This is a genomic window from Bailinhaonella thermotolerans, assembly GCF_003594875.1.
Lineage (GTDB): Bacteria > Actinomycetota > Actinomycetes > Streptosporangiales > Streptosporangiaceae > Bailinhaonella > Bailinhaonella thermotolerans.
The window spans coordinates 394-50984 of the sequence record NZ_QZEY01000030.1 but is presented as its reverse complement, the minus strand read 5'-3'; the positions used below and the strand labels follow the sequence as shown (position 1 = coordinate 50984).

At 75.0% G+C, this 50591-nt stretch carries 40 protein-coding genes and 1 pseudogene; 24 read left to right on the top strand and 17 right to left on the bottom strand.

Annotated elements, in window-relative coordinates:
* Positions 1-28: 28 nt before the first annotated feature.
* Genes D5H75_RS39500 through D5H75_RS39485 form a run of 4 tightly spaced genes read left to right on the top strand, consistent with a single transcriptional unit; the run spans position 29 to position 7626 of the window.
* Positions 29-5731 carry a non-ribosomal peptide synthetase gene (locus D5H75_RS39500; protein WP_242454777.1) on the top strand — a complete coding sequence of 1901 codons (5703 nt, stop codon included), beginning with the start codon at positions 29-31 and terminating at the stop codon, positions 5729-5731.
* Positions 5728-5946, top strand: coding sequence for an MbtH family protein (locus D5H75_RS39495; RefSeq protein ID WP_119931755.1), 219 nt, complete (start codon positions 5728-5730; stop codon positions 5944-5946). Before D5H75_RS39500 ends, D5H75_RS39495 begins: the two co-directional genes overlap by 4 nt.
* A complete protein-coding gene (locus D5H75_RS39490; RefSeq protein WP_119931754.1) occupies positions 5943-6692 on the top strand; it encodes a thioesterase II family protein in 750 nt (249 codons plus the stop codon). The genes D5H75_RS39495 and D5H75_RS39490 overlap by 4 nt, the downstream gene beginning before the upstream one ends.
* Positions 6693-6696: 4 nt before the next feature.
* Positions 6697-7626 carry an esterase/lipase family protein gene (locus tag D5H75_RS39485; RefSeq protein WP_119931753.1) on the top strand — a complete coding sequence of 310 codons (930 nt, stop codon included), beginning with the start codon at positions 6697-6699 and terminating at the stop codon, positions 7624-7626.
* A 124-nt stretch (positions 7627-7750) separates the two neighbouring features.
* Here the strand turns inward: D5H75_RS39485 and D5H75_RS39480 are convergent, their stop codons facing one another.
* The 6 genes from D5H75_RS39480 to D5H75_RS39455 form a co-directional block, all read right to left on the bottom strand.
* Entirely contained in the window at positions 7751-8980 is a 1230-nt protein-coding gene (locus D5H75_RS39480; RefSeq protein ID WP_119931752.1) for a beta-ketoacyl-[acyl-carrier-protein] synthase family protein, read from the bottom strand.
* The gene (locus D5H75_RS39475) at positions 8977-9228 is read right to left on the bottom strand and encodes an acyl carrier protein (RefSeq protein ID WP_119931751.1); all 252 of its coding nucleotides are present in this window, start codon (positions 9226-9228) and stop codon (positions 8977-8979) included. The genes D5H75_RS39480 and D5H75_RS39475 overlap by 4 nt, the downstream gene beginning before the upstream one ends.
* Before the next feature lie 284 nt (positions 9229-9512).
* Positions 9513-10358, bottom strand: coding sequence for an SDR family oxidoreductase (locus D5H75_RS39470; protein WP_119931750.1), 846 nt, complete (start codon positions 10356-10358; stop codon positions 9513-9515).
* Positions 10359-10404: 46 nt separating this feature from the next.
* Positions 10405-11238 carry a spermidine synthase gene (locus D5H75_RS39465; RefSeq protein WP_119931749.1) on the bottom strand — a complete coding sequence of 278 codons (834 nt, stop codon included), beginning with the start codon at positions 11236-11238 and terminating at the stop codon, positions 10405-10407.
* A 95-nt stretch (positions 11239-11333) separates the two neighbouring features.
* Positions 11334-13769: a helicase-associated domain-containing protein gene (locus D5H75_RS39460; RefSeq protein WP_119931761.1), complete on the bottom strand. Its 2436-nt coding sequence runs from the start codon at positions 13767-13769 to the stop codon at positions 11334-11336.
* A 364-nt stretch (positions 13770-14133) separates the two neighbouring features.
* Complete coding sequence (locus tag D5H75_RS39455) at positions 14134-14835, bottom strand: ATP-binding protein (protein WP_242454776.1); 702 nt, start codon at positions 14833-14835, stop codon at positions 14134-14136.
* Positions 14836-15011: 176 nt separating this feature from the next.
* On the opposite strand from D5H75_RS39455, the gene D5H75_RS39450 reads away from it, so the two are divergent.
* Entirely contained in the window at positions 15012-15878 is an 867-nt protein-coding gene (locus tag D5H75_RS39450; protein ID WP_119931748.1) for a helix-turn-helix domain-containing protein, read from the top strand.
* A pseudogene (locus tag D5H75_RS39445) lies at positions 15879-16109 on the top strand (DUF397 domain-containing protein); the annotation flags it as partial. It lies immediately after the preceding gene.
* 266 nt (positions 16110-16375) lie between these two features.
* Here the strand turns inward: D5H75_RS39445 and D5H75_RS39440 are convergent.
* The gene (locus D5H75_RS39440; RefSeq protein WP_119931746.1) at positions 16376-16966 is read right to left on the bottom strand and encodes a histidine phosphatase family protein; all 591 of its coding nucleotides are present in this window, start codon (positions 16964-16966) and stop codon (positions 16376-16378) included.
* 148 nt (positions 16967-17114) lie between these two features.
* Between D5H75_RS39440 and D5H75_RS39435 the strand changes: the two genes are divergently transcribed.
* Positions 17115-17873 (top strand): hypothetical protein, encoded by a 759-nt coding sequence (locus D5H75_RS39435; RefSeq protein WP_119931745.1) that lies wholly within the window; start codon positions 17115-17117, stop codon positions 17871-17873.
* A 32-nt stretch (positions 17874-17905) separates the two neighbouring features.
* On the opposite strand, the gene D5H75_RS39430 is transcribed toward D5H75_RS39435, so the two are convergent.
* Positions 17906-18814, bottom strand: a complete 909-nt coding sequence (locus D5H75_RS39430) for a TIGR03621 family F420-dependent LLM class oxidoreductase (RefSeq protein WP_119931744.1) — start codon at positions 18812-18814, stop codon at positions 17906-17908.
* A gap of 85 nt (positions 18815-18899) precedes the next feature.
* Between D5H75_RS39430 and D5H75_RS39425 the strand changes: the two genes are divergently transcribed.
* From D5H75_RS39425 to D5H75_RS39405, 6 genes are all read left to right on the top strand, one after another.
* Positions 18900-19664 (top strand): phytanoyl-CoA dioxygenase family protein, encoded by a 765-nt coding sequence (locus D5H75_RS39425; protein WP_119931743.1) that lies wholly within the window; start codon positions 18900-18902, stop codon positions 19662-19664.
* A complete protein-coding gene (locus D5H75_RS39420) occupies positions 19661-20611 on the top strand; it encodes a phosphotriesterase family protein (RefSeq protein ID WP_340137790.1) in 951 nt (316 codons plus the stop codon). The genes D5H75_RS39425 and D5H75_RS39420 overlap by 4 nt, the downstream gene beginning before the upstream one ends.
* Positions 20608-21813 (top strand): cytochrome P450, encoded by a 1206-nt coding sequence (locus D5H75_RS39415; RefSeq protein ID WP_119931742.1) that lies wholly within the window; start codon positions 20608-20610, stop codon positions 21811-21813. Before D5H75_RS39420 ends, D5H75_RS39415 begins: the two co-directional genes overlap by 4 nt.
* A gap of 2 nt (positions 21814-21815) precedes the next feature.
* On the top strand, positions 21816-22631 hold the full coding sequence (locus D5H75_RS39410; protein ID WP_119931741.1) for an SDR family NAD(P)-dependent oxidoreductase: 816 nt from the start codon (positions 21816-21818) through the stop codon (positions 22629-22631).
* Between the two features lie 311 nt (positions 22632-22942).
* On the top strand, positions 22943-23521 hold the full coding sequence (locus D5H75_RS42470) for a hypothetical protein (RefSeq protein WP_206781982.1): 579 nt from the start codon (positions 22943-22945) through the stop codon (positions 23519-23521).
* A complete protein-coding gene (locus tag D5H75_RS39405; RefSeq protein WP_202638960.1) occupies positions 23518-24741 on the top strand; it encodes a PrsW family intramembrane metalloprotease in 1224 nt (407 codons plus the stop codon). The genes D5H75_RS42470 and D5H75_RS39405 overlap by 4 nt, the downstream gene beginning before the upstream one ends.
* Positions 24742-24833: 92 nt before the next feature.
* Here the strand turns inward: D5H75_RS39405 and D5H75_RS39400 are convergent, their stop codons facing one another.
* From D5H75_RS39400 to D5H75_RS39385, 4 genes are all read right to left on the bottom strand, one after another.
* Entirely contained in the window at positions 24834-26516 is a 1683-nt protein-coding gene (locus tag D5H75_RS39400; protein ID WP_242454775.1) for a hydantoinase B/oxoprolinase family protein, read from the bottom strand.
* On the bottom strand, positions 26513-28546 hold the full coding sequence (locus D5H75_RS39395) for a hydantoinase/oxoprolinase family protein (protein ID WP_119931739.1): 2034 nt from the start codon (positions 28544-28546) through the stop codon (positions 26513-26515). Before D5H75_RS39395 ends, D5H75_RS39400 begins: the two co-directional genes overlap by 4 nt.
* A gap of 61 nt (positions 28547-28607) precedes the next feature.
* Positions 28608-30218 carry a serine/threonine-protein kinase gene (locus tag D5H75_RS39390; protein ID WP_119931738.1) on the bottom strand — a complete coding sequence of 537 codons (1611 nt, stop codon included), beginning with the start codon at positions 30216-30218 and terminating at the stop codon, positions 28608-28610.
* Positions 30215-31948, bottom strand: coding sequence for a zinc ribbon domain-containing protein (locus tag D5H75_RS39385; protein WP_119931737.1), 1734 nt, complete (start codon positions 31946-31948; stop codon positions 30215-30217). Before D5H75_RS39385 ends, D5H75_RS39390 begins: the two co-directional genes overlap by 4 nt.
* A 209-nt stretch (positions 31949-32157) precedes the next feature.
* Between D5H75_RS39385 and D5H75_RS39380 the strand changes: the two genes are divergently transcribed.
* From D5H75_RS39380 to D5H75_RS39345, 8 genes are all read left to right on the top strand, one after another.
* Positions 32158-33363 carry a sensor histidine kinase gene (locus D5H75_RS39380; RefSeq protein WP_119931736.1) on the top strand — a complete coding sequence of 402 codons (1206 nt, stop codon included), beginning with the start codon at positions 32158-32160 and terminating at the stop codon, positions 33361-33363.
* A 9-nt stretch (positions 33364-33372) separates the two neighbouring features.
* Positions 33373-34572: a sensor histidine kinase gene (locus tag D5H75_RS39375; RefSeq protein WP_119931735.1), complete on the top strand. Its 1200-nt coding sequence runs from the start codon at positions 33373-33375 to the stop codon at positions 34570-34572.
* Positions 34569-35231: a response regulator gene (locus tag D5H75_RS39370; protein ID WP_119931734.1), complete on the top strand. Its 663-nt coding sequence runs from the start codon at positions 34569-34571 to the stop codon at positions 35229-35231. Before D5H75_RS39375 ends, D5H75_RS39370 begins: the two co-directional genes overlap by 4 nt.
* A complete protein-coding gene (locus D5H75_RS44480; RefSeq protein WP_119931733.1) occupies positions 35228-37411 on the top strand; it encodes a histidine kinase in 2184 nt (727 codons plus the stop codon). The genes D5H75_RS39370 and D5H75_RS44480 overlap by 4 nt, the downstream gene beginning before the upstream one ends.
* 248 nt (positions 37412-37659) lie before the next feature.
* Positions 37660-39765 carry a DUF6421 family protein gene (locus tag D5H75_RS39360; protein WP_119931732.1) on the top strand — a complete coding sequence of 702 codons (2106 nt, stop codon included), beginning with the start codon at positions 37660-37662 and terminating at the stop codon, positions 39763-39765.
* Positions 39762-40454: an SDR family NAD(P)-dependent oxidoreductase gene (locus D5H75_RS39355; protein ID WP_119931731.1), complete on the top strand. Its 693-nt coding sequence runs from the start codon at positions 39762-39764 to the stop codon at positions 40452-40454. Before D5H75_RS39360 ends, D5H75_RS39355 begins: the two co-directional genes overlap by 4 nt.
* Positions 40455-40718: 264 nt before the next feature.
* Positions 40719-41768, top strand: coding sequence for a threonine aldolase family protein (locus D5H75_RS39350; protein ID WP_119931730.1), 1050 nt, complete (start codon positions 40719-40721; stop codon positions 41766-41768).
* Positions 41769-41810: 42 nt separating this feature from the next.
* A complete protein-coding gene (locus D5H75_RS39345) occupies positions 41811-42626 on the top strand; it encodes an MBL fold metallo-hydrolase (protein ID WP_119931729.1) in 816 nt (271 codons plus the stop codon).
* 152 nt (positions 42627-42778) lie between these two features.
* Here D5H75_RS39345 and D5H75_RS39340 read toward each other — a convergent pair whose 3' ends face one another.
* From D5H75_RS39340 to D5H75_RS39330, 3 genes are all read right to left on the bottom strand, one after another.
* Positions 42779-43552, bottom strand: coding sequence for a class I SAM-dependent methyltransferase (locus D5H75_RS39340; RefSeq protein ID WP_242454778.1), 774 nt, complete (start codon positions 43550-43552; stop codon positions 42779-42781).
* Between the two features lie 146 nt (positions 43553-43698).
* Positions 43699-44388, bottom strand: a complete 690-nt coding sequence (locus D5H75_RS39335) for a DUF4191 domain-containing protein (protein WP_119931728.1) — start codon at positions 44386-44388, stop codon at positions 43699-43701.
* A gap of 63 nt (positions 44389-44451) precedes the next feature.
* Positions 44452-44841 (bottom strand): MerR family transcriptional regulator, encoded by a 390-nt coding sequence (locus D5H75_RS39330; protein WP_119931727.1) that lies wholly within the window; start codon positions 44839-44841, stop codon positions 44452-44454.
* A gap of 27 nt (positions 44842-44868) precedes the next feature.
* Between D5H75_RS39330 and D5H75_RS39325 the strand changes: the two genes are divergently transcribed.
* Both D5H75_RS39325 and D5H75_RS39320 read left to right on the top strand, forming a co-directional pair.
* A complete protein-coding gene (locus D5H75_RS39325) occupies positions 44869-46104 on the top strand; it encodes an NAD(P)/FAD-dependent oxidoreductase (protein WP_242454774.1) in 1236 nt (411 codons plus the stop codon).
* A complete protein-coding gene (locus D5H75_RS39320) occupies positions 46101-47525 on the top strand; it encodes a DHA2 family efflux MFS transporter permease subunit (protein WP_119931725.1) in 1425 nt (474 codons plus the stop codon). The genes D5H75_RS39325 and D5H75_RS39320 overlap by 4 nt, the downstream gene beginning before the upstream one ends.
* A gap of 48 nt (positions 47526-47573) precedes the next feature.
* Here D5H75_RS39320 and D5H75_RS39315 read toward each other — a convergent pair whose 3' ends face one another.
* Both D5H75_RS39315 and wrbA read right to left on the bottom strand, forming a co-directional pair.
* Positions 47574-49001, bottom strand: a complete 1428-nt coding sequence (locus tag D5H75_RS39315) for an MFS transporter (RefSeq protein WP_119931724.1) — start codon at positions 48999-49001, stop codon at positions 47574-47576.
* 23 nt (positions 49002-49024) lie between these two features.
* A complete protein-coding gene (wrbA, locus tag D5H75_RS39310; protein WP_119931723.1) occupies positions 49025-49699 on the bottom strand; it encodes an NAD(P)H:quinone oxidoreductase in 675 nt (224 codons plus the stop codon).
* A gap of 79 nt (positions 49700-49778) precedes the next feature.
* On the opposite strand from wrbA, the gene D5H75_RS39305 reads away from it, so the two are divergent.
* Complete coding sequence (locus D5H75_RS39305) at positions 49779-50225, top strand: MarR family winged helix-turn-helix transcriptional regulator (RefSeq protein WP_119931722.1); 447 nt, start codon at positions 49779-49781, stop codon at positions 50223-50225.
* Positions 50226-50591: the final 366 nt, after the last annotated feature.

The following is a 50591-nucleotide window of genomic DNA, read 5'->3' as shown; positions in this document are numbered from 1 at the left end:
CCCGGCCGCGGTGGTGCCGTTGGAGGCGTTGCCGTTGACGGTGAACGGCAAGCTCGACCGCCGGGCTCTGCCGGCGCCGGACTTCTCCGCCGCCGTGACCGACCGGGGACCGGGGAACCCGCGCGAATCGCTGCTGTGCGACCTGTTCGCCGAGGTGCTCGGGCTGGAGCGGGTGGGGGTCGAGGACGGGTTCTTCGACCTGGGCGGCGACTCGATCATCGCCATCCAGCTCGTCTCGCGGGCTCGGCAGGCCGGTTTGATCATCACGCCGAAGGACGTGTTCACGCACCAGACCGTCGAGGCCCTGGCGTCGGTCGCCCAGGTGGCGGACGGCACCGAGGTCCGGGCCGAGGAGGCGGGCGCGGGTGTGGGCGAAGTGCCGCTGACCCCGGTCATGCACTGGCTCCGCGACCTGGGCGGCCCGATCCGGACCTTCAGCCAGAGCGTCCTGCTCCAGGTGCCCGCCGACCTGGGCATGGGGGCTCTGGCCGGGGCGCTCCAGACGGTGCTGGACCACCATGACCTGTTGCGCGCCCGGCTGGGCCCGGGCTGGGCGCTGGAGGTCCGCCCACCTGGCGCGGTCGAGGCCGCGGGGCTGGTCCGCCGGGTCGAGGTCGGGGACGGTGACCTGGAGGCGCTGATCGCCGAGCAGTCGGCGGCGGCCCGGGACCGGCTCGATCCCGAGGCCGGGGTGATGCTCCAGCTCGTGTGGTTCGACGCCGGGCCCGGCGCCTCGGGGCGGCTCCTGGCCGTGGCCCACCACCTCGTCGTGGACGGGGTGTCCTGGCGGATCCTGCTGCCCGACCTGTTCACCGCGCTCACCGGGCAGCGCCCCGATCCCGTGCCCACCTCGTTCCGGACGTGGGCCAGGCGGCTGGCCGAGGAGGCCGCATCTCCCGAGCGCGTCGCCGAGCTGGACCACTGGGCCGAGACCCTGCGCGACGCCCCGCCGCTGCCCGCCGCACGGCCGCGTCACCCGGCGGCGGACACGGCCGCGACACAGCGCGCCGTCACGCTCCGGCTGCCCGCCGAGGTGACCGGGCCCCTCCTCGGCGAGGTGCCGGCGCGGTTCCACGGGCGGGTCAACGACGTCCTGCTCGCCGCCCTGGCCGCCGCCGTCACGCGCTGGTCCGGGGAGTCCGGCGTCCTCGTGGACCTGGAGGGGCACGGCCGCGAGGACGTCTTCCCCGGCCTGGACGTCTCCCGGACGGTCGGCTGGTTCACCACGATCGCCCCCGTACGGCTCGACGCCGGGCCGTTCGACTGGGACGACCTGCGCGCGGGCGGCCCCTCTGCGGGGCGGGTGGTGAAGCGGCTCAAGGAGCACCTGCTGCGCGCCCCGGACAACGGCTTCGGGTACGGCCTGCTGCGGCACCTCAACGCGGAGACCCGGGACCGGCTGGCCGCCCATCCCGCCCCCGAACTCGCCTTCAACTACCTGGGCCGCGCCGAGGCCGGGCAGGGCGACTGGTCCCCGGCGCCGGAGTCCGCCGCGATCGCCCCCGACCGGTCCGCGCTGCCCGCGGCGCACTCGCTGGAGGTCAACGCCTTCACCCGGGACCTGCCCACCGGGCCCGAGCTGACCGCCACCTGGTCCTGGCCCGAGGGCGTGCTCACGGAGGAGCGGGTGCGGGAGCTGGCCGGGCACTGGTTCGCGGCGCTGCGCGGCATCGCGGCCGCCGCGGGCGGGCTCACGCCGTCCGACGTGGCGGCCGAGATCACCCAGGACGAACTGGACGCGCTGGCCGCCGCCGTGCCCGACCTGGCCGACGTGTGGCCGCTCTCGCCGCTCCAGGAGGGCCTGTTCTTCCACGCCGGGCTCGGCGGGACCGACGTCTACAGCGCCCAGCTCGTGCTGGACCTCGACGGCCCGCTCGACGCCGCCGCGCTCCGGGCCGCCGCCGCGACGCTGCTCCGCAGGCACGCCAACCTGCGCGTCTCGTTCCGGCACGGGGCCGGCGGGCGCGCGCTCCAGCTCGTGCACGCCGGCGCCGTGCCGCCGTGGCGGGAGGTCACGGCCGACGGGCCGGCCGAGGCCGACCGGATCACCCGCGAGGAACGCGAACGGCCCTTCGACCTGGCCGCGCCGCCGCCGCTGCGGTTCCTGCTGGTCCGGCTGGGCCCGGAGCGGCATCGGCTGGTCTTCACGAACCATCACATCCTGCTCGACGGCTGGTCCACGCCGCTGCTGGCGACCGAGCTGTTCACGCTGTATTTGCGGAACGGCGACGACGCCGGGCTGCCGCGCGTGACGCCGTACAAGGACTACCTGGCCTGGCTCAAGCGGCAGGACCGCGAGGCGGCGCGCGCGGCGTGGCGGGAGGCCCTGGCCGGGGTCGAGGAGCCCACGCTGGTCGCGCCGCAGGCCGCCGGGCGGGAGGCGGTGCCGCCCGGGCGCGTGATCGCCGAGCTGGACGAGGAACGCGCCCGCGCGGTGGCGGCGTTCGCGCGAAGCCGCGGCCTGACCCTGAACACGCTGGTCCAGGCGGCCTGGGGGCTGCTGCTGGCCCGGCTGACCGGGCGCGGCGACGTGGTGTTCGGCGCGACCGTCTCCGGGCGCCCGCCGCACCTGCCCGGCGTGGAGAACATGATCGGCCTGTTCATCAACACGCTGCCGGTGCGGCTGCGGCTGGACCCCGCCGAGACCCTGGGCGACCTGCTCACCCGGCTCCAGCGCGAACAGGCCGAACTGCTGGACCACCACCACCTGGGGCTGGCCGAGATCCAGCGGCTCACCGGGGTCGGCGCGCTGTTCGACACGATGATGGTGCTGGAGAACTACCCGGTGGACGCCGCCGCCGCCGACGTGGAGGCGGGCGGGCTGCGCCTCGCGGGCGCGTCCGGCTCGGACGCCACGCACTACCCCCTCGCGCTCGTCGCGGTCCCGGGGGAGCGGCTGGCGTTCCGGCTCGACCACCGCCCCGACGTCTACCCGGCGGAGGAGGCCGGGCGGCTGCTCGCCCGCCTGGTCCGGCTGGTCGAGACGTTCGCGACCGCCCCGGACACCCGGGTCGGCCGGGTGGACGTGCTCGACGCGGCCGAGCGCCGCCGCGTCCTCGGGAACTGGAACGACACCACCGCCGAGACCCCCGCCGGGCCGGTCGCCGCGCTCTTCGAGGCCCAGGCCCGCCGTACGCCCGGCGCCCCGGCGATCGCGTCGGACGCCGGGTCCCTGACGTACGCCGAGCTGAACGCGCGCGCGAACCGGCTGGCCCACCGGCTGATCGCGCTCGGGGTCGGGCCGGAGACGCCCGTCGCCATGCTCATGGAGCGCTCGCCGCTGGTGGCCGTGGCCTCGCTGGCGGTGCTCAAGGCGGGCGGGGCGTACGTCCCGATCCATCACGGCCATCCCCCCGAGCGGGTGTCCTGGGTGCTGGCCGACACCGGGGCCCCGGTCCTGCTCGTGGACGCCGCGATGGCCGACCGGCGCTTCGAGCACGCCGCCAGGGTCGTCGTCGTGGACGAGGCCCTGGCGGAGGACGGCGGGGACGACCGGGACCCGGGCGTCGCGGTCCACCCCGACCAGCTCGCCTACGTGATGTACACCTCGGGGTCCACCGGGCGGCCCAAGGGCGTCGCCGTACGGCAGCGCGACGTGGTCGAGTTCGCGTTCGACCGGCGCTGGCTGACCGGGGCGCACGAGCGGGTGCTCGCGCACTCCCCGCACGCCTTCGACGCCTCCACCTACGAGCTGTGGGTGCCGCTGCTGGGCGGCGGCACGGTCGTGGTCGCGCCGCCCGGCGAGCTGGAGCCGCGCGCCCTGGCCGAGCAGATCGCGCGGCACCGGGTCAGCGCGGCGTTCCTCACGACCGCGCTGTTCAACCTGGTCGCCGAGGACCGCCCGGAGGCGTTCGCGCCCATGCGGATGGTCGCGACCGGCGGCGAGGTGGCCTCCGCCACGTCCATGGCGCGCGTCCTGGCCGCCTGCCCGGACACGCTGCTCGCGCACGTCTACGGCCCCACCGAGACCACGACCTACTCGACGTACCGGGTCATGTCCGCCGCCGAGCTGGCCGGGGGGCGGGCCCCGATCGGGCGGCCGCTCGACAACACCCGGGTGTACGTCCTGGACCACGACCTGCGCCCGGTCCCCCCGGGCGTGCCCGGCGAGCTCTACGTCGCCGGGGCGGGCCTGGCGCGCGGCTACCTCAACCGGCCGGGCCTCACGGCGGAGCGGTTCGTCGCCTGCCCGTACGGCCCGGCGGGGGAGCGCATGTACCGCACCGGCGACCTGGCCCGGTGGCGCGGCGACGGCGTGCTCGAATACGTCGGCCGCGCGGACCTCCAGGTCAAGGTGCACGGGTTCCGCATCGAGCCGGGCGAGGTCGAGGCCGTGATCGGCAGGCACGAGCGGGTGGCCCAGGCCGTGGTGACCGTCCGCGAGGACCGCCCCGGCGACCGCCGCCTCGTGGCGTACGTCGCGGGTGACGTCGACGAGGCCGAGGTACGGCGGTTCGCGGGCCGGTCGCTGCCGGAGTACATGGTGCCCTCGGCGGTCGTCGTGCTGGACGCGCTCCCGATGACGGCGAACGGCAAGGTGGACCGGGCCGCGCTGCCCGCCCCTGAGCGCACCGCGGGGGGACGCGCCCCCCGGACGCCGCAGGAGGAGATCCTGTGCGGCCTGGCCGCCGAGGTCCTGGGCCTGCCCCGGGTGGGGGTCGACGACAACCTCTTCGCGCTGGGCGGCGACTCCATCACCGCGATGCGCCTGGTCAACCGGGCCCGCGAGGCCGGGCTCGACATCGGCGTCCGCGAGCTGTTCGCCCGCCAGACCGTCGAGGGCGTGCTGGAGGAGCGGGCGCTGCGCACGCGCGCCCTGGCCGAGCAGATGGACGTGGCGGCCGTCGAGGCCGACGCGTCCCTCGTGCTCCCGCTGCGCGCCGGCGGAGACCGGCCGCCGCTCTTCTGCGCGCACCCCGCGGGCGGGCTGGCCTGGTGCTACTTCGGCCTGCTCCGGCACCTGCCCGCCGACCTGCCGGTGTACGGCCTCCAGGCCCGCGGCCTCGGCGATCCGGGGGAGGCGGCTTCCTCGATCGAGGAGATGGCCCGCGACTACGCCGCGCGGATCCGCCGCGTCCAGCCCGCCGGGCCGTACCACCTCATGGGGTGGTCCCTGGGCGGCCTGATCGCGCACGCGGTCGCCACCGAGCTCCAGGAGCGGGGGGAGGAGGTGGCGCTGCTGGCGATCCTGGACGGCTACCCCGAGCAGATCTACACGCCCGAGGGGGTGGACGTGCTCGGCATGCTGCTCGACGGCATCGGCTACCCCCGCCGCGACGGCGAGGAGGTCACCGTCGAGGACGTGATGGCGTTCCTGCGGGAGCAGGGGGACGCCTTCGCCGGGCTGGACGAGCGGCACGTCCTCGGCATCTACGAGAACTTCGAGCGGTCGATGCGCACGGCGTACGACTTCCGGCCCCGCGTCTACCGGGGCGACGCCGTGTTCTTCACCGCCGTGCGCCAGCGCATCAGGAACGACCGCTCCGCCGCCGACTGGGGTCCGTACGTCACCGGGATCATCGAGGACATCCCGGTGGACTGCTCCCACGACGCGATGATGACGCCCGGCGCGCTGGCCGAGATCGGCCCCGCCCTGGCCGCCAGGCTCGGCGCGGCCCGCCCCGCTGGAACCGCCGATCCCGCTGGAACCGCCGATCCCGCTGGAACCGCCGATCCCGCTGGAACCCCGGACCGGGTCCCCGGACCCCCGATGGAAGGAACCCCCTCGTGACCAACCCCTTCGAGAACCCCGACGGCAGCTACCTGGTCCTCGTCAACGCCGAGAACCAGCACTCCCTGTGGCCCGCGTTCGCCGAGGTCCCGGCGGGCTGGACGGTGGCGCACGGCGAGGACACCCGGCAGGCCTGCCTGGACTACATCGAGGCCAACTGGACCGACATGCGGCCCAAGAGCCTGATCGAGGCCATGGAGGGAACCCGCCCGTGAGCTGGCTGCGCTGCGGCGAGAACCGGCCGTGGGCGGCGCGGCGGCTGGTGTGCTTCCCGCACGCCGGCGGGTCGGCCGCGTTCTACCGCGCGTGGTCCCGCGCGCTCCCGTCGGTCGAGGTGCACGCGGTGCAGTACCCCGGCCGCGCCGACCGCATCGCCGAGCCGTACGTCGAGGACGTCGCGCGCATGGCGCGGCACGTCGTCCAGGCGGTGGCGCCGCTGCTGGACCGGCCGCTCGCGCTGTTCGGCCACAGCATGGGCGCGCTGGTGGCCTACGAGACGGCGCGGCTGCTGGAGGACCGGGGGGCCGTCCCGGCGCACCTGTTCGTGTCCGGGGCGCGGCCGGCGCACGACCCGGACCGGGTGGACGAGGCGGTGGCCGGGCGCGACGACGACGGGTTCGTGGCGGCGCTGCTGGCGCTGGGCGGGTCCGACGCGGAGCTGCTGGCCGATCCCGACATGCGCGAGCTGGTCCTGCCGTACGTCCGCAGCGACTTCCGCGCCGTCGAGTCCTACCGGCACCGGCCGGGGCCGCCCCTGGCCGCGCCGGTGACCGCGCTGATCGGCGCGGAGGACCCCAAGGTGGACGCCGCGCGGGCGGAAGGCTGGCGCGACCTGACCCGGGGCGGGTTCGCGCTGCGGGCCCTGCCCGGCGACCACTTCTACCTCGTGCCGTCCCAGGAGCTGGTGATGGAGGAGATCCGCGCCCGGCTGGGCGTGCCCGCCGCGACCGGAGGGGGCTGACCGGATGGCGCACGACGGCTCCGCGGCGCCCGGCGGCTCCGGGGCGTACGACGGGGTCCGGGCGCGGCCCCGGCCGCCGCGGCCGGACGGGCGGGTCACGCGGCTGATCGCGGTCATCGCGTGCGGGCTCGCGCTGATCGCCCTGGCCGGGGTGCTGTTCACGCTGAACCGGCAGCCCGACCAGGACAAGATCGCCGCCGCGCAGGCGCTGGCCACCCCGGACCTGTCCCGGGCCAACGACTGGGCCTGCAAGCCCGCCGGGAAGGCCCCGGTGGTGCTGGTCCACGGGGCGGGCTCGGGCGGGCGGATCCCCTGGCTGTCCATGTCCCCGTTCCTGCGCAAACAGGGCCACTGCGTCTTCTCCCTGGACTACTCCTGGGAGCGCCCGGTCCGCGAGTCCGGCGCCCGGCTCCGCACGTTCGTGGACGGCGTGCTGGAGGCGACCGGCGCGGAGAAGGTGTCCATCGTCGCCCACAGCCTCGGCGGCGTCGTGGCCCGGGCGTACACCCGGCTGGAGGAGGGCGCCTCGCGGGTGGACGACCTGATCACGCTGGGCACGCCGCAGCACTCCTACAGCCCGGCCCTGTCCCGCCAGTGCGGCGGGCACCCGTTCTGCGCCGACCTGCGGCCCGGCTCGGAGCTGTCGCGGGCCCTGAACGAGCCCGAGATGGTGGACCCCGGCGTCAGCTACACCGCCCTGGGCCTGAAGTCGGAGCAGGAGATGGCCGACACCGGCATGAAGGGCCCGCCCGAGCAGGTCACGAACCGCCTGGTGCACAAGGACTGCCCGCTGCGGGGCCTGCTCCCCGGCGCCGTGGGCCACACGGCCGAGCTCTTCGACCCCGCCATGCTCCAGTACGTCAACAAGGCCCTGGCCACCCCCGGCCCGCTCCCCAAGACCTTCAAGCCCGACTGCCTGATGATCATCATCTGACCCCGCCCCCGGCCCCTCGCCGTGGTCACGCGGTTCCGCGCACAGGGCGATGACCGGAACCGCGTGATCGGGGGAGAGACGCGGCGGAGGGTGGCGCGAGGGCGCGGCCGCGGGGCCGTACGGCTCAGGGGGCGGGGGTGATCACGAGCGAGACGTTGTGGCCGCCGAAGCCGAAGGAGTTGCTGATGACCGGGGCCGGCGCGGTCTGGCGCGGGGAGCCCGCGACCAGGTCCACCAGCTCCGCCTCGGGGCCGCTCGTGTAGTTGGCGATCGGGGGGATGAGGCCGGTCCGGGCCGAGAGGGTCGCGATGACCGCTTCGAGGGCCCCCGCGCCGCCGATCAGGTGGCCGGTCACGCCCTTGGTCGCCGTCACCGGCGGCCGGTGGTCCCCGAAGACCCGGCTGATCGCCAGGGCCTCGGCGCGGTCGTTGGCCTGGGTGCTGGTGCCGTGCGAGTTCACGTGGCCGATGCCGGACGGCGTGAGCCCGGCGTCGGCGATCGCGGCGCGCATGCAGGCCTCGGCCCCGCGCGCCTCCTCGTCGGGGGCGACGATGTGCAGGGCGTCGGAGTTGGCGGCGTAGCCCGCGAGCTCGCCGTAGATCCGGGCGCCCCGGGCCTCGGCGCGGCTCCACTCCTCCAGGACGAGGAAGGCCGCGCCCTCGCCCATGACGAAGCCGTCGCGGGTGGCGTCGAAGGGGCGGCAGGCCCCGGTGGGGTCGTCGTTGCGCTGCGACATCGCGCCGGACCTGGCGAAGGCGCTCATGACCAGCATCGTGATCGGCGCCTCGACGCCGCCGGCGAGCGCGGTGTCCACCACGCCGCGCCGGATCGCCAGCAGCGCCTCGCCGATCGCGGTCGCGCCGCTGGCGCAGGCCGTGGCGAGGGTGTGGCAGGGGCCGCGCAGCTTGAAGCGGATGCCCATCCGGGCGGCGATCGAGCTGGACATGAGCATGGGGACGCTCTGGATCGGCACCTTGTCCGGCTTGTCGGCGTACTGCAGGATCAGCGTCTCCAGCGCGGCGATGGTGCTGCCGCCGGTGCCGACGTAGCCGCCCGCGCGCTCGGAGTCCGCGCCGTCCCAGCCGGCGTCCTCGATCGCGTCGGCCGCCGCGGCCACGCCGATGCGCGTCGAGAAATCGAGCTGACGCAATTCCCGGGCCGTGAAGTAGGCCTCCGGCTCGAATCCGTCGATTTTGCAGGCGAATTGCGTGATGCAGTTCCGCTCGGCCAATTCGGGAACCGTTCTGGCCATTGACCGGCCGGCGAGCACGCTGTCGAACAGTTCGTTCACCTTGGTGCCGCCCGGCGCCTTGACCCCGAGACCCGTTATCGCGACCCGGCGCTGCTCGGTCACGCGTTCGCCATTTCCCGCTCGATCACCGAGATCGCGTCGCCGATCGTGGTCAGCTCGCGGAAGTCCTCCACCCCGAGGTCGATCTTCTTGCCGACCTTGTCCTCGACGGTCACGGCGATCTCAGCCCATTCCAGGCTGTCGATGTCGTGTTCGTCCAGCTTGACTTCGGGGGTTATGTCGGAGGCCGGAAGGCCGAGGATCTCGGCGACGGTGCCACAGACGATCTGGTCCAGTTCTTCCCGGCTCATGCAAAACCTCGCTCGCGTTCATGTCGGGGGGACTCGCCGCCGGTTCACGGGAGGCGGCGACAATACGAAAGAGGGTGCGGGCAGCGCTGTTCACCGGCCGTGCGCACGGCCGTCAATCCGAGCTCGTCTCGTGCGTCTTAGTGCGTTATCCGGCCCGGGATCGCCGGTGCCGGTCAAGAGATCATGCGTGCCGCGCGGCCGCCGCGTCAAGGCGTTCGCGCCGATCGCGGCCCCTCCGTGATTATCGCTCGCCTTTTCCGCCGGAAAAACAGAAACGCGGACGTTTACCGGGACGCGGCCCAGGCGCGCGCGAAGTCGGTGAAGCCGGTGGCCGGATGACCGGTCACCCGTTCGACGACGTCGGTGACGAGCGCCAGCTCCCCGGCGGCGATCGCCTCGTAGGAGGTCACCCAGCCCCGGACCTGCCAGTCCGGCGCCCCGAGACGGTCCCGCGAGGCGTACGCCTCCTCGACCGACTCGTCCTGGTAGCGGATGGTACGGCCCAGGGCCCGGCTCAGCCGGGTCGCGACGTCCTCCATCGTGATCAGCTCCGGCCCGGTGACGTCGTAGGTCAGCCCGTCGTGGTCGCCGCCGAGCAGCACGGCCACCGCCGTGTCCGCCACGTCGTCCCGGGTGACCGGCGCGAACGCACCGGTGCCCGCCGGGCCGCGGATCACGCCGTCCTCCCCGGCGTACTCGGGCAGCAGGTCCTGGTAGAGGCTGTCGCGCAGGATCGTGAACCGGACGTCGGAGGCCCGGATGTACTCCTCGGTGTCCCAGTGGTCCTGGGCGAACGTGAACGTGGCGTTGGCCGCCGCGCCCAGGAACGAGGTGTAGACGACGCGTTCCACGCCGGCGTCCACCGCCGCCTGGACGGTCTCGGTCTGGAGCCGGGACCGGTCGGGCGACTCGGTGGCCGACACCAGCATGAGCGTGCCGATCCCGCGCAGCGCCTCGGCGAGAGCCCGGCGGTCGCCGTACTCCGCCACGGCGACCTCGGCCCCCGGCAGCGACGGGGCGCGGCCGGGGTCGCGCACCACGAGCCGCTGCGGCACCCCCGCGGCCGCGAGCCGCCGCGCGACGCGGCCGCCCACCTCGCCCGTGGCCCCCGTGACGGCGATGTCGGTCATGTCAGGATCCCCCCAGATCTCAGTGGTGCCCGGTCACCGGTCCCGGTCACCGGTCCTTCAGTCCGAAGACGGCGGGGGGCGGCGCCGGGGACGGCACCTCGTCTCCGTCGCGCAGCGGGCGCGCCTGGCCGCGGAACCGGTCCAGCTCCTCATCATGGACGCACCGGGCCCGCATCGGGCTGTTGGCCGCCCGGCGTGTCACGCCCGCGACCGGCAGCGGCGCCTTCGACGCGGCCACGATGATGTTGCCGAACCGCCGCCCGCGCAGCACGCCCGGCTCGCCCAGCAGCAGCGCGTGCGGGAACACCTCGGACACGGTCGCCACCACGCGCCGGGCGAACGTGAGCGGCCTGCCGTCGGCCATGTTGAGGATGTACGTCCCGCCGGGCCGCAGCACGCGCTCCACGTCCCGGGTGAACTCGGCCGTCGTCAGCTCGCCGGGGATGTCCGCGCCGGTGAACGCGTCCAGCATCACCACGTCGAAGGCGTCCTCGCGCAGCCGTACGACCCCGGAGCGGCCGTCGCGCACGTGCACCCGCAGCCGGGGCACCTCGCGGAGCCGGAGCTGGGCGCGCACCAGGTCCACCAGCTCGCCGTCCGGCTCGATCACGATCTGGCGCGAGCCCGGCCGCGTCGCCGCGACGTACCGGGGCAGGGTGAACGCGCCCCCGCCCACGTGCAGCACGTCCAGCGGGCCCTCCGGGAGGGAGTCCACGACGTCGCCCATGTGGCGGGCGTACTCGAAGTCCAGGTGCGTCGGGTCGCCCAGGTCCACGTAGGACTGCGGCACGCCGTCCACGCTGAGCACCCAGCCGTCGGCGTGGTCGAGGTCCCGCAGCAGCTCGGCCTCCCCGGACGCGATGGGGTAACGGCCTGCCACGGGCTCTGCCCTCCGACGGTTCACCACGCCTCGAATCTACGACGCCGGGGAGCGCCGTGACTCATGAGGTCGCGGGAAGGCCCGGAATCCCCGCCTCAGGCGGGCGTCACCGCGACGATCTCCGACAGCCGGAACCGCTCGTAGTCGGAGATCTCCGAGCACCAGGCGTCGAGCTGGTCGCCGTGCAGCTCGCCGTGGCTGATCGTCCACTCCGAGCCGTCGGCCACCTTCACCCGCACCACGATCCCGTGGTCCACCACGAACCCCAGGTGCGTCTGCTCGGCCGGCCCCAGCCGCGAGGCGTGCCTGCCGATCACGCTCCAGGTGCGGCCCGCGCCGGCCGCGCGCGCCGGCCGCTCCGCGGGTCCCGCGGGCTCCGCGCTCTCCCGCTCGGCCGCGAGCAGCCTGCGGGCGTGCGTGAGGGGGTCGGCGGCCTGGCCGGGGCCGGGCTCGGTGCGGACCCACCGCGCCCGGCCGTCCGCCAGCACCAGCGCGTGCCGCGCGCGGTCGACCGGCGGTACGGCGGCGCGGGGGGCGTCCCGCCGTACGGTCATCACGCCGGAGGCGTCGGTCGCGACGGGGGAGTACCCGGCCGCGCGCAGCGCCTCCAGCGTCGCCGCCGGGGGCAGCGCGGACGCCAGCACGGTCGGCGCGAGCACCCGCAGGCCCAGCCGGGACAGCTTCCGCGAGGCCGCGATCTCCGCCAGCAGCGCGGTGTCGTCGCCGCGCACGCAGCAGGCCACCTCGACCACCGCCACCTCGCCGTGCCGCCGCGCGGCGTCCTCCACCAGGTAGACGAGCGGCTGCGGCAGGTCTCCGGCCGCCACCGCGCGCAGGGAGTCCAGCAGCCCGGCCGCGCTCACGCCGGTGTCCAGCGCCCGGCGCACGGCCGCCGCGTGGAACCGCCACACGGTCGCCACGCCCTGGGCCTCCCGGTCGGCGGCCAGGTCGAGCACCGCGGCCAGCTCCGCCGCGGGCGGCCCGGGCACGATCGCGGTGAGGTCCGCGCCGAACAGCGCGGTGGTCCGCGCGGCGGCCACGGCCCGCTCGGACTCGCGGACCAGCGCGGGGTCGTCCTCCACCTCGGGGACGCCGTCGTCGCCCTCCTCGCCCGCCACGCCGGTCAGCGCGGCCAGGGCCCGGCCCAGCGCGCTCAGCGCCCCGCCGCCGGGGCCGGTCACGCCCAGCAGCGCGGCCTCGGCCATCGCGCCCGGGCAGGACTCGGCGATCAGCTCCGGCTCCAGCAGGGGCGCGTTCCAGTGCACCGACCGGCCCAGCGCCTCCTCGTCCCGCGCCGCGGCGCCCCCGGGCAGCCCGCGCAGCACGTTCAGCGCCGCGTGCCGGACGTGGGCGTGGGCGACGCCGTACTCCTCCTCCAGCAGCGCCGCGCCCGCCCGGCCGGGGGTCCGCCGCAGCGGGGACCGCCCCATGCGCAGCCAGGCGGCGAGCAGGACGCGCAGCCGCGTGCCCGGATCGGCGGCGCGCCACCGGTCGTACCGGTCGGTGGGCACCAGCCCGGCCGCCTCGTCCAGCCGGCCCAGGAGCCGCGCCACCGCCGCGACCTCCAGGTGCAGCCGCACCTCGTCCTCGCCGCAGCCGGCCTCCCGGGCCAGCCGGCGCAGCTCCTTCACGCCCACTCCGCCGCTCTTCAGCAGCGGCAGCGGGTGCTTGGAGAGGTTCTCCAGCAGCGTCGAGACCCGGTCGAGGGCGTGCACGGCCGCCGCGCCCGCCTCGTGCTCCAGCTCCGCGGGGTCGACCGGGTCCGTCGCCAGCGGCGGGGGCTCGGGGTCGAACGGCGCGTGGTAGCCCGGCCCGCGCACGCCGAGCGCCACCTCGCGCGGCATCGTCCCCCGGTCCCAGTCCAGCGGCCACACCAGGCCCCTGTCGATCGCCCAGCGCAGCGCCCCCGCCCCCTGGTACATGTTCTCCGCGGGCAGGTCGGGGCCCCGCCAGGCGTACTCCTCCAGCAGTTCCCTTGCGCCCTCGGGGGCCGCCGCGAGGAGGGCGCCCATCCGCGCCGGGTCCCGGAAGAACCCCACCACGCGCTCGATCACCTCGCGCCGGTGCCCGGAGGTCCCCACCCCCAGCGTGTGGGCCACGTCCCTGACCCGGGCCGAGGTCGCCGCCGCCATCAGCTCCCGCGCCGGCCGCCCCAGCCGGAACGGCGCGCGCCAGGCCCCCCGCAGCGCCTCCGGCACCCGCACCACGCCGTCGGGCCCCCGCCAGGCCAGCGCCATCTCCTCCAGCTCACCCAGCACCCGCTCCACGTCCTCCGGACGGGCCCCGAGGAACCGCGCGAGCCCGTCGGCGGTGGCCTCCCCGTCGAGCACGGCGCACGCGCGCGCCACCTGCGTGTGGGGCAGCGGGACCCGCCGCAGGCACTCCAGCACCCGCCGGGGCTCCACCAGCCGCCCGGCCAGCTCGTCCAGCCGCCGCGGCCACGGCGGGGCGACCCCGTCGCCCCGCGCCTCAAGCACCCGCGCGAGCCGTTCCACGCCCAGCCCCGCCAGCCACTCGCGCAACCCAGCCATCTCCGCCACGTCGCCCTCCCGGCGCAACGCTACTCCCGCCCCCGCCCCTCCCACCCCCCTCTCCCACACACCCCTCCCACGCGCCCCCACCACCCGCTCAGCGGTCCACCTCCGCCCCACCCACCCCGGGGAGCCCCCCGCTCACCGCTCCCGCCCCTCCACCCGCCGCAAACCCCACCCCTCGCGGGCCAAGGCGAGGTACCATCCGCCCCCGCGAACGAGACGAGCCCCCGGCCCCACCGTGATCTCGCCGATCCGCCCCCGCGTCCGCCCGCTCCACGGGAGCTCGGGCGGTGTCGGGGGGCGCGATCGCGAGATCACGCGGCGTTGGGGCTCGGGGGCTCGGGGCCCGTGATCCGGGCGGTCAGTCCGTGGTGGGGAGGGCGGCCCAGACGATCTTGCCGGTGGGGGTCATGGGGCTCCAGCCCCAGGCGCGGCTCAGGGACTCGACTATGTGGAGGCCGAGGCCGCCCGGCTCCAGGTCGGAGAGGTCGTCCAGGTCCTGGTCGCGGGGGGTGGGGGTGGCGGGGCTCGGGTCGCTGATCGCGCAGAGCACGTGGGTGGCGCGGTGGATGAGGCTGAGGCGCAGCGGGGTGGTCTCGCCGGCGACCTGCCCGTGGCGGAGGGCGTTGGTGATCAGTTCGGAGACGACCAGTTCGAGGTTGTCGCAGACCTCGGCCAGGCGCCAGCCGTACATCGTGGCCAGCGCGAAGCAGCGGGCGGCGTGCACCGACTCCGGGGTGGGGGCCAGGGCGAAGGTGGCCGAGCGGGGCGGGGCGTAGGAGCCGCGGAGCAGATCGCGCGCGGCGGCGGGCCACCAGTCGAGCGGCGGCCACCACTCGTCGGCGGACCAGCGTTCGTCGGCGGGGCCGCGGGCCAGCGAGCCGAACAGGTCCTCCTCGAAGAGGGCGCGTTCCTCCGCGTGGCCTCCGGCGGGCCGGGACTCGCCCGGGTGCCGGGTGGCGACATCGTGAGCCGGGACCGGGGCGGGGCGCGAACCGTGGCCGGAGGCGGGGGAACGCCAGGCGATCAGGGGGTTCACGTGTGCGGCGGCTGTCGAATGCACGTGATCTACCTTGCCGTAACATCCCGTGCAGGTGCAAGAGTGAATGCACGTGCAGATGGTGCGTGCAGCCGGTACGGTTGGCCTCACGCACGATCCCTGGTTCTCTCAGAAAGGGGGGAGTGGGGCATTTGGAGTGGCACACTGTCGCCTGAATGATCCTTACCGGGAGGTAGGACGTGACAGCAGACGCGCCGGGAACCGGTTCGACCGTACGGCGTATCCTCCTCGGCTCCCATCTGCGCCGACTTCGCGAGGCCGCGGGCATCACGCGTGATGCCGCCGGGTTCTACATCCGGGCGTCCGAGTCGAAGATCAGCCGGCTGGAGCTGGGGCGTGTCAGCTTCAAGGAACGCGACGTGGCCGATCTGCTCACTCTCTACGGCGTGACCGCCGAGGGTGAACGAGAGATGCTGCTGTCCATGGCACGCGAAGCCAACGCCCCCGGTTGGTGGCACAAGTACAGCGATGTCCTGCCGAACTGGTTCCAGACCTATGTGGGCCTGGAAGAGGCGGCGTCGCTGATCCGGACCTACGAGGTCCAGTTCGTGCCCGGTCTGCTGCAGACCGAGGCCTACGCCCGGGCGGTCGTCAGCCTCGGGCAGAAGGAGGCCTCGGCCAGGGAGATCGAGCGACGGGTTGCTCTGCGCCTGATGCGTCAGGAACGACTCAAAGGCGAAGGCGCCCCCAGGCTCTGGGCGGTGATCGACGAGGCGGCGCTCCGGCGCCCCATCGGCGGTCCAGAGGTGATGCGCGAGCAGATCGAGCACCTCATCACGATCAGCAAGCTGCCCAACCTCACCCTCCAGGTGATGCCGTTCAAGTTCGGGGGCCATTCCGCAGAGGGAGGAGCGTTCAGCATCCTGCGTTTCCCAGACACCGATCTCCCCGACGTCGTGTACGTCGAGCAACTGTGGGGGGCGGTCTACCTGGACAAGCGCGAGGACGTGGACCCCTATCTCGCGGCGATGGAACGCCTCTGCGTCGAGAGCCCGACTCCGCAGAGCACAGCCGAGATCCTCGGCGAGATTCTCAGAGAGATCTAGATGCACCACGCGTACAACGGAATGCCCGCGACGGAACTCGCGGGAGTGAGCTGGCGTAAGAGCCGGCGCAGCAACTCTTCGGGCAACTGCGTCGAGTTGGCCGAGCTGCCGGGCGGCGACGTGGCCGTCCGCAACTCGCGATTCCCGGACGGCCCCGCCCTGATCTACACCCGGGACGAGATCAGGGCGCTGGTCCTGGGAGCCAAGGACGGGGACTTCGACTACCTGGTGCTGCGATCCCCGGCCCACCCGGGTGAGCTGTCAGAGCTCGGCCAGCACCACGACCAGAACCCTCCAGTGAACTGATTTCGCGAAGAGACGATGCCGGGTGGCCGAGGTGCGCGGCCACCCCCGGCGTCGACGCGAGCTGACCGGTCGCGGGCCGCAACCGGTCAGCGCCGGACGCGCCCCCGGACGCGTCTTCGGACACACCGCGGGACATGTCGCGGAACACGCCGCCGGGCACGCCGGCGGTCGTCGCGGCCCTTCCTCGCGGGCTAGAGCGCCGGCACGTTCCAGGAGACGATGACCGGCTCCGCGTGCTCGAAGCCCAGCGTGCTGATCGTGGCGGTGTCCAGCTTGAACAGCCGCCCGGCCGCCGGGTCCAGGCCCAGCCAGCGCGCGGCCAGCACGCGCAGCACGTGCCCGTGCGCGAACAGGGCGACGTCGCCCTCGGACAGCGCCTTCCTGGCCCGCGCGATCACCTCGTCCACACGGGCGCCCACCTGCTGCGCCGTCTCGCCCGGATGGCCGGCGTCCCCGGGCACGACGCCGTCGCGCCACAGGTACCAGCCCGGCCGCGTCTCCCGGATCTGCGGCGTGGTGATGCCCTCGTACCCGCCGTAGTCCCACTCCCACAGCCGCGGCTCGGTCTCCACGTGGGAGACGCCGGCCAGCTCGGCCGTACGGCGGGCGCGCTTGGCCGGGCTCGACAGCGCCAGGGTGATGTCGCGCCGCGCCAGCAGCGGGGCGATCTTGCGGGCCTGGGCCTCGCCGTTCTCGGTCAGTTCGACGTCGGTGAGCCCGGTGTGGCGGCCGGTGCGGCTCCACTCGGTCTCTCCGTGCCGGACAAGGATCACTTGGTTCACGTGATCACATTCTTCCTGATGCGCGCGATTATCGATCATCTGGGGCAACCCGCCGTCCCCCGTTCGGATTCCCCGTGATTGACCGTCCATCCATGTCGCGCCTAGGCTTCGAGCACCAAGCAAGTGCTCGGTTGACAAGGAGGGCGCGGTGCGGCGGGGCATCTATCTGATCGAGGAGGTCGATTTCCGGCCGATGAACTCCCGCGCTCCCCGGGAGTACCTCACCTGGCTGACCCGCTACAAGCGCGAGGACGAGGCCCTGGACCGCCCCGTGCTCACCTCGGGCCTGTCGATCAGGTCCCGCGAGATCGACCTGGTCGGGGCCTTCTACGCGGTGGGCATCACCGGTCATCCCCAGTTCAGGGCCGTCACCCTGTGGGACTGCCACGGCGGCTGGGACGGCGGCTGGCGCCAGATGATGGAGATCTACGACGGGGTGGACGACCGACTCTTCCTGTCCGACATCGACGACCTGCGCTTCTCGGCCTTCTCCCGGCCCCTCGGCGCGGTCGCCGGCGGCCCGGCGATCGCCGACCTGCTCGCCGAGCCGTACGCCGCGCCCTTCTACGTGCTGGAGTCGGCCCGGGTGCGGCCCGGGGCCGCGCTCGACTACCTCGCCGCCGTCGCCGAGGAGCGCGCCCCGATCCTGGCCGACCACGGCCACCGCTGCGTCGGCCTGTACGAGGTGCTGCTCTGCGACAGCGAGGTCGTCACCCTCTGGGGCGCCACGCTCGACGACCACCTCGCCCTCCAGCGCGCCTACGACGCCGCCCTGGGCCTCGACGACGAGGTGGAGCCCGACCCGCGCCTCCTGGCCTGGCGCAAGCGCTCCCGCGACTTCCTCGAAGGCCCCTGGCGCGAGACCCTCATCGCCCCCTTCCCCGGCAGCAGGCTCGCGCCCCGCTGACGCCGTACGCGCCGGAAGGCCCGCCGGTGGGGTCAGGTGCCCGCCAGCTCCTCGGCTATCGGGGTGAAGGCGTCCAGGTCCTGCTCGTGGTGGAGGACGTAGTAAGAGACGCCGTGCTCGTCGCGCCAGTGGCGGAGCTTGGCGATGACGTCGGCGCGGGAGCCGTGCAGCACCTGGGGGGTGTCGCCCTGGCCCGAGGTGTCGGCGGCGCTCCAGGAGGCCCGGTCGCGGGGCGCGCCCAGCCGCTGGACGCTGGTGCCGAGCTCCACGTCGCGCCCGGCCGCGGCCGTACGGACAACGTCGATCTTGGCGAGGAAGGCGTCGCGGCCGGAGTCGGCGGTGTCGGGGCCCGCGCCGTCCGCGCGGACGCGCATGCCGAGGTTGACCACGTCGGCCTCGCGGGCGGCCAGGCGCAGCATGCGGGGGCCGCCGCCGCCCAGCAGCAGCCGGGGGCGGGGCCGCTGGACGGGCTTGGGGAGCAGGTCGAGGCGGTCGATCCGGTAGTGCTCGCCGGAGTGGGAGAACTCGCCCTCCGCCCACAGGCCCTTGATGACCGCGACCGCCTCCTCCAGCCGCGCCACCCGCACGCCCGGCGGGTCCATGGCCTGGCCGGTGGCCTCGTAGTCGCGGGCCATCCAGCCGGTGCCCAGGCCCAGTTCGAGGCGGCCCTCGGAGAGCACGTCGATGGTGGCCGCCTCCTTGGCGAGCACCGCCGGGTGCCGGAAGTCGTTCGCGGCGACCAGCGTGCCCACGCGGAGCCGGGTGGTGGCGCAGGCGGCGGCGGTCATCGCGGCGACGGGGGCGAAGCGCGGCCCGGCGAAGTGGTCGGGGACCAGCAGCGCGTCGAAGCCGCTCGACTCCAGGCGGCGGGCCTTGTCCGCCCAGGCGCGGCCCGAGTCGGCGGTGCGGACGACGGCGGCGAAACGGAACGGGCGGCCCACGGCGTGCTCCCTCTTCTCAACCAAGCGGTTGCTTGGAAGAGTAGGGGCGGATAGATTCCGGGGAAAGAGCCACCGGGGAGGGCGGATGGTACGCGAGGTGACCGACGCGGAGGCCGCCTTCTACCGCGAGCACGGCTGGGTCCACCTGCCCGGCCTGATCACCCCCGAGCACGCCGCCGGCCTGCGCGAGCGCGCGGCCGCCCGGCTGCGCCCGGGGACGGACCGGGTACGGCGGAGCCAGGTGGACGCGGCGTTCGCCCAGTCCAGGGACATCGCCGAGACCGACGAGGCCTTCCGCGGGCTGGCGTTCGCGCCCCCGCTGGCGCGCGGCGTCCGCACGCTCCTGACCGGCGTCACCCGGATCCGCCTGCAGGTCACGAACCTGCTGATCAAGGAACCCGGCGGCGGGCACGGCGCGACCGTGTTCCACCAGGACTTCCCGTGGATGCCGATGGACCGCTCGGCGATGCTCACGGTGTGGCTGGCGCTGGGCGACGTGCCCGCGGAGATGGGGTCGCTGCGCTTCTACAGCGGCTCGCACCTGCACGGCACGCTCGGCCGCAGCTTCGTCCGCGACGGCGACGACCAGCTCGCCCAGCATCCCTGGCTGAAGGAGCTGCCCCTGTCCCCGCCGCTGGACCTGCGCGCGGGGGACGCCACCGTGCACAGCGCGCTCACCGTGCACGGCGCGGGCGAGAACCGGTGCGACGAGCCCCGCCTCTCGTTCACCGCGACCTACTTCGACGCCGACGCGCTCTACACGGGCGCGCCGTACCAACAGACGGACGGGCTCGGCCTGAAGGTGAACGAGCCGTTCGACCACCCGCGGTTCCCGGTGGTGGCCTCGTGATCGAGACCGCGCGGGGGCCGGTGGCCGACCTCGGGGCGACGCTGATGCACGAGCACGTGTTCGGCCTCAGCCCGGAGATCCTGTGGAACTGGCCGGACATCCCCGAGGGGTGGGACCTGGAGCGGCGCGCCAGGGAGGCCGCCGCCAAGCTGGAGGAGCTGGCGGACCACGGCATCGACTCCATCGTGGACCTCACGGTCGTCGGCCTGGGCAGGTACGTCCCCGCCGTCCAGCGGGTGGCCGAGCTGACCCGGGTCAACATCGTGGTCGCCACCGGGCTCTACACCTACGACGCGCTCCCGCCGTACTTCGGAAACCGCGGCCCCGGCTCGCTGTTCGGCGGGCCCGACCGGCTGGCGGAGTTCTTCGTGCGCGACATCACCGAGGGCGTCGGCCGCACCGGGGTCAGGGCGGCCGTCCTCAAGTGCGCCACCGACAAGCCCGGCGTCACCCCCGGCGTCGAGCGGGTCCTGCGGGCGGTCGCCCGGGCGCACGTGGAGACGGGCGCGCCGATCTCGACGCACAGCGCGCAGCCGTACGGCCTGGACCAGCAGCGGATCCTGGCGGAGGAGGGCGCGGACCTGACCCGGGTGGTGATCGGGCACGCGGGCGACTCCACCGACCTGGACTACCTGGAGGAACTGCTCGCGAACGGCTCCTACCTGGGCATGGACCGGTTCGGCATCGACACGATCAGCCCCTTCGAGACCCGGGTGGGGGTCGTGGCGGCGCTGTGCGAGCGGGGGCACGCCGGCCGGATGGTGCTCTCGCACGACTCCTACTGCTTCAACGACCGCTTCGACCCCGAGGTCGTACGGCGGCGCCACCCGAACTACCACCTGCTCCACATCTCCAGGGACGTGCTCCCGGCGCTGCGAGCGCGGGGGGTCACCGAGGACCAGATCCGGGCGATGCTCGTCGACAACCCGCGAAAGATCTTCACATGAGGACCGACTTCGACGTCTCCGCCGGCTGGCACGTCGCGGACCCCTACGACTTCCTGCGCCGCCTGCGCCACGAGCGGCCCGTCTTCTACAGCGACCACCTGCGGGCGTACGTGCTCACGCGGTACGACGACGTCCGGGCGGCGTACGGCGACCCGCGGCGGTTCTCCTCCCAGGGGTCGCTGACGATCTCCCGGAGCCTGGCGGAGGAGACCCGGCGGGTGCTGGGCGAGCACGGCTCGTTTCTGTCGAGCTTCGTGGCCAACGTGGACCCGCCGACCCACACGCGGCTGCGGCGGTCGGTCTCGCGGGCGTTCACGCCCCGGGCGGTGAGCGCGCTGGAGGCCCGGTTCCGGGAGCTCAACGAGGACCTGTTCGACCGGATCCTGCCCCAGGGCAAGGCGGACTTCGTCACCGAGATCGCGCACCCGCCGTCCGCCCGGCTCACCGCCGGGTTCATCGGCCTGCCCCCGGAGGACGAGGCGTTCGTCCGCGACCACGTCAAGGACTGGTTCCAGCTCTTCCTCTCGCCCCAGCCGCCGGACCGGCAGCTCGTGCTCGCCGAGAGCTTCCTGGAGTATCTCGCGTACGTGGACCGGCTGGTCGCCGCCCGCGCCGCCGAGCCCCGCGACGACTTCACCTCGCTGATGACCGGCCTGATCGGCGACGAGCTGTCGCACCGGGAGGTCGTCGAGCTGATCTCCACGATCCTGCTCGGCGGCAACGACACCGTGCCCAACCAGCTCGGCAACGCCGTGCTGCGGCTGCTCCGCACGGGCGAGTGGCGGGCGCTGGCCGGCGACCCGGCGCTGATCCCGGGCGCGGCGGAGGAGTCGATGCGCCTGGACGGGGCGAGCCTGGGCAGTTTCCGGTACGCCCGCGCCGACATCACCCTGCACGGGGTCACGATCCCCGCCGGGTCGCTGGTGCTGCTGTCCACGGACTCGGCCGCGCACGACGAGACGGTCTTCCCCGACCCCGAGCGGTTCGACATCCGCAGGCCCAACGCCGACGCGCACATGACCTTCGGATACGGCATCCACTTCTGCGTCGGGGCCGCGCTCGGGCGGCTCCAGCTCCGGACGGCGCTGGAGGTGCTGACGCGCCGCCTGCCCGGCCTGCGGCTCACGCCCGGGCAGCACATCGAGTACCGCCGGAGCATCGTGGGCCGCGGGCTCCCCTCGCTCCAGGTCGAGTGGGCGTAGCGATGGAGGTCTCCACGCGCCGCTTCGCCGGCCGCGCCGCGCTCGTCACCGGCGGCGGCTCGGGGATCGGGGCCGCCTGCGCCGTACGGCTCGCCGCCGAGGGCGCGGCGGTCGCCGTGGCCGACATCCGCGCGGACGCCGCCGCGTCCACCGCCGCCCGGATCGAGGCGGCCGGCGGCACGGCGTGCGCGCTGACCTGCGACGTCGCGGACGAGAAGCAGATGGCCGCGGCGGTCTCCGACGCGGTGTCCCGGTTCGGGCGGCTGGACGCGCTGCACGCCAACGCGGCCTGCCTCGATCCGGAGGTCTACGGGAGGGACCTGGACCTGCTCGACATGGACGCCGGGGTCTGGGACCGCACGATGGAGGTGAACCTGCGCGGCGCGATGCTCGGGGTCAAGCACGCGGTGCCGGCCATGCTCGCCGGCGGCGCGGGCGCGATCGTGTTCACCTCGTCCGTCTCCGCGCTGCTCGCCGACTCCGCCCACGCCGCCTACGGGGCCTCCAAGGCCGCGCTGCTGTCCCTGACCCGCTACGTCGCCACGATGTACGGCTCGCGCGGCGTGCGCTGCAACGCGGTCGTCCCCGCGCTCGTGCTCACCCCGCGCGCGGCCGGCGCGCTGGGGGAGGAGCGCCTGCGCGACAAGGCCGCCGAGCGGCTGCTGCCGTGGGCGGCGGACCCCGGGGACGTGGCCGCGGTGGTCGCCTTCCTCCTGTCGGACGAGGCCCGCTGCGTGACCGGCCAGGCCCTGGCGGTGGACTGCGGCACCACGGCCCACCGCCCCGAGCACGCCCTACGCGCCCGCGCCGCCCGCTGACGCCGCGGGCGCCTCCCCGCTGACGCCGCGGGGGCCTTCCCGCTCGCGCGTGTGGCCGCCGGCGGGCTCGCCGTACCGGAGGGCCGCGCCTCACCCGGTGACCGAATTGACGGCCCGTGAGGCACCCGTTACACGAGGAAATCGCCGCTCAAGCCGTACGGCACGCGTTCATCGCCTCTTCTGGGGATGTCCGGAAATGTCGTAAGGGAGGGAGCATCGCAGGTAGACGCGGCAAACCAGCGGTGTTCGGCGGGACCGCGTGGGACAATCAGGTGACTTCTCCTCCTGGCTGGGCAGTGGGACCTGTGCAAGTGAGCGGGGGGAGCATGGCCGGGCACACGCGACGGCGAACGGGCTTCGGCCTCGACAAAGAGGGACGCGGGGCGACGCTGGCCGTCGCCGGGATCATGGCCGGCGTCGTGCTGATTCCGACGCTGCTCAACGCGACGGCGGACGGCTACGCCCCGGTGCGCGCGGGCGAACGCTTCACCGCGGGCGCGTTCCGGTTCGAGCCGGAGCCGTCCTGGCGGATGGACGTCATGCGATCGATGAACGGGCAGAGCGTGCTGGTGGGCGGGAGCGCGACCTACACGGTGCGGCCGCTGGGCCGGGCCGGGTCGCCGCACGCCGCCTACCTGCTGGCCGCGCGGCGGCTGGAGGAGGGCGGTCTGGCCCGCGTCTCCGGCGTTCCCCGGCCCTTCCGCACTCGCGCCGGGCAGGCCGGGCTCACCGGGGAGATCACCGGTGCCGTCGAGGGGCGGCTGTCCGTGGTGCACCACCGGGGGCGGGCAGTCGCGGCCGTGCTGATCGCGCCGCCCCGGCCGCTGCCCGACCCCGGGCTGCTCCGCCAGGCCGAGCGCATGACGGCGTCACTGGAGGTGCCGCCGTGATCAGGCTCCCGCTCGGTGAGGGCTTCCTGCGCCCGCACCGCCACGCCTTCTGGCTCTACCTCGTCTCGCTCGCCGTCGGCGGGACCACGGTCATCGGATCGCTGGCCCGCCGTACGGCCGAGGCGCCCCCCGGGGCCCTGCTGCTGGCCGTCGTGCTCTACGCGATCTGGCTGGCGCCGGTGCTGTGGTTCGTGTGGCGGCTGGAGCTGTTCGAGCGGGAGCCGATCTCGCTGGCCGCCGCCGCGTTCGTCTGGGGCGGGCTCGCCGCCACCGGGCTGGCGCTGGCCGCGAACACCGCGTTCGTGTCCTACCTCGCCAAGCTCGACTCGGGCTTCGCGGCCTCCTGGGGACCCGCCGTGGCCGGGCCGACGACCGAGGAGACCCTGAAGACGCTCGCCGTCGTCATGATCGTGCTGATCAACCGGGGCCAGTTCGACCGGGTGCTCGACGGGTTCGTGTACGGCGCGCTCGCCGGGCTGGGGTTCCAGGTCGTCGAGGACGTCATCTACGCCCTGTCCATCGCAGCCAAGTCCGGCTCGGGCTGGGTGGGCGGGCTGGTGCTCAGCTTCGTCATGCGCGGGCTCATCAACGGGCTGTGGACGCACGCCGCGTGGTCGGCGATCTCCGGGGCCGGGATCGCGTACTTCGTGACCCGGCGCGACCGGCCGTTGAACCGCCGGCTCCTGGTGGCGGCGGTCCTGTGCGGGCTGTCCTGGCTGCTGCACTTCGTCAACAACTCGCCGCTGTTCGTGCTGATGTTCGGCGGGGGCGGGCTGCTGACCATCGCGCAGATCATCTTCAACGGCATGGTGACGCTGTGCGTGGTCATCGTGATCTACCGGGCCGCCTGCCGGATCGAGTACGGCTGGTTCGCCGACGTGGTCGCCGACGACGTGCGCGCCGGCCTGTTCACCCCGCGCGAGGTCGCGGACCTGGCCACCAACGGCACCCGCCGCCGCGCGATCCGCCGCATGCGGGGCCTGCGCGGCCCCCGCCTCCAGCGGGAGCTCCAGCACGCCCAGATCGCGTACGGCGTGGCCAAGAGCCGTTCCCCGGACCCGGCGACGGACCCCCGCCTGGCCGAGCTCCGCCGGACCATCGCCGAGATCCGCTCCGACATCGCCCGCCTCCCCACCCGCCCCCGTCCGCGCCTGCGCCCGGCCCCGAGGCCCCCCTTCCACTCCGGCCTCTGGCGCCCCCAGGAGGACGAGGCCGCCTGACCCCTTCGCCCCTCCGCGCCCGCCGGCACTCGGTGGGTTCCAGGGGGAGAGGTGGCGACGGGTCGTGGAGGATGGGCGGATTGGCGTGGAGGTCAGGGGGCGCCGGTGTCCAGGGTCAGGCCGTAGGTCTCCTGGGCGGCCCGCCGGGTGATCTTGCCGGCCTTGAGATCGGCCAGGATCTCGGGGGCGGGGCGGTCGAGGGGGTCGCCTATGCCGCCGCCGCCGGTGGTCTCGACGACGAAGGCCTCGCCCGCGCGGAAGAGGACGTTGTTGGACTTGGCGGGGAGGCGTTCCAGGGCGCCGTCCGCCGTCATGCGGTAGAAGCCGCCGAGGCGGCCCGGGTGGCCGCCGGCGCGGCCGGGCGGGGCGAGGCGCAGCCGGTCGCCGCGGGTGGTCACGCAGGCGTCGGCGAGGAAGCGGAACACGGTGCGCGATCCGAGGCCGCCGCGCCAGCGCCCGGGGCCGCCGGAGTCGGGGATGACCGACACCGACTCCACGATCAGCGGGCAGCGCGCCTCCACCGGCTCGGCCTGCGGCACCGAGTTGCGCCCGAGCCCGAAGTGCACCCCGGTCGCGTCCGGCCCGTCCTTGCCGTGCCGCGCGCCCACCCCGCCGAAGTCGTACGACAGGTGGATCCAGTACGGCGGCGCGACGGACGCGATCGAGAACGGCTGCAGGATGCCCGACGCCGCGATCGCCATCGACGGGACCGCGTCCGACAGCGCCGTGAAGACGGCCTCCATCGCCGCGTAGATCGGGACGAACCGCCCGCCGCAGGGGTGCGGCGAGGTGGCGTTGAGCAGCGAGCCCGGCGGCAGCCGTACGTCCAGGGCGCGCAGGCAGCCGTCGTTCATGGGGATCGCCGGGTCCGTGAAGCAGCGCACCGCGAACACCGCCGCCGCCAGCGACTGGGACACCGACGCGTTGATCGCCGCCGGGACCTGCGGGTCCGTGCCCGCGAAGTCCACGGTCACGCCCTCGCCCGCGATCGTCACCGCCACCCGGACCACGTGCGCCCGGTCGAGGTGGATCCCGTCGTCGTCGATCGGGTACGACGCGGTGTACGTGCCGTCGGGCAGCGCGGCGAGGGCCATCCGCATCCGCGCCTCGGTGTGGTCGAGGTAGTCCTCGACGCCCCGCGCGAGCCCCGCCGCGCCGTACGTCTCGACCAGGGCGGACAGGCGCGCGGCGGCCACGGCGGTGCCCGCGACGAGGGCGCGGACGTCGCCCATCACCTTGTCGGGGGTACGGCTGTTCGCCCGCAGGATCGCCGCGATCGCCGGCTCGATCCCCTCGGCCGTCGCCAGCCGGACCGGGGGGAGCTGCAGCCCCTCCAGGAAGATCTCGGTGGCCAGCGGGGCCATGCCGCCCGCCGACAACCCGCCCAGGTCCGACACGTGGATCATGGTGGCGGTGAAGTAGGCGACCTCGCCCGCCACGAAGACCGGCCGGTAGACGAGCAGGTCGTTGGTGTGGACGCCGCCCCGGTAGGCGTCGTTGAGCGTGTAGACGTCGCCGGGGCGCATGGCGGCGAGCGGGATCTCCTCCAGCAGGTGCGGGAGCGCGACGGACAGCGCCATGCCGTTCATCAGGGTGGTCGCCATCGACTGCGCGATCAGCCGGCCGCGCGCGTCCAGGATCGCGGCCGAGGCGTCGGACCCCTCCACGATGAAGGTGGAGTACGCCGACCGCACCACGACGATGCTGGCCTCCTCGGCGGCCACCACGAGCGCGTGCCGCAGCACCTCCGCCGTCAGGCCGCCGTCCCCGCTCACGCGCGCCTCGCGAGGACGACGTTGCCGTTCTCGTCCGCGGCGGCGTCCCAGCCGGGCGGCACGACGATCGTGGACTCGGCGTCGGCGACGATCGCGGGCCCCGTGACGCGGCCGAGCCCGGCCCGGCGGTGCACGGGGACCTCGGTGTGCCCGCCGGTCTCGGGGAACCAGGCGCGGCGGCGTCCCGGGGGGCCCGGAGCCGCCGAGGCCGGAGCCTTCTGCGGGGGCTTGTCCACGGGGCGCGTCACCCGCACGCGGTAGCTCACCACCTCGGTCGGCCCGCGCTGGCGGATGCCGTACACCTGCTCGTAGAGCCGGAAGAACTCCTCGCGGAAGTCCTCCCCGGGCCCCTCGCCGTACGGCACGGTGATCTCGTGCGCCTGGCCCCGGAACCGCAGGTCCAGCGACCGCTCGACGATCGCCTCGGACGGCGGCGCCTCCAGGTCGGCCGCGCCCTCCGCCGCCAGCTCCTCGAAGACCGCCGGGTCGGGCTCGGCCGAGGGCCGGGTCCGCACGCGGTCGGTGGACAGGTCCGTGGCCAGCAGTCCCACGGCGGACCCCACCCCGCACGACGGCGGCACGATCACCGTCCCGATCCCGAACCGCTCCGCCACGCGCGCCGCGTGCGCCGGCCCGGCCCCGCCGAACGCCACCATCGCGAACCCGCGCGGATCGATCCCCCGCTGCACGGTCACGACGTGCACCGCCGACCCCATCGCCGCGTTCGCGATCTCGTGCACGGCGTGGGCCGCGTCCTCCCGTCCCACGCCCAGCGGCGCGGCCAGGCGATCGACGGCCTTCTCCGCGAGCAGCCGGTCCAGCCGCATCGACCCCCCGGCGAACCCCTCCTCGGCCAGGTAGCCGAGCACGAGGTTCGCGTCGGTGACGGTGGGCTCGCCGCCGCCCAGACCGTAGCAGGCGGGGCCGGGGGAGGACCCGGCGCTGCGCGGGCCGACCTTGAGCGTCCCGCCGTCGTCCACCCAGGCGACGCTGCCGCCGCCGGCGCCCACCTCGGCCAGGTCGATCGCCGGGGTCTTGATCGGCACGCCCGTCCCGGCCCGGCGCCCGCCGAAGCTCCCCTTGCCGCCGACGTGGAACTCGTGGGTGATCCGCGGCCGCCCGCCCTGGATCACGCACACCTTCGCGGTGGTCCCGCCCATGTCGAACGAGATCACGTCGGCGAACCCGGCCTGCCGCCCCGCCTCCGCGGCGGCCAGCGCCCCGGCGGCCGGGCCGGACTCGATCGTGGCCACCGCGCGCCGCCCCGCCAGCTCCGCCGACATCACCCCGCCGCCCGACTCCATGACCTGGACCCGGGGCGTGATCCCCACCGCCCGCAGCCGCGCCGACAGCCCCCCGAGGTACGCCTCCATCACCGGCCCGACGTACGCCGACATCAGGGTCGTGGTGGCCCGTTCGTACTCCCGGACCTCCGGCCAGACGTCCGAGCCGGTCACGACGGTCACCTCGGGCCCGAGTTCCTCGCGCAGGACCCGCGCCACCACGGTCTCGTGCGCCGGGTTCGCGTACGCGTGCAGCAGGCAGACGGCCACGGCCTCGACCCCCCGCGCCGCGATCTCGCGGGCGATCCGCCTCACGTCGTCGGGGTCCACCGCCCGCAGGACCCGCCCGGAGGCGTCCACCCGCTCGGGGACCTCGAAGCAGTCCTCGCGCGCGACGGGCGGCGCGGGCGGGTCGAACCGCAGGTCGTACCGGTCCTCCTCGACCCGGGCGTACCTGCCGAGCGGCAGCAGGTCCCCGAACCCGAGGGTCGTCACGAACGCGACGCGGACGCCCCGCCGTTCCAGCACCGCGTTGGTGGCCAGCGTCGTCGCGTGCACCACGCGGCCGACCTCCCCGGGGGCGGCCGAGGCGGCCGCGAGCACCCGCCGCACCCCGTCGAGGACGCCCTCGGCCGGGTCGTGGTGCGTGCTCAGCACCTTCGCCACGGCGGCCACCCCGTTCCCCCCGGACAGCACCACGTCCGTGAAGGTCCCCCCGACGTCCACCCCGAGCGCGTACTCATGCACAGCCCGCACCCTACGACCCAAGCAAACGCTTGTCTACAAGTCGTACGGCGGGCCGCCCGGCTCACTGGCCGATGACGGCCCCGGAGATCATGCGGTCGAACAGCGGCCGGTCGCAGGAGGCGGGGGCGCAGAAGAAGGTGAGGAAGGCCGCCGGGGCCCCGGGCCGCTGGACCACGTAGGCGAAGAAGTCCAGCCGGCCCCCGGCCTTGGGGTCGCTGACCACGCCGTCGATGCGGAAGGCGGGGTGGCCGCCCACCGTGACCGGGACGGGCGCGCCGGCGTAGCCGACCTCGCCGGGCATGAGGGACTTCAGGCTCTCCTGCAGGTTCTCGGAGGAGTCGGAGAGGTTGAGGGAGTCGCTGACACCCGTGTAGACGCCCTGCGCCCGGGCGGGCTCCTGCGAGATCAGCCCGTTGACCGAGGTCCAGTCCCCGGCGATCGGCGTGGTGAAGAGTCGCTCGAACTCCTCGGCGGCCGGGGAGGCGACCGCGAAGAGGTCGGCGTGGGTCCGCGCCTCCCAGCCGCCGGGGTAGCTGAACGTGAAGGGGGCCGCGACCGTCGAGGGGTACTTCTTCCACACGTTCCCGCCGCCGCCGCGGAGCGTCAGGAAGGCCACGCCCAGGGCGATCACGGCGAGCACGGCGAACGCCACCCCGGCCAGCCGGCCCCGCGTCAGCCGTATCCGGGCCGCGGGGCGGGGGGCGGGCGCGGACGGCGCGCGGGGGTGGGAGGGGTGGGTGGAGGAGCCCAGCGGCGGCCGGGTGTCGACCGGGTGCCCGGCCGGGCGGTACGCCGCGAGGCCCGTGAAGTCCTCGCCGCTGATGGCGTCGCGCAGGGCGGCGACGAACTCGCGGCAGGTGCCGTACCTCTCGACCGGGGACTTGGCCAGGGCGCGGGCCATGACCAGGTCCACGGACGGGGGCAGGTCGGGGCGGTGCGAGGTGACCGGGGCCGGGTCGTCGCTGACGTGGGCGTAGAGCAGGGCCAGCTCGCTGTCGCGCTGGAACGGCGGCACCCCGGTCAGGACCTCGTAGGCGACGCAGCCCAGGGCGTACAGGTCGGAGCGGCCGTCCACGGGCTGGCCGGTGATCTGCTCGGGGGCGACGTAGCGCGGGGTGCCGAGGAACTGGCCCTGGCTGGTCAGCCCGGCCAGGGAGTACGTGCTCTTGGTGAGGCCGAAGTCGGTCAGGTAGACGTGCTCGGGCTCGCCCGTCCCCGCGCCGCCGGCGATGAGGATGTTGGCGGGCTTCACGTCGCGGTGGACCAGGCCCTGCTGGTGGGCGGAGTCCAGGGCGGAGGCCACCTGGGACAGGAGGCGGTTGGCGCGGGCCACCGGCGGCGGGCCCTCGTGGTCGAGGAGGCCGCGCAGGTCGCGCCCCTCGACGTAGCGCATGGCGATGAACAGCAGGCCGTCGGCCTCGCCCGCCTCGAAGATCGGGATGATGTTGGGGTGGTCGATGCCCGCGACGGTGCGGGACTCGCGCACGAACCGCTGCCGGAAGCGCGTGTCGAGGGCGAGCTGGGGGGCGAGCACCTTGAGCGCGACCTGCCGGCCCAGGCGCTCGTCCCGGGCCCGGAAGACCATGCTCATGCCGCCCTGGCCCACGAGGTCCTGCACCAGGTAGTCGCCCACCCGCGTGCCGATCAGGGACTTGCCGAAGAGTTCGCTCATTGGTCCGCCGGGTGGCCGCAGAAGGCGCAGAACTGGTGGGCCTGGCCCAGCCGCATGCCGCACTGGGTGCAGAAGCGCTGGTGCGGCCGGGCGCCGTCGCCGCCCGCCGCGGGCCTCGGCGACGTCCCGCCCGGATCCGAGGGATGCCGCGCCCCGCTCACCCCGCCCGCGCCGTACGGCGGGCCCGGATCGGACGGGGACCCGTACGGCGGGCCGGGGCCGGACGAGGAACCGGGGCGCGGGCCGGGGCCGGACGAGCGCCCGCCGCCGTATCCGGGGTCGGACGAGCGCCCGCCGCCGTATCCGGGGTCGGAGCCGGGCGAGGCCACGGCGTGGCGGGGGACGAGGGTGGTCCGCTCCTCGTCGGGGGACGGCCGCGACGGCTCGTACGGCGATGGCGGAGAGGGCGGAGAGGGCTGCGCGGGCGGCGGGGCGCCGGAGGCCGGGGACACGGGGGAGCCCGGGGACGACGCGGCGGCCTCGGCGGGCCGCCGCCTGCGCATCAGCGCCGGCACGGCCACCGCCAGCGCGACCACCGCGAGCGCGCCCACGGCGGGCCACAGCCACGGCCCGAGCCCGCCCGACCGGTCCTCCGGGGTGCCGCGCTTGACCGCCTTGCCCGCGTCCTGCGCCGTCCCGCGCCGGGCGAGGGCCGTGCGCAGGTGCTCGGCGGCCACCGCGTGGTCCGGCCGCTGGCGCAGGACCTGCTGGAGCACCGGGACCGAGTTCGCGTAGAACCGGTTGTGGTAGTGGGCGAGCGCGTTCTCGTACAGCACGTCCACCGGCCCGCGCCGGGGCGGCGCCCCGGCGGCGGTGAGCGCGGTGCGGATGTCCTCGACCGAGGTGGCCAGGATCTGGCCGCCCCCGCCGCCGTGGATCAGGCCCACGACGTCGCTCTTGCCGTTGTCGATCACCGCCGCGCCGGCCGCGCCCGCGTCGAGCAGCCGGGTCAGCTTGTCGCGCTCGGCCGCCTTGAACGTCTGGCTCCCCGGCGGGTCCAGGTGGGCGGTCTCGACCTTGAGCGGGGCCTTCGGGCCGGGCCGCCCGGGGAAGGCCATGACGTTGACCGACTCGATGCGGCTGCCCAGCGTCTCCGCCAGCGGCGCGGTCGGCAGGTTCGCCTTCTCGGCGCCCTTGGTCACCCGCAGCACGGCGGGCTCCCCGGGCGCGGACCCGGCGCGCACGATCTCGGCGGGCAGCCCCTCGGCGGCGGGCGGGTCGGAGTGCGGGAAGACCGTGACGACCGGCGTGACCTCGGTGACGCAGGTGGAGCTCGCGGTCTGCGGCGGGTAGCACGCCTTCAGCCGCCCGGCCAGGTCGTCGTTCGCCACGGTGTGCTGCGAGAAGTCCTCGGGGATTCGCACCTTGAAGTACTCGGCGAACACCTTGTTCGCGGCGAGCACGCGCGGGTCGCGCGACGGCTGGACCACGCCGGTCGCGGTCACCACCACCCCGTCCGGGGTGACGGTGAACCCGCTGCCCGAGGCCACGGGCACGGTGTAGGTCCGGGAGAAGTGCTTGATCTGCCCCCGGTCGTCCAGGAGCGTGATCCGCACCCGCGAGGAGGCCTCCACGCGCACGGCGGCGGGCGTCACGCGGTCGGTGGACCCGCTCGGATGGGGGTGCGCGAGCGCCACGGGGGCGGCGACCGCGGTCAGGCCGCCGGCCAGGACCAGCGCGGCGGCGGCGCGAGGGCCGCGTGCGGTCCCGCCGCGGAGGTGCTGGGGCATGGTCGCCTCCGAGGATGCCCGGGAGGAGGGTAAACCAAGCCTCCCAGCGCAGCCCGCCATGTCAAGCGATATCCGGAGTCGGAAGGTGACAGCGGGCGACGGGCGTGACCGCGCGGCGGTCGCGTCAGCCCGCCGGGGGACATCGGGCCGGGGCGGAATCCGACCTGCGGCGGACGTCCGCCGCGAGGCCCGCGTTCTAGCCTGCGGGCATGAGCTCCCGCCGCCCGCCCGCCCTCGCCGACCTCCTCGTGGCGATCGCCGTCGGCGTGTTCGCGATCGCCGAGGAGCTCACCGTCACCGACCTGGGCCCACCCCGGCCGGGGTGGTCGTGGATGGTGGCGGCGGCCGTGGCGACCGCGCTTCTCGTGCTGGTACGGCGCGGCGCCCCGTTCGGGGTGTACCTCGTCTACGCGGCGATGAGCCTGGCGCTGGAGCTGACCGTGCCCGGGCTCGACGCGGCGGCCTGGCAGTTCTACGCGATGTTGCTGCTGTTCTTCACGGTGACCAGCGAGCTGCCGCCGCGTGACCGGCGGGTCGTGGCCTCGTACGCGGTGGCGGCGGGCCACCTCGTACTGATGATCACGGACATGGCGGCGCGGGAGAGCGTCGTGGGTGACGTGGCGATCGCCCTCTTCATGATCACTTTGGCGGGGGTGGCGGGTCACGTGGTGCGGCGGTATCTGGAGCGGGCGGTGGACGCCGACGCGCAGAGCAGGCTCGTCGCGGCGCGGAGCGAGCTGCGCGCGATGGAGGCCGTGCTGGAGGAGCGGGCGCGGCTGGCCCGCGAGCTGCACGACATCATCGCGCACAGCGTCAGCGTCATGGTGGTGCAGATCGGCGGCGTGCGGCTGATGCTGCGCGAGGACCAGGTCCGCGAGCGGCAGACGCTGGTGTCGGTGGAGGAGACGGGGCGCTCGGCGGTGGAGGAGCTGCGCCGGATGCTCGGCCTGCTCCGCGCCGGGCCCGACGACGACCCGCTGTCGCCGCAGCCGGGGCTGTCGCGGCTGGACGACCTGATCGAGCAGGTGCGCGCGGCCGGGCTGGACGTCGCGGTCGAGCTGGAGGGGGAGCCCGCGCGGCTGCCGCCGGGGCTGGACCTGTCGTTGTACCGGATCGTGCAGGAGGCGCTGACGAACACGCTCAAGCACGCCGGGCCCACGCGCGCCCTGGTCCGGATCCGGTTCCGCAACCACGAGGTGAGTGTGGACGTCACCGACGACGGCCCGCGCGGGAGCCGTGCCGGGCGCGCGGGGGCGCGGGGGGAGGCGGGGAAGCCGGGCGGGCCGGGGGAGCCGGGACACGGGCTGATCGGGATGAAGGAGCGGGTCGCGTTGTTCGGTGGCACCTTGTCGGCGGCGCCGCGCCCGGAGGGCGGGTACGGCGTGAGCGCGCGGCTTCCCGTCGGGGCTCGGTAACCTCCTCCCATGTCAGGACATTTGCGCATCCACGAGACGCCGCCGGCGGGGCGGTTCCGGGAGATCCCCCGCGTGGACCGGTTGCTCGCCCTGGCCGTGGTCGTCGTGGGCGTCCTGGAGGCGTTCACCACCGCCACGGCGTACGGCGCCGCCCAGAACCCGCAGCTCTGGTGGGTCGCGCAGGCCGTGCTCACCGGCGGCATCCTGCTCTGGCGGCGGCGGGCCCCGGTGCTGACGCTGGTCCTCATGGTGATCGCCCAGTACCTCTGGCACCGCCAGGGCAACGAGGGCTGCCCGGTGTGGCAGCTCGCGAGCCTGCTCGTGGTGTTCCACACGGCCGGCGCCGAGCGCCCCTGGAAGGTGGGCGGGGCCTGGGCGTGGGCGGCGATCGCGGTGTTCGACTCCGGCGCGATCGACCACCGGCCGCTGCCCCTGGAAGAGGTCATCTTCCTGACCGTGATGTTCGGCGCGGCCTGGGGGACCGGCGTCGCCCTCCGCGCGCACGCCACCCGCGGCCTGGCGCTGGCCGAGCGCAACGCCCGGCTGGAGGCCGAGCGCGAGCGCCGCGCCCGCGAGGCGGTGGCGGCCGAGCGCGCCAGGATCGCGCGGGAGCTGCACGACACGATCTCGCACAGCGTGAGCGTGATGGTGCTCCAGGCGGGCGGCGTGCGCAGGCTGCTCGGCGAGGAGCGGCCGCGCGAGCGCGACATCCTGCTCGACGTGGAGAAGGCCGGGCGCCAGGCCGTGCAGGAGCTGCGGGTGATGCTGGGCGCGCTGCGGGCGGAGGACGCCCCCGGCGGGGAGCCGGGGCCGGGTCTCGCGCGGCTGGACGACCTGGTGGCGCGGCTGCGCGCCGTCGGGCTGGACGTGAGCGTGACCGTCGAGGGCGAGCCGAGGGAACTGCCGCCCGGGCTGGACCTGTCGGCGTACCGCATCGTGCAGGAGGGGCTGACGAACGTGGTCAAGCACGCCGGGCGCACCCGCGCCCGGGTCCGCCTGGCGTACGCCGGGGACGAGGTGCGCCTGGAGATCGAGAACGAGGGCGCGGGCGAGCCGGCCGCGGACACCGGCCTGGACGGCGGGCACGGGCTGGCCGGGATGCGCGAGCGCGTCGCCCTGTTCGGCGGGACCTTCTCGGCCGCGCCCCGCGAGCAGGGCGGGTTCAGCGTCCTGGCCCGCCTGCCCATCTCGGAGGGGGCGCCGGCATGAGCATCCGCCTGGTGATCGCCGACGATCAGGCCATGGTCCGCGCGGGGCTGCGCCTGGTCGTCGAGACCGAATCCGACCTGGAGGTCGTGGGCGAGGCGGCCGACGGCGTGGAGGCCGTCGCCGTCGCGCAGCGCCACCGCCCCGACGTCGTGCTCATGGACATCTCCATGCCCCGCCTCGACGGGCTCGCCGCCGCCCGCAAGCTGCTGGCCTCGCCCCACCCGCCGAAGATCATCATGCTCACGACCTTCGACACCGACGAGAACCTCTACGCCGCCCTGCGCGCCGGCACCAGCGGGTTCCTGCTCAAGGTCTCGCCCCCCGAGCAGCTCATCGACGCCGTGCGCGTGGTCGCCGCCGGGGACGCCCTGCTCGACCCGGCCGTCACCACCCGCGTGATCGCCTCCTTCGCGGGCCGCCACGACCCCGTCCCGCCGCGCGAGCTGGCCGACCTCACCCCCCGCGAGCTGGAGGTCCTGCGCATGCTGGCCAGGGGTCTGTCCAACGCCGAGATCGCCGCCCAGCTCTACGTCGGGGAGGCCACCGTCAAGACGCACGTGGCCCGGGTCCTGATGAAGCTCTCCCTCCGCGACCGCGCCCAGGCCGTGGTCTTCGCCTACGAGTCCGGCGTGGTCCGCCCCGGCGACGTCCCGCGATGAGCCCGCCCGCCGTCCACCCCGCCCCCGCCGTACGGCTCGCGCGAGCCGTACGGCTCCCGGGCGGGGCGCGGCGGCGGGTCTCCGGGGCGGACGCGGCGATCGGGGTCGCGCTGGGCGTGGTCGGGGCCGTCGAGGAGCTGATCGCGCAGGGGCACCAGTCGACGGTGTGGTGGCAGGCGGGGGCGCTGGTCACCGGGTTCCTGCTGATCGCGCGGCGGGCGTACCCGTTCGCGGTGGCGGCCGTGTTCATCGCGACGATGCTGGGGCCGTGGCGGAACCTGCCGGAGCAGTGGGCGACGTGGCAGGTGTGCGCGGCGCTGATCGTGGCCTACACGATGGGGAGCCGGGTCCCGCTCCGGGGGAGGCGGGGCGTGGCCGGGCTGCTGCTCGTCGCCGGGGTGGTCCTGGCGATGCAGCCGCTCGACGCCGAGCGGACGGTGCGGGACCTGCTGGTGGCGTTCGCCCTGCTGGGGATCGCGTACTTCGCCGGGATCTCGCTGCGGCGGCAGATCGACCGGGCGGCGTGGCTGGCCGGGCAGGGGGTGCGGCTCGCCGCCGAGCGGGATCTGCGCGCGCGGGAGTCGGTGGCCGAGGAGCGGCGGCGCGTGGCGCGTGAGCTGCACGATGTCGTCGCCCACAGCGTGAGCGTGATGACCATGCAGGCGGGGGCGCTGCGGCGTGTCCTCGGCGAGGGGCGGGAGCGGGAGCGCGGGCTGCTGCTGGAGCTGGAACGGCTCGGGCGGGAGGCCGTGGACGAGCTGCGGATCATGCTCGGCGCGCTGCGCGCTCCCGGGCCGGCGCGGGGGGACGGCGGGGGCCCGCCGGACACGGAGCCCGGGTGGGTGCCCCGGCCGCTCCCGCGCCTCCTGGGGCTGCCCGCCGGGGACTGGGTGATCGCGGTGCTGCTCGCCGTGGGCGGCGTGCTGGTCGAGTTCTTCGACGCGTTCCCCGACGGCGGGCCCATCCACGACGACCCCGTGTGGTGGAGCGTGGCGGCCGTCGTCACCTCGGGCGTCGTGCTGGTCCGGCGGCGGTGGCCGCTCGGCGCGCCGGCCTGCGTCGTCCTCGTGCTGAACGTGATCTGGCCGAGCACGCCCGCCGAGCACCCGCTGTGGCGCTTCGTCGCGCTGCTCCTGCTGCTGCACACGGCGGGGGCGCGGGTGCCGCTGCGCGGGCGGCGCGGCTGGGCGGGCGGCGTGCTGATCACGGCGGCCGTGGCGCAGTTCCTCCTCACGGCGGTGTCCAGGGAGGCCGAGGCCACGTACACCGACCTCATGGTGTTCGGCACGCTCATCGCGATCTCGTACGCCGGGGGAGTGCTGCTCCGCCGCCAGATCGAGCGCGCGGTGGAGCTGACCGAGCGCAACACGCGCCTGTCGGTGGAACGCGAGGAGCGCGCCCGCCACGCCGTGGCCGGGGAACGTTCCCGCATCGCCCGCGAGCTGCACCACGTGGTCACCGGCAGCGTCACGGCCATGCTCGCCCGCGCCCGCGACCTGCGCCCCCTCCTCGCCGCCGCCCCCGACCGCGAACGCCGCCTCCTGGCCGGGGTCGAGCACGCGGGGGCCCAGGCCATCGCCGAACTCGACACCATGCTCGCCACCCTCCGCCCCGGCCCGCCCGCCGCCGGGACGGCTCCGGTCGGAGCGGCCGAGGCGATCGCTCCCGCCGGGACGGTTCCGGCGGGGACGGTTCCGGCCGGGGCGGTTCCGCCGGGGGCGGGCGGCACGCCGCCGGACGTCGCGGAACCGGTCCGGCGCCCCGACCTGACCTCCGTGGGCGACCTCGCCGACCGGGTCCGCCTCGCCGGCGTCGCGGTGGACGTCGAGGTCGAGGGGGATGTCGCGGGGCTACCGCCCGCGCTGGCCCTGTCGGCGTACCGCATCATCCAGGAGGCGCTGACCAACGTGGTGAAGCACGCCGCCGCCACCCGGGCCAGGGTGAGCCTGCGCCGCCTCCCCGGCGGCCTCCGGATCGAGGTCACCGACGACGGGGCCGCCAAGCCCCCGTCCCCGGCCTCCCCGCCCGCCCCCCGCTCCGGCGGCCACGGCCTCATCGGCATGCGCGAACGCGCCGCCCTCTTCGGCGGCACCCTCACCGCCGGGCCCCGGCCCTCCGGCGGCTACCACGTCCGGGCCGACCTCCCCGTCCCCGCCGCCTCCGACCTCTCCCGCCCCTGACCGATCCCGCGCCCCCGAATCCCCGGGACCGGCGCGACCCGGCCCGCTCGCGCTCATGCCCCGGCGTTCGCCCGGCCGCTCGCGCCTCTCGTCCTCGGGCGGGCTCGCCCGCGGCTCGCGGTTTCCCGCTGGGGTGAGCTGCGATCTTTCAACTGGTTGGGGAGGAAATGTTGTGTATAGGGAGTGTGTGTGTATATTTTTCGGCGTTGGGTGGTTGTCGGAGAAGAACTTTTCTCAAGGAGGGGTGGATGAGGGCGTTCCCCCGGGTTCTGTTCGATGAGGCGCACGGCCAGGCGTGGAGCATCCGGCGGGAGGTCGCGGCCGGGATGAATCCCGGATATCCCGAGGACAGCGCGTACACGCGGGCGGCGGAGCGGCTGCGGCGGCTCGGGCACGACGTGGCGGCGCACGCCGAGGGGGCGCTGACCCCCGAGGTGCTGGCCGGGTGCGACGTGCTGGTGATCGCGCACCCCTCCGACAGCAGGTGGGAGCGCACGATCGGCGGGGACCCGGTGCTCGGGGACGCCGAGCTCGACGCGGTCGAGGCGTTCGTGCGCGAGGGCGGCGGACTGGTCGTCCTGGGGGAGTACGAACAGGACAAGTACGGCAACAACCTCAACGACCTGCTCGGCCGGTTCGGGCTGGGGATCGCGCACGCGATGGCGCAGGACCCGGCCAGGTGCGAGCGCGGCGTCGCGGCCTGGGTGCGCGGCGAGCCCGCCCCTGCCGACGGGGCCGAGGACCTGCTCGCCGGGGCGCGGTCGGCCGTGTTCTACCGCACCGGCGTGGTGCGGGTGGGGCCGGAGGCCGAGGTGCTGTTCCGGACCTCGCCGACCGCGCATCCGGCCGGGGAGCCGCTGGCGGCGGCCGTACGCGCCGGGGAGGGGCGGGTCGTGGTGTTCGCCGACTCCGACCTGTTCGGCGACGACTCGATCGGCGACCACGACCACGAGACCCTGTGGGGCAACGTCGTGACCTGGGCGGCCCGCCGCCCGGCCCCGGCCTCCGCCCCCGCCGGCGCCGCGGCGGGCTCGGCGGGCTCGGCGGCCGCGCACCCCGTCACCGCGCACCCCGCGTGGGAGCGGCTGAAGGCCGCGGTCGAGGAGCTGCGGCCGCTGCAGGCCAAGGACGGGTCCGTGGAGCGCGGCGACCCCGCCCCGGCCGTCGCGGCGATGAGCGAGGCGATCGGGGAACTGGCCCCGCTGTTCCCGCACGACGCCGGCTATCTGGCCGCCGTCCTGGACGACCTGCGCCGCTGGGCCGGGAGCGGGTACGGCGTGCCCGACTTCCTGCCGTCGCTGCTGGCCTTCCGGCCCGAGCTGCAGCGGGTGGACGGGCGCGAGCACCTGGTGGTCTTCCCGATGTACACCCAGAACGGGAACCCGAACCGCAACTTCGAGGCCGTGCTGATCCGCACCGTCTGGCCGAGCTGGCTGGCCGACCTGGAGCGCGAGCGGTACGACAACCCGATGTTCGTCCCGATCGCGTTCGTGGACTTCACCGCCGGATACGACACCGACTCGGCGGTGCTGTTCCCCGAGACCGTGAGCGTGCACGACAAGCCCGAGCGGTTCACCTGGGGCGGCATCTTCTGCGACCGCGAGGCGGCCCGCTTCCGCGCCGTCAGCGCCGCGGCCGCGCGCACGCTCAAGCTCGCGCTGCCGCCGGACGCCGCGCGCCTGCTGGAGAGCCAGGAGCTCGCCCAGGACACGTTCGTGCTGTGGGACCTGGTCCACGACCGCACCCACAGCCACGGCGACCTGCCGTTCGACCCCTTCATGATCAAGCAGCGCATGCCGTACTGGATGTACGCCCTGGAGGAGCTGCGCTGCGACCTCACCGCCTTCGGCGAGGCCGTGAAGCTGGAGGCCGAGGGCGTCCCGCACGCCCGCTACGTCCAGCACGCGATCCTGTTCGACCGGCTGTTCCGGTTCCCGATCACGGGCGAGCGCGTGCGCAACTACGACGGGCTCGGCGGCCAGCTCCTGTTCGCCTACCTGCACCGCAACGACGTCGTACGGTGGACCGACAACAGCCTGTCCATAGACTGGGACCGGGTCCCCGACGCGGTCGCGGGGCTGCGCGGCGAGGTGGACAAGCTCTACCGCGACGGCATCGACCGGCCCAAGCTCGCCCACTGGCTGGCGGCGCACGAGCTGGTCGCCGCCTACGTCGCGCCGCACCCGGCCTCGACCTGGGCGCGGGGCGCCGGGGCGCTCCCGGCCGAGGGGTTCCCCAAGAGCGCGGTGGACGCCGTGCTGCCCGACGAGTTCCCCCTGAGCATGTTCTACGAGGCGCTGCGCCGTAAGCTCGCAGATGTGGTGGAGTCGACGAGGGGGGTTCGGGCCGCATGAAAGGTCTCGTGATCGTGGTGGCGGGCGCGGGCGGCCCGGCGGGGCGCGCGGTGACGCGGCGCCTGGCCGAGGCGGGCGCGACGGTCGTCGCCGCCGACGCCGACAAGGAACGCCTGGACGCCGCGTTGTCGGCGGCGCCCGAGGGCGTGGAGGGCGAGGTCATCGACCTGCTCGACCTCGACGCCGTGCGCGGGTGGGCCGGGCGGGTCGAGGAGCGGCACGGCCGCGTGGACGGCGTGATCCACCTGGTGGGCGGGTGGCGCGGCGCGTCCTCGTTCGCCGAGACCGACCTCGGCGACTGGGCGCTGCTGCACGACCTGCTCGTCCGCACCCTCCAGCACACGACGCTGGCCTTCGAAGGCGCGATCAAGCGCAGCGAGAACAGCCGCTTCGCGATCGTCTCCGCCCAGGCCGCCGCCAAGCCGACCGAGAACAACGCCTGCTACGCCACCGCCAAGGTCGCGGCCGAGACGTGGATGCTGGCGTTCGCCGACGCACTCCGCGGCACCGAGTCCGCCGCCGTCACCCTCGTGGTCAAGGCGCTGGTGGACGACGCGATGCGGGCCGCCAAGCCGGAGGCCAAGTTCCTCGGGTTCACCGACGTCGCGGACCTCGCCGAGGCCGTCGCGGGCCTGTGGAAGAAGCCCGCCGCCGACCTCAACGGCGCCCGCGTGGACCTCACCACCTGACCCGCTCCCGCCCGCCTCCCGACCCGCTCCCGCCCGCCTCCCGTACGGCCCACGGCCCGGCCGCCCCGTCTCGCGCGGTGGCGGCCCCGGGCGCGAGCCGTACAGGGGCCCGCGCCGCGCGGGCCAGGCCGGCGGGTCCGGACCGGAACGCGGGGGGCCCCGGGCCGCGGAGGCGGGGCGGGGCCGTACCCTCGCGGTGAGGTGCGGCGGGAGCCGTACGCCATCCCCTCGATCACAGGGCAGCACAGGACAGGACAGCACCACATGACCGACGCACGACGCCGCCACGACCCCTCGGCGCGCGGCTTCGCCAGCGACAACTACGCCGGGGTCCACCCGGAGATCCTGGAGGCGATCTCGCTCGCCAACGGCGGGCACCAGGTGGCGTACGGCGCCGACGTCTACACCGAGCACCTCCAGGAGGTGTTCCGGGCGCACTTCGGCGAGACGGCCGAGGCGTTCCCGGTGTTCAACGGGACCGGCGCGAACGTGGTGAGCCTCCAGGCGGTGACCGAGCGCTGGGAGGGCGTGGTCTGCGCCGAGACCGCCCACATCAACGTGGACGAGTGCGGCGCCCCCGAGAAGATCGCCGGGCTGAAGCTGATGACCGTGCCGACGCCGGACGGGAAGCTGACGCCGGAGCTGATCGACCGGCAGGCGTGGGGCTGGGGCGACGAGCACCGGGCCCAGCCGAAGGTCGTCTCGATCACGCAGTCCACCGAGCTGGGCACCCTCTACACCCCGGCGGAGATGGCGGCGATCTGCGCCCACGCGCACGAGCGCGGCATGGTCGTCCACGTGGACGGGTCCCGCCTGGCCAACGCGGCCGCCGCGCTGGACGTGCCGCTGCGCGCGATCTCCACCGACGTGGGCGTGGACCTGCTGTCGTTCGGCGGCACCAAGAACGGGCTCCTGCTCGGCGAGGCCGTGGTCGTGCTCAACCGCGACGCGGTCCGCGGCATCCCGTTCCTGCGCAAGTCGTCGATGCAACTCGCCTCGAAGATGCGGTTCGTGTCCGTGCAGTTCGAGGCGCTGCTCGCGGGCGACCTGTGGCTGCGCAGCGCCCGCCACGCCAACGCGATGGCCGCCAGGCTGGCCGACGCCGTGCGCGACGTCGTGGAGATCACCCGGCCCGTGCAGGCGAACGCCGTCTTCGCGATCCTGCCGGCGGACGTGGCCGAGCGCGTGCGCAAGCGCTTCCGCTTCTACACCTGGGACGAGAGCACCGGCGAGTGCCGCTGGATGTGCTCGTTCGACACCACCGAAGAGGACATCGACGCGTTCGCCGCCGCGATCCGGGAGGAACTCTCCTAAGCCGGGCTGGTCCGCGTGTGCGCCCCGGGTTACCTTCGGCGCGTGCGCGTACACACCATCAACTGCGGCACCATGCGCCCCCGCTGGCTGCGCGGCACCGCCTCCGGCCTGATAGGCGCCCGCTGCCTGCTGATCGAGAGCGAGCGGGGGCTGGTGCTGGTGGACACCGGCTTCGGGCTGGCCGACGTCGCCGACGGGGGCGCGGCGCTGGGGCCGATGCTGAGGTTCGGCGCCAGGCCCGCGCTCGACCCCGCCGAGACCGCGATCCGCCGGATCGAGGCGCTCGGGCTGGACCCCGGCGACGTCCGCCACATCGTGCTCACCCACCTCGACGCGGACCACGCCGGGGGCCTGCGTGACTTCCCGCGCGCGCTGGTCCACCTGCACGCCAGGGAACACGCGGCGATGACCCGGCCGACGTGGCGCGAGCGGCCCCGGTACCGTGCGGGGCAGTGGGCGCACGGGCCCGCGTGGGTGCTCCACGAGGAGGCGGGCGAGCCCTGGCACGGCTTCGCGGCCGTGCGCGAGCCGCTGCCCGGGCTGCCGGTCCTCATGGTCCCGCTGCACGGTCACACGCGCGGGCACACCGGCGTCGCGGTGGAGACGGAGCGCGGCTGGCTGCTCCACGTCGGCGACGCCCTCTTCTGGCGCGCGGAACTCGGCCCCGGCCGGGCCGGCGACGCCGTACGGCGGGCGCGGGGCGGGCCCGGGACCCTGCCTCGGAGCCTGGGCGCGGCGCAGCGCGCGCTGGCCGAGGACCACGCCGCCTGGGCGCACAACCGGGCGCGGCTGCGCCGCCTCGTGCGCGACCACCCGGGCCAGATCGAGGTCGTCACCTCCCACGACCCGGTGCCCTGACCCGCCGCGCGCGCCGCCCGTGCCGTACGGCCGGCGCGGGCCCGGGCTCGTGCCGTACGGCCCGGCGCGGCGCGGCGCGCTGCGACGCGGTGCGGGTGGCGCGGTGGTGCGGGTGGCGTGGTGCGGGTGGCGCGGTGGTGCGGGCCGGGGCGTCAGGCGGCGGGCTTGCGGGCGGAGAAGATCGCGGTGCCGGGGATGAGGCGGCCGCGGAGCGGGCTCCACGCGCCCCAGACGCGGTCGTGGCCCTCCGGCCACTCCGGCTCGGTGAGGGCGGTGAGGACGAGCCCGGCGGCGGTGAGCTCGGCGACGCGGTCGCCCAGGGTGCGGTGGTGCTCGGCGTAGGCCGGCTCGCCGTCCTCGTCGAACTCGACGTAGGGGGTCCGGTCGAAGTACGGCCGGGTCGCGGTCAGGCCGTGCGGGCCCGGGTCGTCGGGGAAGCTCCAGCGGATGGGGTGGGTGACCGAGAAGACGAACAGCCCGCCGGGGCGCAGGACGCGGGCGGCCTCGCGCATCACGGCCGCGGAGTCGGCCACGAACGGGATCGCGCCGTACGCCGAGCAGACGGCGTCGAAGGACTCGTCGGCGAAGGGAAGCGCCCGGGCGTCGGCGGCGGCCACCGGAAGGCGGAGGCCGGTGTCCAGGTCGATCCGGCGGGAGTGCTGGAGCTGCCGGTACGACAGGTCCACGCCGACCGCCCGCGCCCCCTGGGTGACGAGCCAGCGGGCGCACTGCCCGGCGCCGCAGCCGATCTCCAGGACGCGCTTGCCGCGCACGTCGCCGAGCAGCCGGGCGTCGGCCTCGTCCAGGCCCTCGGGGCACCAGACGAAGCCGGTGTCGCGCAGGAACTCGCCGTGCTCGGCCTGGTATTCGTCCGCCGCGCCGTCCCACCAGCGGCGGTTGGCCCGCACCGACTGCTCGGCCGAGATCGGGCGCCGCGCGACGGACCCGGCGGCGACGTCATCGCCCGCCCCGCCGTACGGCGGCTCGCCGGAGTCGCCCGGCAGGTCCCCGGAATCGCTTACGCGGTCGGCGTCACCGAGACCGTGGGCGTCGCCGAGACCGTGGGCGTCGCTCAACGGGTCTTCGGGCGCGGGCCCTTGGGCATCTTCACACCCTTGGGCATGGGGCCCTTGGGCATGGGCAGGCTGCTCTGGAGCGCGCGCAGGCGGTAGTTCACCTCGGCGACGGCCGGCTTCTTGAGGTTGCGCGGCAGCTTCATCAGGTGCCGCTGCAGCTTCTTGATCGGGACCTGGCCCTCGCCGTCACCCGTCTGCACGTCGTAGACCGGCACGTCCATGGCGACGCGCTGGACCTTCTTCTTCTCGGCGAGAAGGAGCCGCTGCACCCGGTTGGCCGGGCCCTCCGACACCAGGATCACGCCCGGCGCGCCCACGACGCGGTGGACGACGTCCTGCTCCCGGTTGACGGCCACGACCGGCGTGACGTTCCAGTTCCCGCGCATGCTCTGCAGGATCGCGGCGGCGGCGCCCGGCTGGCCCTCCAGCATGGAGTACTGCGCCTTCTGGGCGAACTGCCCGAAGACGATCATGCCGGCGGTCAGACCCCCGAGCAGGCCGAGCGGGATCATGAAGAGCAGGGAGTCGGTGACCAGGCCGATCACCACGAACAGCGCGAGCACGCCGAGGGCCGTCGCGAACACGATCGGCATGCCCTTGGGGTTCGCCTGCCTGACGATCCCGGCGACCATTCGGATCTGCTTGAGACGACCCGGGGTCTCCGGGGACGCCGCCTTCTTTGCCATGCCGCAAGGATATGAGCCTTCCGACATCGAGCGATAACGAGGGGACGCCTTGGGCGGTAACGGTTAGATCAGGACTCCGATCATCGAGCGCATCGTCGGGCAGCGCAGGAAGTCCTCCTCCGGGCAGCCCATCGCGTGCTCGACCATCGCCCTGGACGCCTGGGCCTCGGCGATCCGCCGGTCCAGGTCCGCCAGGTGGCCCGCGAGCAGTTCCCGCCGGCCCTCCCGGTCGCGCGCCGCCAGCAGCCGCCCGATCCGCTCCAGGCTCAGCCCCGCGTCCTTCGCCCGCACGATCACCGCCACCCGGTAGACGTGCTCCTCGGTGTACCTCCGGCGGCCGTTCACCCGCCGCCCCGGCGTCAGCAGTCCCACGCTCTCCCAGTGCCGCAGCACGTGCGCCGCGAGCCCGAACCGCTCGGCCAGTTCCCCGATGCTCATCTCACTTGACTTCATGTTCACATTAACTTGCAAAGTGGGGTCATGGTCAACTCGTTCAGGTCATCCATGTCCGCCGGGTCCTCCCCGGACCCGGACTCGTCCACGCCGGCGGCCCCGCCGTTCTCCGCGGCATACGACGTCGTCGTGGTCGGCGGCGGGCCCGCCGGGCTGGCCGCCGCCCTCACCCTCGGGCGCGCGTGCCGGCGCACCCTGGTCCTCGACTCCGCCGAGTACCGCAACGCCCCGGCGCGGGCCGTGCACAACCTCCTGTCCCACGACGGCACCCCGCCCGGCGTCCTCCGCGCCACCGCCCGCGCCCAGCTCGCCCGCTACCCCTCCGTGGAGTACCGGCGGGCGGAGGTCCGCGCCGCGTCCGCCGCCGCGCCGCCGTACGGCGGGGGCGGGGACGCCGGGGGCGCGGAGGCGGGCCCGCCGCCGGGGTTCGAGCTGCGGCTGACGGACGGCGAGGCGGTGCGGGCCCGGCGCCTGGTGCTGGCGACCGGCCTCGCCGACGAGCTGCCGCCGATCCCGGGCGTGGCGGAGATCTGGGGCACGTCGGCGTTCCACTGCCCCTACTGCCACGGGTTCGAGGCCGTGGCCGCGCCGGTCGCCGTGATCGGCGGCACGCCCGACCGGGTACGGCTGGCGCTCCAGCTCCGCCGGATGGGCGCGGACGTGACGCTGTGCACCGACGGGCCGCCGGGCGCGGACCTCGCGCCGCTGGACCGGCACGGGGTGGCGGTGCGCTGCGAGCCGGTGACGCGGCTGGAGTCGCGTGACGGGGAACTGGAGGCCGTCGTCTTCGAGGCGGGGCCGCCGCTGGCGCGCGGGGCGGCGTTCGTGAGCACGCGCACCGTCCAGCGGTCCCCGCTGGCGGCCTCGCTGGGCTGCCGCCTCCTGCCCGACGGCGTGGTCGAGGTGGACGACTTCGGCCGGACCAGCGTCCCCGGCGTCCACGCGATCGGCGACATGTCCCGGCGTCCGGCCGTGCCCATGCCGTTCGCCGCGGTCTCCGTCGCCTCTGCCTCGGGCACGATCGCCGCCTCCCTCCTCGACCAGGACCTCCTCAGCGAGGACACCGGCCTGCCCCTCCCCTTCGCCCGCCCGCCGGAGCCGGGCGGCGCCGGACCCGCCGGACCCGCCGGCATCACGGAACCCGTCGGCGCGGCCGTCGGCCGTACGGGGTCCGCCGGGGCGGGCGCCGGCCGTACGGGATCCGCGGGCGCGGGCGCCGGCCGTACGGGGTCCGGGGCCGGGGAGAAGGAGGACGGGCGATGAGCGGCGCGGCGGAGAGGACCGGGCGGGGGAACACCCCGCTGGCCGTCGCGGGGCTGTGCCTCGGGGTGGTGCTGGCGGTGGTCGACCAGACCATCGTGGGGACGGCGCTGCCGCGGATCGCCGCGGAGCTGGGCACGGGGGCGTCGGCGGGCTGGGTGGTGACGGCGTACCTGCTGACCAGCACCGCCACCGGCGTCCTGTACGGCAGGGCGAGCGACCGGTTCGGGCGGCTGCCCACCTTCCTCACCGCCGTCGGGGTCTTCACGGCGGCGTCCGCGCTGGCGGGGCTGGCGGAGACGCTGCCGCAGCTCGTCGCCCTGCGCGCGGTCCAGGGACTGGGGGCGGGCGGCCTGTTCTCGCTCGCGTCGATCGTGCTCGCCGAGCTGTTCCCGGCCGAGCGGCGCGGCCGCGCGCAGGGGTACCTCGGCGCGATCATGGCCGTGGGCAGTGTCGGCGGGCCCCTCGCCGGCGGGGTCCTGACGGACACCGTGGGCTGGCGCTGGATCTTCTACGTGAACGTCCCGCTCGGCCTGCTCGCGATGCTCTTCGCCGGCGTCGGCCTGCGCCTGCCCCGCCCGGCCTCCGTGCCGCGCGTCGACGCGCCCGGCTCGGCGCTGCTGGCCGCCGCGGTGGCCGTGCTCATGCTCGCCGCCGAGTGGGGCGGGCGCGAGCACGCCTGGACCTCGCCGGTGATCCTGGGCCTGGCCGCGGGCGCGGTCGTGCTGCTCGCCGCCTTCGCGGCCTGGGAGCGCCGGGCGCCCGAGCCCGTGCTCCCGCCGCGCCTGCTGCGCGACCGCGTCGTCCGGATCACGTATCCGGCGTCCATGCTCCTCGGCGCGCTGCTGTTCGGCGGATCGGTGTTCCTGCCCATGTACTTCCAGGGCGTGCTCGGCATGGACGCCACGCGGGCGGGCCTGGCGCTCATCCCGCTCATGCTCGCGTTCGTGGCCGCCTCGGCGCTCTCCGGCCGCACCGCCGGGGCCAGGGGGCCGCTGCTCCTGGGCGCGGCCGGGGTGACGGCGGGCTTCGCCGCGCTCTACCTGACCGCCGGGTCGTACCCGCCCATGGCCGCCGCCCTCGCCCTGATCGGCGCCGGGATCGGCCTGCTGATGCAGCCCCTGGTCGCCATGACCCAGCGCGCCGTGCCCGCCCCCGAGCTGGGCACCGCGACCTCCGCCCTGATCGCGCTCCGCGGCCTGGGCGGCACCCTGGGCATCTCGCTCTTCGCCACGATCGTGTCCCTCGCCCACACCGCCGACTACACCTCGGCCATCCCTCGCGTGTTCCTCGCCGCCCTCCCCCTGTGCGCCGTCCTCTTCCTGCTCCTCCTGGCGACCCCCCACCCCCGCCCCGGCGCGGCGCCGCCGGAGCCGCCGGGCGGGGCGCCGGCCGCCGAGGCCGCGGGAGGCGCCGCCCGATGACGTACGGCTCGCGCCTCGCGGAGGCGCGAGCCGTACGCCCGTGCGGGGTCAGCGGGTGTGCCGGTGGGAGGGCAGCAGGACACCGAGCGCCGCCAGGACCACGCCGATGCCGGCGGCCATGAGGAAGACCAGCCCGTACCCGGAGGCCAGGGCCTCGGCGGGGGAGGCCCCCGTCTCGGCGGCGGCTCGCGAGCCCGCGGCCGTCGCCAGCACCGCGAGCCCGATCGAGCCGCCCGCCTGCCCGGCCGTGTTGGCCAGGCCCCCGACGACCCCCGCGTCACCCTCGGGGGCGTCGGCGGTCGCCACGGCCATGAGGGTGGGGAAGGTCAGCCCGATGCCGACCGCGACGAGCAGCGTCGGCCCGAGCACCCCCGTCAGGTAGGCGGTGCCCGCGCCCGCCAGGGAGAGCCAGCCGAACCCGGCCAGGAAGAGGGCGCCCCCGGCCGCCAGCAGGAGGCGCGCGCCGATCCGGGGCAGGAGGGGCCCGGCCCACCGCGCGGCCAGCATGAACGTCACGGCCGCGGGCGTCTGCCCGAGCCCGGCCGAAAGCGCGCTGAAGCCGAGGACGTTCTGCAGGAAGAGCGAGGTGAAGTACCACATGGCGATGGTGATCCCGCCGAACAGCAGCAGCAGCCCGTTCCCGGCGGCGATCCCCCGGATCCGGAACAGCCGCAGCGGCACCATCGGCCGGGCGGCGAACCGCGCCTCCACCGCGACGAACGCGGCCAGCAGGATCACCCCCGCCGCCACCGGCACGGCGACCCGCGGCGACGTCCAGGCGTGCTCCGCGCCCTGCGTGATCCCGTAGATCAGCCCGGCCAGCCCGGCGGTCCCCGTGACGGCCCCCGTGAGGTCCAGCGAGTCCCGGCGGCCGGAGCGCGTTCGGGCGAGCGACACCAGGGCCACGGCGATCAGCGCCGCGCCGATCGGCACGTTGACCAGGAAGACCCACCGCCACGACAGGCCGGTGGTGATGGCGCCGCCGGCGAGGGCCCCCGCCATCCCGCCGACGCCGCCGGCCGCGGACCACGCGCCGAACGCCCTGGCGCGGGCCCCCGGCTCGGTGAAGAACGTGTTGATCACGGCCAGCGTCGCCGGGGCCATCAGCGCGGCCCCCATCCCCTGGGCGAGCCGGGCCGCGACCAGGATCTCCGGCGCGGCCGCCAGCCCGCCGGCCAGGCTCGCCGCGGAGAACAGGGCCAGCCCGGCGACCAGCGCCCGGCGCGGGCCGAACAGGTCGGCGGCCCGCCCGCCCGGCAGCATGAACCCGGCGAAGGCCAGCAGGTACCCGTTCACCACCCAGGCCAGGCCGGTGGCCGTGAAGCCGAGGTCCGCGCGGACCGAGGGCAGGGCCACGTTCACGATGGACGCGTCCAGGATCACCATGAACTGGGCGGCGCACGCCAGCGGCAGGACCAGCCGGGCGGGCCCGGCCGGTGAGCCGGCGCGCCGGGGCGCCGTGTCCGTGCTCGTCATGGCCGCCTCCTCGCGGGCCGCGCTCACGCGGTGCGGGAGGCCGTGGTGGCCAGGGCCCCGCGCGGGTCGTCCCCGCCCGCGCCGTCCCCGTCCGCGCCGTCCCGCAGCCGGATCGCGACGCGGGCCAGCCGGCGGCCCTGGTATCTGGCCGCCTCCAGCGCCGCCTCGTCCGGCCCCTCTCCCGCCGGGCCGGTCACGGCGGACGTGCCGTAGGGGTTCCCGCCGGCGGCGTACACGGCGTCGTCGGTGAACCCGGGCGGGACGATCAGCGCGCCCCAGTGGTAGAAGACGTTGCCCAGCGACAGGATCGTGGCCTCACTGCCGCCGTGGCGGTTGAACGCCGAGGTGAAGGCGGTCACCGGCTTGTCGGCCAGCCGCCCCTCCCGCCAGAGCCCGCCGGCCTGGTCGATGAACTGCTTGAGCTGTGCCGCCGGGGCGCCGAACCGGGTGGGCGTCCCGAACGCGAACGCGTCGGCCCACGCCAGGTCCTCGACCGACGCCTCCGCGACGGACGCCGCGGCGTCGGCGTGACGGCGCCACATCGGGTTCCGGTCCACCGCGCTGTCCGGCGCCAGCTCGGCGACCCGCCGCAGGCGCACCTCGGTCCCCGCAGAGGCGGCGCCCTCGGCGACGGCCCGTGCGAGCGCGTGGACGGTGCCCGTCGCGCTGTAGTAGATGACGGCGACCTTCACGGTCATGTCCGGCTCCTCGGCATCGGATAGAATCAGTTACGCGGATAACTATTATGCGCATAACTAATCCGGGTCAAGGAGAGCCATGGACTTCGAGTACGCCGACGCCCTCAACCAGGCCATCCGCCTGCTGAGCCTGCGCCACCGCGCCAGGGCCGCCGCCCTGCTGGCCCCGCTCGGCCTGCACCCCGGCCAGGAGGCGCTGCTGCTCGAACTCGACCGGACCGGCCCGATGATCCAGGCGCAGCTCGCCGACGCCCTCGGCTGCGAGCCGCCCAGCGTCACCCTCATGACCCGCAAGCTGGAGTCCGCCGGTCACATCCGCCGAGCCCCCGCCCCCTCCGACAAGCGCGCCAGCGTCGTGGAGCTCACCGACACCGGCAGAGCCCTCGCCGCCCGGGTCAAGGAGCTGTGGTGCGCGCTCGCGGAGGAGACGCTGCGCGGCGTCCCCGCCGCCACGGCCGCCGAACTCCCCGCCCTCCTCCGCACCCTGACCGCCAACGTCGACACCAGGCCCGCGCGCGACGCCTAGCCCGCCCCGTGGAGGGTTTGCCTCCTCTCGTACGGCCGGCGCGGCCCCCGACCTTGATCCCTCCACCAGAAGCCGCCTCGGCCAGGCCCGTAGAACCTCGCCGTCCACCCTCGCGGGGGCGCTTCGCCCACGTCGGAGTGGGGCGTGTAGCGGCTGTGACGCGGTGCGTAGGCGGGGCGTGGTTGACGTGGGGGTTTGGGGTGGGCGTGGGGAACATATGGGGTGGGCGGGGTGTTGTAGATAGGTACATCGCCCCGCATGTGGGCGATCCCGACCGGGGTCTTTGCCCCGGTCCCCGGCGCCGGCCATGACGAGCTGAGAGCGCCGAACCCGGCCCCTCGAATCCCCCCTTTTTTCGAGGCGCGG

Excerpts from the sequence above, each read along its gene's own strand:
- D5H75_RS39315 (WP_119931724.1), bottom strand. The coding sequence starts at position 49,001 with ATGACGAGCACGGACACGGCGCCCCGGCGCGCCGGCTCACCGGCCGGG.
- D5H75_RS39335 (WP_119931728.1), bottom strand. The coding sequence starts at position 44,388 with ATGGCAAAGAAGGCGGCGTCCCCGGAGACCCCGGGTCGTCTCAAGCAG.
- D5H75_RS39325 (WP_242454774.1), top strand. The coding sequence starts at position 44,869 with ATGGTCAACTCGTTCAGGTCATCCATGTCCGCCGGGTCCTCCCCGGAC.
- D5H75_RS39470 (WP_119931750.1), bottom strand. The coding sequence starts at position 10,358 with ATGACCGACATCGCCGTCACGGGGGCCACGGGCGAGGTGGGCGGCCGC.
- D5H75_RS39305 (WP_119931722.1), top strand. The coding sequence starts at position 49,779 with ATGGACTTCGAGTACGCCGACGCCCTCAACCAGGCCATCCGCCTGCTG.
- D5H75_RS39320 (WP_119931725.1), top strand. The coding sequence starts at position 46,101 with ATGAGCGGCGCGGCGGAGAGGACCGGGCGGGGGAACACCCCGCTGGCC.
- D5H75_RS39475 (WP_119931751.1), bottom strand. The coding sequence starts at position 9,228 with ATGAGCCGGGAAGAACTGGACCAGATCGTCTGTGGCACCGTCGCCGAG.
- D5H75_RS39355 (WP_119931731.1), top strand. The coding sequence starts at position 39,762 with ATGAAAGGTCTCGTGATCGTGGTGGCGGGCGCGGGCGGCCCGGCGGGG.
- D5H75_RS39485 (WP_119931753.1), top strand. The coding sequence starts at position 6,697 with ATGGCGCACGACGGCTCCGCGGCGCCCGGCGGCTCCGGGGCGTACGAC.
- D5H75_RS39460 (WP_119931761.1), bottom strand. The coding sequence starts at position 13,769 with ATGGCTGGGTTGCGCGAGTGGCTGGCGGGGCTGGGCGTGGAACGGCTC.
- D5H75_RS44480 (WP_119931733.1), top strand. The coding sequence starts at position 35,228 with ATGAGCCCGCCCGCCGTCCACCCCGCCCCCGCCGTACGGCTCGCGCGA.
- D5H75_RS39350 (WP_119931730.1), top strand. The coding sequence starts at position 40,719 with ATGACCGACGCACGACGCCGCCACGACCCCTCGGCGCGCGGCTTCGCC.
- D5H75_RS39370 (WP_119931734.1), top strand. The coding sequence starts at position 34,569 with ATGAGCATCCGCCTGGTGATCGCCGACGATCAGGCCATGGTCCGCGCG.
- D5H75_RS39385 (WP_119931737.1), bottom strand. The coding sequence starts at position 31,948 with ATGCCCCAGCACCTCCGCGGCGGGACCGCACGCGGCCCTCGCGCCGCC.
- D5H75_RS39360 (WP_119931732.1), top strand. The coding sequence starts at position 37,660 with ATGAGGGCGTTCCCCCGGGTTCTGTTCGATGAGGCGCACGGCCAGGCG.
- D5H75_RS39425 (WP_119931743.1), top strand. The coding sequence starts at position 18,900 with ATGGTACGCGAGGTGACCGACGCGGAGGCCGCCTTCTACCGCGAGCAC.
- D5H75_RS39410 (WP_119931741.1), top strand. The coding sequence starts at position 21,816 with ATGGAGGTCTCCACGCGCCGCTTCGCCGGCCGCGCCGCGCTCGTCACC.
- wrbA (WP_119931723.1), bottom strand. The coding sequence starts at position 49,699 with ATGACCGTGAAGGTCGCCGTCATCTACTACAGCGCGACGGGCACCGTC.
- D5H75_RS39415 (WP_119931742.1), top strand. The coding sequence starts at position 20,608 with ATGAGGACCGACTTCGACGTCTCCGCCGGCTGGCACGTCGCGGACCCC.
- D5H75_RS39375 (WP_119931735.1), top strand. The coding sequence starts at position 33,373 with ATGTCAGGACATTTGCGCATCCACGAGACGCCGCCGGCGGGGCGGTTC.
- D5H75_RS39330 (WP_119931727.1), bottom strand. The coding sequence starts at position 44,841 with ATGAAGTCAAGTGAGATGAGCATCGGGGAACTGGCCGAGCGGTTCGGG.
- D5H75_RS39380 (WP_119931736.1), top strand. The coding sequence starts at position 32,158 with ATGAGCTCCCGCCGCCCGCCCGCCCTCGCCGACCTCCTCGTGGCGATC.
- D5H75_RS39390 (WP_119931738.1), bottom strand. The coding sequence starts at position 30,218 with ATGAGCGAACTCTTCGGCAAGTCCCTGATCGGCACGCGGGTGGGCGAC.